45 protein-coding genes (2 of these 45 running past the window's edge) are annotated in these 57,554 nt (G+C 69.1%); 12 read left to right on the forward strand and 33 right to left on the reverse strand.

What is annotated here, in order from left to right; translation table 11 throughout:
• Nucleotides 1–477 carry the end of an ELWxxDGT repeat protein gene (locus tag VHAB30_RS16055; RefSeq protein ID WP_159277661.1) on the forward strand. 930 nt of this gene lie to the left of the window's left edge, so only the last 477 of its 1,407 coding nucleotides appear in the window; its start codon lies beyond the left edge, outside the window; it ends in the stop codon at nt 475–477.
• Here the strand turns inward: VHAB30_RS16055 and VHAB30_RS16060 are convergent.
• The 9 genes from VHAB30_RS16060 to VHAB30_RS16100 form a co-directional block, all read right to left on the reverse strand.
• Nucleotides 458–1,390, reverse strand: coding sequence for an alpha/beta fold hydrolase (locus tag VHAB30_RS16060; RefSeq protein ID WP_159277662.1), 933 nt, complete (start codon nt 1,388–1,390; stop codon nt 458–460). The genes VHAB30_RS16055 and VHAB30_RS16060 overlap by 20 nt on opposite strands.
• 12 nt (nt 1,391–1,402) lie before the next feature.
• Nucleotides 1,403–2,572: a pyrroloquinoline quinone biosynthesis protein PqqE gene (gene pqqE, locus VHAB30_RS16065; protein ID WP_159277663.1), complete on the reverse strand. Its 1,170-nt coding sequence runs from the start codon at nt 2,570–2,572 to the stop codon at nt 1,403–1,405.
• Nucleotides 2,550–2,819 (reverse strand): pyrroloquinoline quinone biosynthesis peptide chaperone PqqD, encoded by a 270-nt coding sequence (gene pqqD / locus VHAB30_RS16070; RefSeq protein ID WP_062481654.1) that lies wholly within the window; start codon nt 2,817–2,819, stop codon nt 2,550–2,552. Before pqqD ends, pqqE begins: the two co-directional genes overlap by 23 nt.
• Nucleotides 2,816–3,553 carry a pyrroloquinoline-quinone synthase PqqC gene (gene pqqC, locus VHAB30_RS16075; RefSeq protein ID WP_159277664.1) on the reverse strand — a complete coding sequence of 246 codons (738 nt, stop codon included), beginning with the start codon at nt 3,551–3,553 and terminating at the stop codon, nt 2,816–2,818. The genes pqqD and pqqC overlap by 4 nt, the downstream gene beginning before the upstream one ends.
• A 4-nt stretch (nt 3,554–3,557) precedes the next feature.
• Entirely contained in the window at nt 3,558–4,478 is a 921-nt protein-coding gene (gene pqqB, locus VHAB30_RS16080) for a pyrroloquinoline quinone biosynthesis protein PqqB (RefSeq protein WP_159277665.1), read from the reverse strand.
• A 58-nt stretch (nt 4,479–4,536) separates the two neighbouring features.
• Nucleotides 4,537–4,611 (reverse strand): pyrroloquinoline quinone precursor peptide PqqA, encoded by a 75-nt coding sequence (gene pqqA, locus VHAB30_RS31385; RefSeq protein ID WP_013539171.1) that lies wholly within the window; start codon nt 4,609–4,611, stop codon nt 4,537–4,539.
• A 36-nt stretch (nt 4,612–4,647) separates the two neighbouring features.
• Entirely contained in the window at nt 4,648–6,873 is a 2,226-nt protein-coding gene (locus VHAB30_RS16090) for an outer membrane protein assembly factor BamB family protein (RefSeq protein ID WP_159277666.1), read from the reverse strand.
• A gap of 94 nt (nt 6,874–6,967) precedes the next feature.
• Complete coding sequence (locus VHAB30_RS16095) at nt 6,968–8,032, reverse strand: ThuA domain-containing protein (protein WP_159277667.1); 1,065 nt, start codon at nt 8,030–8,032, stop codon at nt 6,968–6,970.
• A 155-nt stretch (nt 8,033–8,187) separates the two neighbouring features.
• Nucleotides 8,188–9,195, reverse strand: coding sequence for a TRAP transporter substrate-binding protein (locus VHAB30_RS16100; protein WP_159277668.1), 1,008 nt, complete (start codon nt 9,193–9,195; stop codon nt 8,188–8,190).
• Between the two features lie 140 nt (nt 9,196–9,335).
• On the opposite strand from VHAB30_RS16100, the gene VHAB30_RS16105 reads away from it, so the two are divergent.
• Nucleotides 9,336–10,118, forward strand: coding sequence for an IclR family transcriptional regulator (locus tag VHAB30_RS16105; protein WP_062481672.1), 783 nt, complete (start codon nt 9,336–9,338; stop codon nt 10,116–10,118).
• Between the two features lie 16 nt (nt 10,119–10,134).
• Here VHAB30_RS16105 and VHAB30_RS16110 read toward each other — a convergent pair whose 3' ends face one another.
• The 20 genes from VHAB30_RS16110 to VHAB30_RS16205 form a co-directional block, all read right to left on the reverse strand.
• On the reverse strand, nt 10,135–17,301 hold the full coding sequence (locus tag VHAB30_RS16110; RefSeq protein WP_159277669.1) for a prealbumin-like fold domain-containing protein: 7,167 nt from the start codon (nt 17,299–17,301) through the stop codon (nt 10,135–10,137).
• A gap of 11 nt (nt 17,302–17,312) precedes the next feature.
• Nucleotides 17,313–24,911 carry an OmpA family protein gene (locus VHAB30_RS16115; protein WP_159277670.1) on the reverse strand — a complete coding sequence of 2,533 codons (7,599 nt, stop codon included), beginning with the start codon at nt 24,909–24,911 and terminating at the stop codon, nt 17,313–17,315.
• 178 nt (nt 24,912–25,089) lie between these two features.
• The gene (locus VHAB30_RS16120) at nt 25,090–28,044 is read right to left on the reverse strand and encodes a beta strand repeat-containing protein (RefSeq protein ID WP_235926693.1); all 2,955 of its coding nucleotides are present in this window, start codon (nt 28,042–28,044) and stop codon (nt 25,090–25,092) included.
• 193 nt (nt 28,045–28,237) lie between these two features.
• Entirely contained in the window at nt 28,238–28,828 is a 591-nt protein-coding gene (locus VHAB30_RS16125) for a DUF11 domain-containing protein (protein ID WP_159277672.1), read from the reverse strand.
• Nucleotides 28,829–29,735: 907 nt separating this feature from the next.
• Complete coding sequence (locus VHAB30_RS16130; RefSeq protein WP_159277673.1) at nt 29,736–30,449, reverse strand: response regulator transcription factor; 714 nt, start codon at nt 30,447–30,449, stop codon at nt 29,736–29,738.
• A 238-nt stretch (nt 30,450–30,687) separates the two neighbouring features.
• Nucleotides 30,688–30,918 carry a hypothetical protein gene (locus VHAB30_RS16135; protein WP_159277674.1) on the reverse strand — a complete coding sequence of 77 codons (231 nt, stop codon included), beginning with the start codon at nt 30,916–30,918 and terminating at the stop codon, nt 30,688–30,690.
• Between the two features lie 74 nt (nt 30,919–30,992).
• Complete coding sequence (locus VHAB30_RS16140) at nt 30,993–31,856, reverse strand: intradiol ring-cleavage dioxygenase (RefSeq protein ID WP_159277675.1); 864 nt, start codon at nt 31,854–31,856, stop codon at nt 30,993–30,995.
• Nucleotides 31,840–32,877, reverse strand: a complete 1,038-nt coding sequence (locus VHAB30_RS16145; RefSeq protein ID WP_159277676.1) for a branched-chain amino acid ABC transporter permease — start codon at nt 32,875–32,877, stop codon at nt 31,840–31,842. Before VHAB30_RS16145 ends, VHAB30_RS16140 begins: the two co-directional genes overlap by 17 nt.
• Before the next feature lie 5 nt (nt 32,878–32,882).
• Nucleotides 32,883–33,857, reverse strand: coding sequence for a Bug family tripartite tricarboxylate transporter substrate binding protein (locus VHAB30_RS16150; RefSeq protein ID WP_159277677.1), 975 nt, complete (start codon nt 33,855–33,857; stop codon nt 32,883–32,885).
• A gap of 51 nt (nt 33,858–33,908) precedes the next feature.
• Nucleotides 33,909–35,504 carry a sulfatase-like hydrolase/transferase gene (locus VHAB30_RS16155; RefSeq protein ID WP_159277678.1) on the reverse strand — a complete coding sequence of 532 codons (1,596 nt, stop codon included), beginning with the start codon at nt 35,502–35,504 and terminating at the stop codon, nt 33,909–33,911.
• A gap of 9 nt (nt 35,505–35,513) precedes the next feature.
• Nucleotides 35,514–36,374, reverse strand: coding sequence for a branched-chain amino acid ABC transporter permease (locus VHAB30_RS16160; protein WP_159277679.1), 861 nt, complete (start codon nt 36,372–36,374; stop codon nt 35,514–35,516).
• A complete protein-coding gene (locus VHAB30_RS16165; RefSeq protein ID WP_159277680.1) occupies nt 36,367–37,083 on the reverse strand; it encodes an ABC transporter ATP-binding protein in 717 nt (238 codons plus the stop codon). Before VHAB30_RS16165 ends, VHAB30_RS16160 begins: the two co-directional genes overlap by 8 nt.
• On the reverse strand, nt 37,080–37,799 hold the full coding sequence (locus tag VHAB30_RS16170) for an ABC transporter ATP-binding protein (protein ID WP_159275182.1): 720 nt from the start codon (nt 37,797–37,799) through the stop codon (nt 37,080–37,082). Before VHAB30_RS16170 ends, VHAB30_RS16165 begins: the two co-directional genes overlap by 4 nt.
• A 12-nt stretch (nt 37,800–37,811) precedes the next feature.
• Nucleotides 37,812–39,065 (reverse strand): ABC transporter substrate-binding protein, encoded by a 1,254-nt coding sequence (locus VHAB30_RS16175; RefSeq protein WP_159277681.1) that lies wholly within the window; start codon nt 39,063–39,065, stop codon nt 37,812–37,814.
• 49 nt (nt 39,066–39,114) lie between these two features.
• Entirely contained in the window at nt 39,115–40,182 is a 1,068-nt protein-coding gene (locus VHAB30_RS16180) for a maleylacetate reductase (protein WP_070059781.1), read from the reverse strand.
• 21 nt (nt 40,183–40,203) lie between these two features.
• On the reverse strand, nt 40,204–41,178 hold the full coding sequence (locus tag VHAB30_RS16185) for a tripartite tricarboxylate transporter substrate binding protein (RefSeq protein ID WP_159277682.1): 975 nt from the start codon (nt 41,176–41,178) through the stop codon (nt 40,204–40,206).
• Between the two features lie 38 nt (nt 41,179–41,216).
• Nucleotides 41,217–42,680, reverse strand: coding sequence for an aldehyde dehydrogenase family protein (locus tag VHAB30_RS16190; RefSeq protein ID WP_062479615.1), 1,464 nt, complete (start codon nt 42,678–42,680; stop codon nt 41,217–41,219).
• Between the two features lie 95 nt (nt 42,681–42,775).
• Nucleotides 42,776–43,783, reverse strand: coding sequence for a hydroxyquinol 1,2-dioxygenase (locus VHAB30_RS16195; protein ID WP_159277683.1), 1,008 nt, complete (start codon nt 43,781–43,783; stop codon nt 42,776–42,778).
• A 22-nt stretch (nt 43,784–43,805) separates the two neighbouring features.
• A complete protein-coding gene (locus VHAB30_RS16200) occupies nt 43,806–44,315 on the reverse strand; it encodes a cupin domain-containing protein (protein WP_159277684.1) in 510 nt (169 codons plus the stop codon).
• Nucleotides 44,316–44,472: 157 nt separating this feature from the next.
• The gene (locus VHAB30_RS16205) at nt 44,473–45,423 is read right to left on the reverse strand and encodes a LysR family transcriptional regulator (protein ID WP_062479604.1); all 951 of its coding nucleotides are present in this window, start codon (nt 45,421–45,423) and stop codon (nt 44,473–44,475) included.
• Between the two features lie 204 nt (nt 45,424–45,627).
• On the opposite strand from VHAB30_RS16205, the gene VHAB30_RS30965 reads away from it, so the two are divergent.
• Genes VHAB30_RS30965 through VHAB30_RS16215 form a run of 3 tightly spaced genes read left to right on the forward strand, consistent with a single transcriptional unit; the run spans nt 45,628 to nt 46,308 of the window.
• A complete protein-coding gene (locus tag VHAB30_RS30965; protein WP_169805078.1) occupies nt 45,628–45,789 on the forward strand; it encodes a hypothetical protein in 162 nt (53 codons plus the stop codon).
• A 9-nt stretch (nt 45,790–45,798) separates the two neighbouring features.
• Nucleotides 45,799–46,044 carry a hypothetical protein gene (locus VHAB30_RS16210; RefSeq protein WP_159277685.1) on the forward strand — a complete coding sequence of 82 codons (246 nt, stop codon included), beginning with the start codon at nt 45,799–45,801 and terminating at the stop codon, nt 46,042–46,044.
• A 12-nt stretch (nt 46,045–46,056) separates the two neighbouring features.
• Nucleotides 46,057–46,308 (forward strand): hypothetical protein, encoded by a 252-nt coding sequence (locus tag VHAB30_RS16215; RefSeq protein ID WP_062479609.1) that lies wholly within the window; start codon nt 46,057–46,059, stop codon nt 46,306–46,308.
• Between the two features lie 12 nt (nt 46,309–46,320).
• On the opposite strand, the gene VHAB30_RS16220 is transcribed toward VHAB30_RS16215, so the two are convergent.
• From VHAB30_RS16220 to VHAB30_RS16230, 3 genes are read right to left on the reverse strand one after another with little or no spacing between them, the layout of a single operon-like run.
• Nucleotides 46,321–48,087, reverse strand: a complete 1,767-nt coding sequence (locus VHAB30_RS16220) for a cytochrome c biogenesis protein DipZ (RefSeq protein WP_159277686.1) — start codon at nt 48,085–48,087, stop codon at nt 46,321–46,323.
• A 24-nt stretch (nt 48,088–48,111) separates the two neighbouring features.
• Nucleotides 48,112–49,476, reverse strand: coding sequence for an ATP-binding protein (locus VHAB30_RS16225; RefSeq protein ID WP_159277688.1), 1,365 nt, complete (start codon nt 49,474–49,476; stop codon nt 48,112–48,114).
• Between the two features lie 52 nt (nt 49,477–49,528).
• The gene (locus VHAB30_RS16230) at nt 49,529–49,948 is read right to left on the reverse strand and encodes an organic hydroperoxide resistance protein (RefSeq protein WP_159277690.1); all 420 of its coding nucleotides are present in this window, start codon (nt 49,946–49,948) and stop codon (nt 49,529–49,531) included.
• A gap of 193 nt (nt 49,949–50,141) precedes the next feature.
• On the opposite strand from VHAB30_RS16230, the gene VHAB30_RS16235 reads away from it, so the two are divergent.
• Both VHAB30_RS16235 and VHAB30_RS16240 read left to right on the forward strand, forming a co-directional pair.
• A complete protein-coding gene (locus VHAB30_RS16235) occupies nt 50,142–50,882 on the forward strand; it encodes a response regulator (RefSeq protein WP_159277692.1) in 741 nt (246 codons plus the stop codon).
• A 369-nt stretch (nt 50,883–51,251) separates the two neighbouring features.
• Nucleotides 51,252–52,274, forward strand: a complete 1,023-nt coding sequence (locus VHAB30_RS16240; protein ID WP_159277694.1) for an alpha/beta fold hydrolase — start codon at nt 51,252–51,254, stop codon at nt 52,272–52,274.
• Between the two features lie 23 nt (nt 52,275–52,297).
• Here the strand turns inward: VHAB30_RS16240 and VHAB30_RS16245 are convergent, their stop codons facing one another.
• The gene (locus VHAB30_RS16245; RefSeq protein WP_159277696.1) at nt 52,298–53,209 is read right to left on the reverse strand and encodes a formate dehydrogenase accessory sulfurtransferase FdhD; all 912 of its coding nucleotides are present in this window, start codon (nt 53,207–53,209) and stop codon (nt 52,298–52,300) included.
• Between the two features lie 82 nt (nt 53,210–53,291).
• Between VHAB30_RS16245 and VHAB30_RS16250 the strand changes: the two genes are divergently transcribed.
• The 5 genes from VHAB30_RS16250 to VHAB30_RS16270 all read left to right on the forward strand — a co-directional run.
• Entirely contained in the window at nt 53,292–53,882 is a 591-nt protein-coding gene (locus VHAB30_RS16250) for a DUF3305 domain-containing protein (protein ID WP_159277698.1), read from the forward strand.
• The gene (locus VHAB30_RS16255) at nt 53,875–54,492 is read left to right on the forward strand and encodes a DUF3306 domain-containing protein (RefSeq protein ID WP_159277699.1); all 618 of its coding nucleotides are present in this window, start codon (nt 53,875–53,877) and stop codon (nt 54,490–54,492) included. Before VHAB30_RS16250 ends, VHAB30_RS16255 begins: the two co-directional genes overlap by 8 nt.
• Nucleotides 54,452–56,530, forward strand: a complete 2,079-nt coding sequence (locus VHAB30_RS16260) for a 4Fe-4S dicluster domain-containing protein (protein WP_159278365.1) — start codon at nt 54,452–54,454, stop codon at nt 56,528–56,530. The genes VHAB30_RS16255 and VHAB30_RS16260 overlap by 41 nt, the downstream gene beginning before the upstream one ends.
• Nucleotides 56,527–57,144 carry a TorD/DmsD family molecular chaperone gene (locus VHAB30_RS16265; RefSeq protein WP_159277701.1) on the forward strand — a complete coding sequence of 206 codons (618 nt, stop codon included), beginning with the start codon at nt 56,527–56,529 and terminating at the stop codon, nt 57,142–57,144. Before VHAB30_RS16260 ends, VHAB30_RS16265 begins: the two co-directional genes overlap by 4 nt.
• 198 nt (nt 57,145–57,342) lie before the next feature.
• On the forward strand, nt 57,343–57,554 hold the 5' portion of the coding sequence (locus tag VHAB30_RS16270) for a formate dehydrogenase (RefSeq protein WP_159277703.1). The gene runs 13 nt beyond the window's last position; only the first 212 of its 225 coding nucleotides appear in the window; its start codon is at nt 57,343–57,345; its stop codon lies beyond the right edge, outside the window.

The following is a 57,554-nucleotide window of genomic DNA, read 5'->3' on the forward strand; positions in this document are numbered from 1 at the left end:
GGCACGGTGCTGGTGAAGGACATTCGGCCGGGCCCGAGCGGCTCCGTGTCGAGCGCGATCGCCGTGATGGGCGGCAAGCTCTACTTCGCCGCGACCGATGGCGTGTCGGGCGCGGAGCTGTGGCGCAGCGACGGCACGGCGGCGGGCACGGTGCGCGTGAAGGACATCGCACCGGGCGCGGAGAACGGCTCACCCGCGCGCTTCGCCGTCATCGGGGCGCGCCTGTGGTTCGCGGCGAACGGCGGCGGTGGCCGGGGCGTCGAGCCGTGGATCAGCGACGGCACGCCGGCCGGCACGCGCGCCGTGGCCGACCTTGCCGCGGGCGAACGCCACGCGATGCCGCTGGGCTTTCGCGCGCTGGGCAACGCGGTGCTCTTCGTGGCCGACGACGGCCATGGCAACGACCGGCTGTGGTCGCACCGCAAGGACGGCAAGGTGACATTGATCGGCGATCCGCTCAAGGAGCGGCTGCGCTGACACCGAAGGCCTGCGTGGCCGCGTAGTCGCGCAAGGCCTGCTGCATGGCCGCGGCGATGGCCGGATGCGTCGGGTCGTGGCCCGCGCCTTGCGCCCACTGCAGCGGGGCGCCCAGCACCTGCGTCAATGCCTGCGCGCCCTCGGGCGGACACAGCGCGTCCTGCGTGCCATGCACGATCAGTGTGGGAACAGCAGGCAATGCGACGCAGCGCTGCAACAACGAGGGCGCATCGAGCCAGCAGCCGTGCCGCAGATAGTGGCTCTGCACGCGGTAGCGCGCCACGAGCCGCGGCAGCATCGCTTCGTCGATCGGCGGCGCGGCGCCACCCGTGGCGAGGCGCTGTTCCCAGTCGAACCAGTGGCGCGTCAGCTCGCACTGCCGCTCCCAGGTGCCGTGCGCGAAGACCTCGGCGATCGGCACCGTCACCGGGCATTGCCTGCGGCTGGCCTCGTCCCACAGTGCGCGCCACGCGGGGCCGTCGTGCTGCAAGGCCCCGGCGAAGAGCGCGTGGATGTCGCCCGGGCGCGCGAGGAACACGTTGCGCAACAGCAGGCCCGCGACGGCCTCCGGTGCGTCGAGCGCATGCATCAGCGCCAGCGTGGCACCCCACGAACCGCCCACCACCAGCCATCGATCGATGCGCAGGTGCGCGCGCAGCAGACGCAGGTCGGCCAGCAGATCGGCGAGCGTGTTGTGCGTGATCGATCCGGTGGGCGTGCTCAGGCCCGAACCGCGCTGGTCGGGGCAGACGATGCGGTACCGCGCCGGGTCGAGATGCCGGCGCAGCAGCGGCGAACTGCCCGAGCCCGGCCCGCCGTGCAACACCACCACCGGCAGGCCCGCCGGGTTGCCATGCTCCTCGACGTGCATCACATGCCCGCCATCCAGCGGCAGGCGATGGGTGATCGTCATCGGCGCGTGTTCTCAGCTCAGCGCGTTCGCGTCGGTGCGAAAGACGAGTTCGCCCGCACGCCGCGCGCCCGGAACGAAACGGATCGGCGTGCCGACATCGCGCGGATCACCCGCCGCCTTGACCATCGCCTCCACCTCCTCATGCCGCGGGCTCTTCGGGCACACCGGATCCGTGGCCGCCGCGTCGCCCGTCAGCAGGAAGGCCTGGCAGCGACAGCCCCCATGGTCCTTCTCCTTCTCGCCGCAGCTCTGGCAGGTGCTGCTCATCCAGCCCGTGCCACGGTAGGCGCCGAAGGCCGGGCTCTCCTGCCAGATGCTGCGGATGCTGTGCTCGCGCACATTGGGAAAGTCGAGCCCGGGCAGCATGCGCGCGCTGTGGCACGGCAGCGCCACGCCGTCGGGCGCCACCACGAGGAACACGCTGCCCCACCCCGCCATGCAGGGCTTGGGCTTGCCCTCCGCGTAGTCGGGCACCACCCAGAGGATCTTCATGCGACCGTCCAGGCGCGGGCGATGGGTTTCCACCACCGCCTCGGCCGTGGCCAGCATCTCGCGCGAGGGCATCAGCATCTCGCGGTTGCGCCAGGCCCAGCCGTAGTACTGCACGTTCGCGAGTTCGAGAAAGTCGGCTTCCATCGCCTCGGCCATCTCGATGATCCGGCCCACGTGCGGCAGGTTGTAGCGGTGCATCACGCAGTTCAGCACCATCGGGTAGCCGAGGTCCTTGATGGTGCGGGCCACGCGCTGCTTGAGGTCGAAGGTCTTCGTGGAGCTGAGGAAGTCGTTGAGCTCGCGGCTCGAATCCTGGAACGACAGCTGGATGTGGTCCAGCCCTGCCCGCTTCAACGTCTCGGCGCGCTGCGGCGTGAGGCCCACGCCCGAGGTGATCAGGTTGGTATAGAAGCCGAGCTCGTGCGCCGCCGCGACCAGCTCCGGCAGGTCGTCGCGCAGCAGCGGCTCGCCGCCCGAGAAGCCCAGCTGCACCGCGCCCATCGCACGTGCCTCGCGGAACACGCGAATCCATTCGGCCGTGTCCAGCTCCTCGCGGTAGCGCGTGTAGTCGACCGGGTTGGAGCAGAAGGCGCAGTGCAGTGGACAGCGGTAGGTCAGCTCGGCCAGCAGCCACAGGGGCGGCTTGGCCACGGCGCGGGGTTGCACCTCAGCGGATCCAGTGGCGTCCACGGGCCTGCTCCAGAAATTCGAGCACGTCGGCATGCAGATCGCTCTCGCCGAAGGTGCGCTCCAGGTCCGCCACGAGTGCGGCCACCGAGGTCTTGCCGTCGCAGCGCTGGAGGATCTCGGCCGCCGGCCCGTTCAGCTTGATCATGCCCTCGGGGAACAGCAGCACGTGGCACTGCTGTGCCTCTTCCCACTGCATGCGGTAGATCGAGGTGAGCGCCGGCTGGGCATCGTCGGTCCATGCGGTCATGGCTGCTGGTCTTTCGGAAGGTCGTCGGGATAAGCCTTCTCGATCGCGTCGAGCATGGCCCAGAGGATGTCGAGCTTGAAGCCCAGGATGTGCAGCGCGCGCTGCTGCCGCTCGCGCGTGGTGCACCACTGCATCGCCACCTCGAGGCCGTGCTCGACGTCGCGGTCGGCCAACGGAATACGGCTGCGAAAGTAGTCCAGGCCCGAGGTGTCGATCCACGGGTAGTGCGTGGGCCAGCCCGCGAGCCGGTCCTTGTGGATGCGCGGCGCGAACATCTCGGTGAGCGACGAAATCACCGCCTCCTGCCACGGCGCCGTGCGCGCGAAGTTGACGTAGGCATCGACCGCGAAGCGCACGCCGGGCACGACGAGGGCGTGCGACTCGAGCACCTCGCGCGCCAGGCCGGTGGCGATGCCCAGGCGGGTCCAGATCTCGATGCCGCCCGCGTTGGCGCCTTCATGGTCGCCGTGCCCGTCGTGGTCGAGCATGCGCACCACCCAGCGCCGGCGCGTGGCGCGGTCGTCGCAGTTGGACAGAACGGCGGCGTCCTTCACCGGGATGCGGCACTGGTAGTAGAAGCGGTTCGCCACCCAGCCGCGCACCTGGAAGGGCTGCAGCTCGCCCGCGTTGAGCCGGCGATTGAACGGGTGGTGGCTGTGGTAGCGCGACTCCATGGCGCGCAACCTCGCTTCGAACGCCTGCGGGGACCATGCGCCTTGTGTCTCTTGTGTCACGTGTTCAGATCTCCAGGGCCATGCCGTCGAACGCGACCTCGATACCGCGGCGCACGAGCTGCGCGCGCTGTGGCCCGTCTTCGTCCAGGATGGGGTTGCTGTTGTTGATGTGGATGAGCACCTTGCGTTTTGCAGCGCAGGCGTCGAGTGTTTTCAGCATGCCGGGGCCGTGCGGCCCGTCGCACTGCGGCAGGTGGCCCATGTCGGCCGCGTGCTTCTTGCCGAGCCCGGCCGCGACCATTTCGCCCTCGGTCCAGAAGGTGCCGTCGACGAGCACGCAATCGCAGGCGTCGAGGCTGCGGCGCTCGGCCTCGCCGACCTGCGCCAGGCCCGGCGCGTAGAGCACGCGCTTGCCGGTGGTGGGGTCTTCGATGAGCACCGCGGCGTTCTCGCTGCGCGCCTCGGTCTGGCGGCGCGGTGAATACGGCGGCGCCTTGCCGGGCACCGGCACGGCCTGAAGCCGCAGGCCGGCGATGTCGTGCCAGGCGCCGCCGCCGGGCTCGAGCGACAACGGGTGCCAGGTCACGCCGCAGTAGCTGTCGAGGGTGCGCAGCAGCGGCAGGCTGCCGGTGAGGTCGTCATGGGCCTCGGGCGTGCAGTACAGCTGCAGCCGCTGCCCTTCGCGCAGGCTCAGCAGGCCTGCGACGTGGTCGATCTGAGAGTCCATCAGCACCACCGCCTCGATCGGCGAATGGCGCAGTCCGTGGCGCGGCCACAGGGCCGGCGAGGCGCGCAGTTGCGCGCCGAGGTCGGGGGAGGCATTCAGCAGAATCCAGCGTTCGCCATCGGCCGACACGGCGATCGAACTCTGCGTGCGGGGCGTGGCCCGCACCTGCCCGCTTCGCTGGCCGGCGCACAGGCGGCAATTGCAATTCCATTGAGGGAAGCCACCGCCCGCTCCCGAACCCAGCACCAGAATCTTCATGGGGGCCCAACAAAAAAACACGGCACCGGCGCAAGGCCGGTGCCGTGGGTCTGCGCGCTCAGCGAGCGGAGATGTACATCGTGATTTCGAAACCGAAACGCATTTCTTCAAACTCAGGCTTGCACCATTTCATCGCATTGCTCCTTCAGGGTTGGGGTTGAGGGACATTTCAATAAACGACGATCTTTCCCGTCGGGCGCGGGCTATGGCAGTCGTTGTAAAAGTATTCGCCCGGCGTGTCAAAGGTGTGGGTCTGCGACTGGCCCGGGGTCAGCCTGAAATTGAACCGCCCTTCGAAGAACTGCGTGGCGCAGTGGGTGTTGGCGTTGGCTGCGGGGTTGGTGAAGGTCACGGCGGTGTTGACGGGCACGCGCATGAAGGTCGGCGTCATGGCGTTGACGGCCGTCGATTCGGTCGCGCCCGGCTCGTTCGCCGCCGTCTGCACGCGCGCCAGGAACACGGTGTTCGGGGTCGGCAGTGCCGCGCCCTCCACCGCCGCGCCCGACACGGGCCGACGTACCACGGGCGGTGTCGGCGTGGCGGCCGCGGTCACCGCGCCGCCGACCTTGAAGGCCCACAGCCGGTCGCCGCGCGGGGCCGAGTCGCCGTACGGAATGCTGGTCCCGCCCGAGAACACCGCGATGTACTGCTCGCCGTCGATCTCGTAGGAGACCGGGCTCGCGCTGATCGCCGCGCCGGTCTGAAAGCGCCACAGCTCGGTGCCGTCCTGCGCGTCGAGCGCCAGCAGGTTGCCGTCGGGCTGCCCGATGAACAGCAGGTCGGAGGCCGTGCTCAGGATGCCGTTGCCGTGCGCCACCGAGTACGGCAGCGGCTTCTTCCACTTGACGAGGTTGGTGCTCGGGTCCACCGCCACGACCGCGCCGGTCATGTAGGTGCCTGGCGGGCGCAGGCCGTTGCTCGACTCGCTGAGCGAGTGTGCTGCCGACACGTAGCCCATGCCCGTGTAGACCAGGCCCGTGCGCTGGCTGAAGGACTGGTGGTTCCAGTTGGCGCCGCCGCCATGACCCGGGATGGAAAGAATCGGCACGTCCCAGTGCGCGTCGTACAGGCAGCCCTTCGTGTAGTTGGGCACCGCGCGGTTCGGGTCGCCCGGAATGGCCGTGCCCAGCGGCTGGTCGACGATGCAGGTCTCGGTCCAGGCGCCCTGGCGCGGCAGGGGCTGCGTGGGCCAGCTGGCCTGGCGGGCGTCCTGCTTCACGGGCACTTCGTCGATGCCCAGCGGCGCGCTGCCGTCCTTGCGATCGAGGATGTAGTACATGCCCGTCTTGCTGCCGTAGATGACGACCTTGCGGTCCTTGCCGTCGATCTTCACATCGGCGAGCACGGGCGACATCACGTTGTCCATGTCCCAGATGTCGTGGTGCACCGACTGGAAGTGCCACTTGTATTCGCCGCTCTTCAGGTCGAGCGCGACGATGGAGTTGGCGAACAGGTTCTGGCCCGGGCGCGAGGAGCCGTCCTGCGACGAGCCGCCGCGCACGTTGCCGAAGGTCCAGTACACCAGGCCCAGCTCGGGATCGACCGCGGGATGGATCCACGGCGTGGCGCCGGTGCGTGCCGTGTCGGGCGCGCCGCCCCAGGTGTCGTAGCCGAGTTCGCCCGCGCGGGGCACACCCCAGAAGGTGGTCAGCACCTTGCCGGTGAGTGCGTCGGCCGAGAATGCGGCGCCGCGGTTGCCATCGTTGGTGCCCAGGTACAGGCGCTTGTCGTGGTAGACCAGCGCGACCTTCTGCAGCGCGCCCTTGTAGTCGGGATCGGTGCTGCTGGTCGGGTACTGCTTGATCCACTCGACGGCGCCGGTGTCGGTTCGCAGCGCCACGAGGCGGTTGCCGGTGGCCACGGTGAACACCAGGCCCAGGTCCTTGGCGACGGCCACGCCGCGGCGGGTGATGCTGCCGTAGGGCGTGGTCCACTTCCACTTCGTCACGCCGGTCTTGCCGTCCACCGCGACCACGTTGCCCAGTGCGGACTCGATGTAGAGCACGCCGTCGACGACGACGGTGGTGCTCTGGTTGTTGCCGGTGGTCATGCCGCCTTCGATCTGGTTGACCCAGGCGCCGCCCAGTTGCGTGACCAGGCCCTTGTTGATCTTGCGCAGGCTCGAATAGTTCTGGTTGCCCAGGTTGCCGCCGACCTTCGGAAAGTCCTTGTCGCCGGCGGTGCAGCAGTCCGACAGGTCGGCCGCGGGTGCGGCGGCGGCCGGTGGCGATGCGGGCGGCGGTGTGCCGGCAGACGGCGACGGCGCAGGGGCCGGCACGACGGGCAGCACGGGCGTGCCGCCACCGCCGCTGGAGCCGCCGCAGGCGGTGATCAGCAACGGCGATGCAAGCACGCCGCACGAGATCAGCAGCGTGACCAATGATTTTTTCTTCATGGATGTCTCTACTCGGTGAACGTTGGAACAGGGATGTTCGAAACGACCGGTGGCGCGCACACGGCGCCGCACCGGCCCCGGGAGGTCGTCGTCGTTACTCGGTGGTGCAGAAAGGTGTCAGCCCCATCGCCGACTTCACGCCTTGCACGACGAGCTTCTGGAACTCGATCGCGCCCACGCCCGACAGGTCGGCGGTGAACGAGTGCGCGTTGTGCCCGAGGGTCGTGAGCCATGCGCGGCCGCCGTCGTAGTACTGGCACCAGGCGACCGGATGGAAGTCGGCGTGGCCGGGATGCGGCGCGGAGGTGAGCGGCTTCAGCGTCGAGGTGTCGACCTTGGCCAGGAACTTCACCTTCGTCGGGAAGGGCATCAGGTTGTACCACTCGTCCTGGAAGGAGAAGCGCTTGGGCACGTCCTTCGTCGAAGGGTCGTCCGATACGATCTCGACATCGCCCGCGCGGTTCGGTCCGTGGTTGTAGAAGTTCGCGTTGCCCAACAGGCCTTCGTAGTAGGGCCAGTTGTATTCGGCGCCGAAGGCGTTGTGCAGGCCGACGAAGCCGCCGCCGCGGCGCATGTAGTTGCGCAGTGCGGTGCGGGCGGCATCCTGGCTGGTGCTCACGGCGCCGTTCCACAAGGTGTCGCGGTTCGAGCTCGCGAAGATGATCGCCTTGTAGTTGTTGATGCGGCTGCCCAGCACGGCCACGTCCTCGGTCCAGTCGACCGTGATGCCCTCGGCGGACAACATGCGCACGAGGCCTGCCTGCATCACGTTGTCGGTGTTCATCGTCGGGTTCAGGCCGGCCGCCATCGGCGTGCCGAGCACGGCATGGCGCGGGCCGGCGGTGCGCGAGTAGATCAGCACGCGGTCGGGCGTGCTGGCGAAGGCGCCCCAGTCGTTGTAGCACTTGGGGTTGGTGCCGCGGCAGACGTTGTAGTACGCGTCGAAGCTGTCGTCGACCTCGGCCACTGGGTCGGTGGGCGTTGCCGGCACTTCGTCGGTCGGCGCGGGCGGCGGTGCCGATGCAGCGGGCGCAGGCGCCACGGGCAGGAACGGCAAGGCCGCGCCGCCGCCGCCGTCGCCTCCACCGCAGGCAGTCAATGCCAGCGCGAGCGCGGCGGCCGATGCAAGTCCGAAGGGAATGGATCTGGAATGTTTCAACGGAGTCTCCTCTTGGTGGTCAATGGCGGAATCGGACGGGCGCACGCGCCCAGCACGTATCGCTGCGCCGCGGGTGGCGGCAGGCGCAGACGTGGGAGTGACGGAAATTGCCGGCGGGAACGAAGAAGGAATTCGTCGTCAGCCGTGAGGGCGCGCTACTTGCGGATGCGCACGAGCTCGTCGTTGTAGAGCTTGACGATGGCGGGGTCGTACTGGGCGGCGAACTTGTCGATGACGGGCTTGGCGATGTCGCGCATGCGCTTTTGTTCGGCGGCGCCGAGTTCGTTGAACTGCGCGCCCTTGGCCTGCAGGTCGCCCACGGCCTTCTGTGCTGCAGCGCGGCTCACTTGCCGCTGATAGCCGCGTGCCTCGTTGGCCGCGTCGTTCATCATCTTCTGCTCGGCGGGCGTGAGCGAGTCCCAGAACTTCTTGCTCACCAACACGATGTTGGCGGCGTACACGTGGTTCGTCGCGCTCACGAACTTCTGCACTTCGTAGAACTTGTTCGACAGGATCACCGCATAGGGGTTCTCCTGGCCATCGACAGCCTTGGCTTCGAGGGCGCCGTACAGCTCGGCAAAGGGCATCGGCACCGGGTTGGCCTTGAAGGCCTTGAAGGTCTCGAGGAACACGGGGTTGGGGATCACGCGGATCTTCAAGCCCTCGAGGTCTTCAGGCTTGGCGATGGGACGCTTGCTGTTGGTGACGTTGCGAAAGCCCAGGTCCCAGTAGCCCAGGGCGACGAGGCCCTTCTCGGGGAGCTTGGCGATGAGCGCCTGGCCCAACGGGCCGTCGAGCAGTGCATCGGCCTGCGCGAAGTTGTTCACCGAGAAGGGGAAGTCGACGAGGCCGAACTCCTTGACGATGCCGGCGAGCGATGTGGTGGCCGGCGCAGACATCTGTTGCACACCACCCTGCAAGGCCGACTGCTGCTGCATCTCGTTGCCCAACTGCGAGGCAGGGAACTCCTGGACCTTCATCTTGCCGCCGCTCTTGGCCGACAGGAGTTCGGCAAAGCGCTTGACGCCGAAGCTCACGGGGTGGTCGGCGTTGTTCAGGTGGCCGAAGCGGATCACGCGCTCCTGCTGCGCCTGCGCAACAGCAGGAACGACCAGGGCGAGGGCAAGGCCGGCGGTGGCCAGCGAGCGGTAAAGCGTTCTCAAAGTTGTTCTCCAGCGTGCGATTGGGCGGTCCATGCCGGGGCGCTTCACACGCGCTCCGACTCCTGGCGGCGCGATCTTATCGATTTAGTGGAAAATCTTTCTACTAGTGAAAACACTTGGCAAAATGCTAGAGTCGTCTCATGACAGCCATACTCGAACGCAGCTTCAAGGTGCTCGAACACCTCTCCGGCCACCCCGAGGGCCGTGCGCTTTCCGCGCTTTCTGCCGAGCTGGAAATGCCGTTGAGCGCCACCCACCGCCTGCTGAGCGAGCTGGTGCGCTACGGCTATGTGCGGCAGGACCAGAGCCATGGCGACTACATGCTGACCATCAAGCTGGTGTCGCTGGGCCTGAGCTTCTTGAGCAACAGCGGCATCGTCGACGTGGCACAGCCGCTGCTCGACCGGCTCGCGGTCGCGTCGGGCGAGCTGGTGCGGCTGGCGGTGGTCGACGGCGACGAGCTCACCTTCGTCGCGAAGGCGCAAGGCGCCACGCGCGGGCTGCGCTACGACCCGGACATGGGCCTGTCGGTGAACCTCTCATGCAGCTCCGCAGGCCACGCGTGGCTGTCGACCATGACGGACGAGCAGGCGCTGCAGCTCGTCGCGAAGCAGGGCTTCGGCCAGCCGGAAGACTTCGGCCCGAAAGCGCCGACCACCGTGAAGGCGCTGCTGGTGTTCCTGCGCGCCACGCGCAAGCGCGGCTTCTCGATGATCAACGAGGTGTTCGCCCCCGCGATGACCGCCATGGCCGCGCCGGTGCGCGGTGCGCACGGCGGCGTGATCGGCGTCATCACCATCGCGGGGCCGCTGGTGCGGCTCACGGAAGAACGCATGCTCGCGCTGGGCCCGCAGCTGCTGGCCGCGGCGGACGACGTGGCGCGGGCCAGCGGCGCGTCCGCACTGTTCAAGCGCCGGGCCTGAAGGCCCTGCTAGGTCTTCAGTCCACCTTCACCTGGAACAGCACGAAGCCCGTGCCACCCGGCTCGACCGTGCCCGTGAAGCGCCAGTCGATCGCGCCCGTGCCCCCTGCGGGTTGAACGGTGGTGCAGGCCACCGCGCCCGCAGGCGGCGCGTTCGCCGGCGTGGTCTTGACGCAGCCCGTGAGCGACGCCGGCGTGGTGCCCGTCGTCGCACTCACGAAGGTCGTGTAGCCCGGCGTCATGTCGTTCACGACCATGCTGCGGATCGGCGCGTCGCCGTTGTTCGTGTAGGTGATGCGGTACTCGAGCGTCTCGCCCGACTTGGCCTGGTTGTTGACGCCGAAGGTGCCGCTTTGCGTGATGTTGCGCACTTCCTTCTTCAGCTCCAGCGCCACGCCCGACACCGTCGTGAGGTCGTCCAGCGTGAAACTGCCGCTGAGTGACGGGCTCGCGTTGGTGTAGGTGAAGTCGGCGCGGATCGTCGCCTTGTTGTTCGAGCCCAGCGGCGCCGTGGCGGGAATGAACTCCTGCACGATCACGCAGACCTTGCCCGCGAAGGCCACGGGCGTGGCCGCCGCGCTCGGCGGGTACAGCTGCGCGGCGCCGGGCTGCAGGCTGCCGGTGCAACCCACATCCGCGAAGACCTTCGTCGTCCAGCCGGTGATGGCCGGCGTGGCCGTCTCGCTCGCCACGCTGAAGCGCACCTGCCCTGCCGTGCCGGCCGTGAAGGTGTGGGCGTAGGTCACGGTGCTGCCCGGCAGGCCGGTCTTGGCGCCGTCGGTCGCGAAGGCGCTGTTGTCGACGTCGCCGAAGTTCAGGTTGGCGTGGCCCGTGCCGTTCCAGCTGAAGGCGATGCGGTCGGGCGTGCCGGTGCGCGTGTAGGTGTAGGTGCCACCGGCCGCGGCCACCGCTGAGCCCGAAGGCAGCGCGACGTTGCCCACCGAGGCGCCCGTGGACACGCGCGTGCCCGGGTTGGTTTCTTCCACGCACATCGCGGAGCCCGTGGCCGTGCCGGCCGGCACGCTCAGGCTGTAGGCACCCGATGCGTCCGTCAGCGCGCTCGCGTACACGGCGGCGCCGCAGTTGGTCAGCCGCACGCTCACGCCCGACAGCGGGCCTTCGCCGCCGTTGACGAGGCCGTCATTGGCCGTTCCGCCACCCACGCCGTTGTCCAGGAACACGCGGCCGCTCACGATGGCCGCGAGCGTGTTGGTGAAGGTACAGACCACCGCCGTGCCATTCGTCAGCCCGGCCGCGGGCAGCGTGACGGTGCCCGCCACCAGGTCGACGGCCGCCGTCGCCCCGCCCGCCAGGCCCGTGCAGGTCGCGCCCGAGAACGCGAAGCCGCCGGGCATCGAGGCCGCGACTTCGGTCAGCACCGTCTGCGTGTTGGCCGTGGTGAGCGTCTTGATGGTGCCGACCACCGTCGAGCCCGACACCGAGACGTTGATGCTGTCCGAGCCGAAGCCGTTGGTGCCGCTGAACGCGAAGGTGCCCGTGCCGCCCAGCGCCTGCTTGCGGATCTGCACCGTCGGCAGGCGGTTGTTGCTGTAGGTACAGACGATGGCCTTGCCGGCGTCGCCCGCACCGATCACCAGCGTGTTGCTGGCCTGACCGTTGGTGCCGCTCAGGGCATTGGCCGTGGCGCCGCCGTCGGCGGTACACGACAGCACGGTCGTGTAGTTGGCCAGCGTGCCCGTCGTCATCGTTTCCGCCGGGAAGGTGATGGTGTTGCCCACGGCCGCCACCACCGCCACGCCGCTGTTGCCGGCCGTGGGTGCGGTCGCGGTGAAAGCGGCCGTGTTGTTGGTCGCGCCCGTGGTCGCGCCGATGCTGGCGACGTTGCCCGTTTCGCTGTTCGCGCCCCAGGCCTTGCGCACCTGCAGGGTGACCGTCTTCTTCGCGTTGGTGTAGGTACAGACGATGGCCTTGCCGGCGTCGGCCGCGGCAATCGCCAGCGTGTTGCTCGCCTGGCCGTTGGTGCCGCTCAGCGGGTTGGTCGTCGCACCGCCGTCGGCGGTACACGCGAGCACGGTGCTGTAGTTCGCGAGCGAGCCGGTGGTCATCGTCTCGGCCGGCAGCGTGAGCGTGCCGCCGACGACCATCGACACCGCCGCGCCGCTGTTGCCGGCGGTGGGCGCGGTCGCGGTGAACGCCGCCGTGTTGCTGCTGCCGCCCGAGGTGGCGCCGATGCTGGCCACGTCGCCGTTCGTGCTGTCCGCGCTCCAGGCCTTGCGCAGCTGCACGGTCACGGTCTTGGGCGTGTTGGTGTAGGTACAGACGATCGCCTTGCCCGCGTCGCCCGCGCCGACCAGCAGCGTGTTGCTGTTCTGCCCGTTGGTGCCGCTGAGCGCGTTGGCCGTGGCGCCGCCGCCGGCCGTACAGGCCAGCACCGTGGTGTAGTTGGCGAGCGTGCCCGGCGCCATCGTCTCGGCCGGCAGCGTGATCGTGTTGCCGGCCTGCACGGTCACGGCCGTGCCGCTGTTGGCGCCCGTGGGCGCCGTCGCCGTGAAGGCCGAGGTGTTGCTCGATCCGCCCGTGCTCGCGCCGATGCTCGCCACATTGCCGGCGATGCTGTTCGCTCCCCAGGCCTTGGCGATCTGCAGCGTGGCCGTCTTCGGCGTGTTGGTGTAGGTACAGACGATGGCCTTGCCCGCGTCGCCCGCCCCGACCAGCAGCGTGTTGCTGTTCTGTCCGTTGGTGCCACTCAGCGCGTTGGCGGTGGCGCCGCTATCGGCGGTACACGACAGCACGGTGGTGTAGTTGGCCAGCGTGCCCGTGGTCATCGTCTCGGCCGGGAAGGTGAGCGTGTCGCCCGCGGCCACCGACACCGCGGTGCCGCTGGTGCCCGCCGTCGGCGCCGTCGCCGTGAACGCGGCGGTGTTGTTCGCGCCGCCCGTGGTCGCGCCGATGCTCGCCACGTTGCCCGTGGTGCTGCCGGCGCTCCAGGCCTTGGACAGTTGCAGCGTCGCGGTCCTGCGCGTGTTGGTGTAGGCGCAGTTCACCGCGCTGTCCGACGGCATGGTGAAGCTGCGGCTCAGGCCGCTGCCGCTCACCGTCACCGCGCTGCCGTCCGACACCTTGGTACAGGCCAGCGTGGTGGTGTAGTTGGCCGCGTTGCCGGTGGTGAAGGCTTCGGCCAGCGTCACCGTGGCGCCGCTGGCCGCGGTGGCCGTGGCGTTGGTGGTGGTGGCCGGCGCGGTCGACGTGCCGGCGGTCGCTCCCGTTACTTCGGCGGCGCTGCCGCTGATCGTCAGGTTGACCTTGTCGCCGGCGATGGCGCCGCTCCAGCTCTTGGACAAGGTCACCGCCGCCGTCTTGCGCGTGTTGGCGTAGGCACAGACGATGGCCGTGTCGGCCGCGCCCACCGTCAGCGTGTTGCCCGACAGGCCGCTGGTGCCGGTGCAGCTCAGCGCGCTGGTGTAGTTGACGGCGCTGCCGGTGGTAAAGCTCTCGGCCAGCGTGATGACGCTGCCCACGGGCACGGCCTGCGCAGCGCCGGTGTCGGTCTCGGCGGCCGTGTTGGCCACCGAGGCCAGCGTGGTCAGGCCCGTGCCGGTGACGCTCACCGCGTCGTTGACGATCGCGCCCGACCAGGTCTTGGCCAGTGTGACGGTCGCCGTCTTCGCGGTGTTGGTGATCTCGCAAATGATCGGCAGGCCCGCATCGGCGTTGCCCAGGGTCAGCAGGTTGCCGCTGAGCGAGCCGCCGCCGGTGCAGCTCCAGGCGCTGGCGGTGTACGAGCCGGCGTTGGTGCCGAACGGCGTCTCCGACAGCGTCACGGTGTCGCCCACCGCCACGCGCTGCGCGCCGCCGGTGTCGGTCTCGTTGGGCGTGTTGGCCGTGGCCTGCAGGTTGAAGGCGTAGCCGATGTTGTGGTTCGGGTGCACCGTGCCCGACGCGGTCAGCGTGAAGGCGTCGTTGACGAGCGCGTTGACCCACTTCTTGCGCAGCTGCACCGTCGGCGCCTTGGCGTTGGTGACGGTACAGACGATGTTCGAGCCCGCCACCGTCGCCGCGGCGTTCAGCGTGAACTGGTTCGTGTTCTGCGCGGTCCCGCGCGTCACCGTGCCGCCGCTGCCCATGCCCGTGCAGCTGACGTCGGTGATCACGTAGTCGGGCACGCCCGCGGCCGGCGTGTAGGTTTCGGTGAAGGTGGTCGCCGTGCCCGTCGCGGTCAGCGTCTGCAGCGGCCCGTTGACGGCCGTGCCGGCCACGGTGGTGGTGATGGTGTGCGCCGCCACGCCGTTGGTGCCCGTGAAGTCGAAGCCGGCCACGCCGCCGAGCGAACGCTTGGCGAGGGTCAGGGTCGCGGGCTTGCCGGTGTTGGTGTAGGTGCAGACGATGGCCTTGCCCGCGTCGGTCGCACCGATCAGCAGCGTGTTGCTGTTCTGCCCGTTGGTGCCACTCGGCGCATTGGCCGTGGGCCCGCCATTGGCGGTACACGACAGCACCGTGTTGTAGCTCGCGAGCGAGCCCGTGGGCATCGTTTCGGCCGGCAGCGTGATGGTGTTGCCCGCGACCACGTTCACCGTGCTGCTGTTGCCCGCCGTGGGCGCGGTCGCCGTGAACGCCGTGGTGTTGCTCGCGCCGCCCGTGCTCGCGCCGATGCTCGCCACGTTGCCGCTGATGGCGCCTGCGCCCCAGGATTTGGTCAGTTGCAGCGTGGCCGTCTTCGGCGTGTTGGTGTAAGTACACAGGATCGCCTTGCCCGCATCGGCCGGGCCGATCAGCAAGGTGTTGGTGACCTGCCCGTTGGTGCCGCTGAGCGCATTGGCCGTGGCGCCACCGCCGGCCGTACAGGCCAGCACGGTGTTGTAGTTCGCCAGCGTCCCCGTCGGCATCGTTTCCGCGGGGAAGGTGATGGTGTTGCCGGCGACCACGGTCACGGCCGCGCCGCTGCTGGCGCCCGTCGGCGCCGTCGCCGTGAAGGCGGCGGTGTTGTTCGCGCCACCCGTGCTCGCGCCCAGGCTCGCCACGTTGCCGGCGATGCTGTTCGCGCCCCAGGCCTTGCTGATCTGCAGCGTGGCCGTCTTCGGCGTGTTGGTGTAGGTACAGACGATGGCCTTGCCCGCGTCGCCCGCGCCGACCAGCAGCGTGTTGCTGTTCTGTCCGTTGGTGCCGCTGAGCGCATTGGCCGTGGCGCCGCCGCCGGCCGTACACGCCAGCACCGTGTTGTAGTTCGCCAGCGTGCCCGGCGACATCGTCTCGGCCGGCAGCGTGATCGTGTTGCCCGTGGCCACGGTCACGGCGGTGCCGCTGTTCGCGCCCGTGGGGGCCGTGGCCGTGAAGGCCGTGGTGTTGTTCGTGCCGCCCGTGGAGGCGGGAATGCTCGCCACGTTGCCCGTGAGGCTGTTGGCGCCCCACGACTTGACCAGCTGCAGCGTGGAAGTCTTCGGCGTGTTGGTGTAGGTACAGACGATGGCCTTGCCCGCGTCGCCCGCGCCGATCGTCAGCGTGTTGGTCGCCTGCCCGTTGGTGCCGCTCAGGCTGTTGGCCGTCGCGCCGCCACCGGCGGTACACGACAGCACGGTCGTGTAGTTCGGCAGCACGCCGCCGTTCATGGTTTCCGCGGGGAAGGTGATCGTGTTGCCGGCCGCCACGGTCACGGTCGCGCTGGTGTTGGCCGTCGGCGCCGTCGACGAGAACGCCGCGGTGTTCGCCGCGCCGCCCGTGGTGGCGCCGATGTTCGCCACGTTGCCCGTCACGCTGATGGGGTTCCACGACTTGGCCAGTTGCAAGGTCGCGGTCTTGCGCGTGTTGGTGTAGGTACAGACGATGTCCTTGCCGATGTCACCGAGGGCGATCGTCAGCGTGTTGCTCACCTGTCCGTTGGTGCCGCTGAGCGTGCTGGCCATGGCGCCGCCATTCGCGGTACACGACAGCACGGTGTTGTAGTTCGCCAGCGTGCCGGTGGTCAGTGTTTCGGCGGGCAGCGTGATGACGTTGCCGATGTTCACGCCCACGACGGAGCTGGAAGCGGCCGTGGACGCCGTCGAGGTGAAGGCCGAGGTGTTGCTGGCGCCGAAGAAGTTGGTCCCGCCCGTGGAGGCGGCAATGCTCGCCACGTCGCCGGTGTTGCTGCCGGCCGACCAGGCCTTCGCGAGCTGCAGGGTGACCACGTTGAACTGGATCACCACGAGGCCGTTGCCGCCGGTGTCCCCGGTCAACGAACTGCGCGACCCGCCCACGCCGACACCCGACTGGTAGGGCGCACTCGTGTTGCCCGGATTGGAAGTCGCCGAGTAGCTCCCGTTGGCCCCTGCAGTGAGCACGCCGCCGGTCACGCCCGTGCCGATGAAGCCCGAGCCGCCGCCGCCGGGTCCGTTGTAGGAACAGTTGACCGAGACGGGATTGGGCGTGTTGCTGCACTGGGCCATGCCGCCGCCGCCGCCGAACCAGCCGCCGCCACCACCGCCGCCGCCCTCGTACTGGACGGGGGTGCCACCGACCGCCGAGCACCCGGTGCCGCCCTGCAAGGCGCTGCCGTCAGTGCCAGCCGGACAGGTGGCCGCGACGGTCCCCGCACTCGGGGTGCCGCGCGCACCGCCGGCGGCTTGTGTGCCTGAGCGACCGGCGGTTCCGGTCGTGGTCCCGCCAGAGGCACCGCCGCCGCCGCCCGGCACCGGGCTGCCGACGTCGGTCCAGAACGCGCTGCCGCCACCGCCGCCTGCGATCAGTCGTGCGGCGGCTGCCGAAAATTCCGTGCTGCCGTTCCACAGTGCACTCATGCCACCGCCGGAAGAGCCGGCGACGCCCGCGTTCGCACCATTGCCACCACCACCGCCGCGGCCGTAGGTCGAGCCGGTGCCACCGTTCTGCCCGCCCTGCCCCACCGTCACCGCCATCGCGGTGCCAGGTGTGACCGACACGGTGCCGTCGGCGAAACCGCCGGCGCCCCCGTTGGCCGAGTTGCCGCCTGCCGCCAGCGAGCCGCCACCGCCGGCGCCCCACATCGTGGCGCGCACCGAAGACACGCCCGCAGGCACCGTGAAGGTCTGCGCCGAACCGGAATAGGTAAAGGCCACACAGGTGTTGTAGCCCGACTGCGGCGTGCACGAAGTGACCGCAGCCTGCGCCCCCGTCATCGCGAGCAGCCACAGCGCCCCCGCAGCGAAGACGCCCTTCAGCACCCCGCCGAGCCGCGCCATCCCGCCCGCTTCGTTTCTCGTTCTGCTTTGCATCATGGTCTCGTTCAGCGGGTTTCTTGCGCGGCCGCGGCGATCACGACCCAGCGGCTCTTGGCGCTGCTGTCATCGCCTGCGACAGGCTGCGTGTCTTCTTTGGTGTCGGTGCGCAGGCGCAGCACGTCGACGCCGCGCCCGATCAGGTAGCTGCGCACCGCGTTGGTCCGCTGCGCGACCAGCTGCATGCGGTCGTCAGCGCTGCCTTGCGCGTCCGAGTGGCTGATGTGGATCACCACCTGCGCCTCGGTCGCCTTGATCTGCGCGGCCAGCGTGTTCAGCGTGTCGTGCGCCTGCGGCTTGATGAAGGACTTGGCGGGCTCGAACAGCGCCTCGGCCTGCAGCACCGTGCGCATCGGCAGCGGTGCCACTTCCGGCGCATCCGCAGCCAGCTTCTCTGCCTTCGCAGCCTTGGCCGTGTTCGTCTCCGCTGTCGACGCAAACCCCAGATGCGTCTCATCGAACTTGAAGCGCAGCCGCACATAGGCGCCCTTGCTCGTGTACTCGTTGGCCGTCAGGTCGCGATCGCTCAGGCCCACGAAGTTGTAGCCCGCCGACACCCACATGTTCTTCTGCACCTGGTAGCCCACCTCGACGCCGAAGGTCTTCTGCAGCGCGCCGCCCTTGCCGTACAGCAGGCCGGCCTGCACGCCGAAGTCCCAGTCCTGGTTGATGTCCTGCGTGTAGCGCGCCTGCACCAGGTGCGCCCAGTACTTGCTGGCCAGCGTGCCGTCGTCGGCGCGGCTGAGCTTGAAGGCATAGCGCGCCATCACCGCCTTGCCCGGCTCGGGGTTGTAGTTCACGTGCGCCGAGACGATGTCCGCGCTGGTCTTGCCCGGCAGGCTGGCGCCGTTGTCGGCGCCGAAGACGCTGCTGCCCTGCAGCGCGCCGGCCGCGTTGCCCGCGCCCACCACGCGCTCGGAGCGGCGCTCGTAGCGTGCCAGCGCGTTCCAGGTGTCGTCGTCCACCGGCCGGTAGGCGATGCCGATCTGGTGGCGCTGCAGGTGGCGCTCGTTGCCCGCGTTGGCGCCCTGGCCTTCGCTGTCGCTCACGATGCTGCGCGCCAGCAGGCTCCAGGACGGATCGAGCTTGAAGCCGAAGCCGGCGCTGAACAGGCGCGTGTTCGCATCGTCGCCGCGACGCGCTTCGTACACGCCCGAGGCCTTGATCCGGTCGGTGATGTACTCGATGCCGCTGGTGATCGCGGTCGATTCACCCAGCCCGCCGGCATAACCCGTGCCGGTGTTCTTGCTGTTGCTGTAGCCGCTCATGTCGCGCGTGTGCTCGATGCCCCCGGTCACGCGGATCTGCTCGTTGACCTTGAAGGTGTTGCGCACCCCGATGGCCGCCTGCACGCCGCGCCCTTCGGCGCCGTCGGCGATGCGGTACTCGTTGTACACGCGACCGCCTTCCATGTAGTTGCTCTCGATGCCGACGATGCCCGTGTTGTTGCGCTGCGTGCTGTCCAGCTCGTAGGGGCCGTTGAGCGTGGAGATCAGCTCGTAGCGGCCGTACACGCGCGTCTTGTCGGTGATGACGTAGTTGCCGCCGACGGCCAGCACGTGGCGCTTGCCGTCCTTCAGGTCCTGCTCGCCTTCCACGAACACCTGCGCGCCGGCCACGCCGGGCACCTCGGTCGACAGGCGCCCACGCACGGTCGTCTGGCTCTGCGTGTCCACGCCGGCTGCGGCGGCGGCCGCGCCCAGCGTGGTCACGCTGTTGGCGCCGATGCTGCTACCCATCTGGCCGTTGTAGGTGGATATCTGGCCGTAGTCGAAGCCCGAGCTGGAGCCCAGCGCGTTGTTGCTCTGGCCGTGGCGCAGGCCCACTTCGGCCACGGTCTTGTCGCTGAGCTTCTTCTGCACGCTCACCGTGGCGCCCTTGCGCTCGTCGACCTGGGCCGCGTCCTTGCTGTAGAGCACCTCGCCGCGCACGGCCAGGGTCGGGTCGACGCGGTACTCGGCGCGCGCCGAGGCTTCGGTGTGGCCGGCCGAGAAGCTCGCGCCGGGGTTGTCGAAGCCCTTGCTGGTCTTGGCCGCCAGGGCCACCACGGCCAGCTTCTCGTCCTGGTAGCGCGCTTCCACGCGCGCGCCGTGCCCGTTGCCCTTGTCGTCGGAGTCGGTCTTGACCAGCTCGCCCGCCACGCTGGTGTTCTGGCCGATGCGTGCCACGCCCGTGAGCGCCTGCAGGTTGCGCTTGTTCTGCGGGTTCTGGTCGGTGGAGGCCACCACGCCCAGCTGCAGGTTCTCGCTGACCTTCACTTGCACGTCGGTGCCGGCCACGGTGAACTTGGGGCCGCCGCTGTCCACTTCGTAGGTGACGCGGATCGACTGCGGGTTCAGGTTCGCGTCGATGGAGGCGATGGCGTGCGTGAACAGGATGCGGCGCGTGAGCGGCTCCACCGTGTAGTCGACGAAGCGCGCCACGGCCGTGCGCTGCAGCACGATGTTGGGCTGGTTGCGGTCGCGCACCACGATCTCGATCTGCTCGCTGTTGTCCACGAACTCGCCGTTGCTGGCGCTCAGGTAGTACGGGCCCGAGGTGCCCAGCGCGCGGAACTCTTCCACCTGCTGCGTCTGCGCGGTGCGCGAGACATAGCTGGTGGCGCGCACGTTCTCGTCCTCGTACACGTGCTTCAGGCCCGTGAGCGAACGGTTGCTCTGGCTGAGGTTGCGCACCTCGGTGCTGCTGGCGGTGGTGAAGTCGCCGTACAGCAGGTAGGAGCGGTTCTTGTCGATGCGCACGTAGAGCTTTTGCGTGCTCTGGGCGTCGAAGCCCTTGACCGCGGAGTCGCCGTAGATCGGATAGAACTCGTCGGGACGGATGTCGCGGAACAGGCGGTCCTTGCGGGTCTTGTCGGAGTCGTAGGCGGCCGTGAGCAGGTATTCGCCCTTGACGGTGCCCTTGAAGAAGAAGGCGGCGCGACCGCTGGCGCGGCTGTTGGTGCCTTCGTCCTTCAGGCCCGAGAGTTCCGCTTCGAAGGCGGCGCCGGCGGGCATCGCGCCCAGGGGCAGCTTGCCGCGCTTGGTGAAGTCGAGCACGCCTTCGACGATGCCCACGCCGATCATGGGGCGCATCTCGGGCAACAGCGCCAGGCGCACTTCCTTGACGAAGGTGCCGGCGCTCACGCGCAGGCGCGCATCGCCGGGTTCGCCCGGGGGCATCAGCTGGAACTCTGCAGCGCCGCCGTCCATGAAAACCTGCGTGCCCGGCTCGGTGGGGTTCAGGTCTTCGGCGAGCCAACGGCCGCGGTCGGTCTCCAGCGTGAGTTGCGTGCGGGCGGTCACGGGCACGCCGGCCGCGTCGATCAGGCGCACCTTGACGACCACGGGCGTGCGCAGGTCGGCGCGGGCCACCTCGGGCAGGTCGACCTCGATGGCGCCGAGCTTGTCGGGGGCGACGACGGTGATCTCGTCGGCACTGCCGCGCACGTTGCCGAAGCCGTCGACGGCCTCGAGCTTGAGGGTGTTGGTGCCGGGGCGCAGGGCCACGCCGATGTACTCCCAGGCGGCGATGTTCTTGGAGGCCAGCTGGGTCTTCTTGCCGACGCGGCGTTCTTCCAGCGCGGCGCCGTTCACGCTCAGGCGCAACGAGGTGCCGGCCGTGCCCTTGACGCGCACGTTGATCGACTGGCCGGCGACGGTGTCGCGGTCCTTCAGGCCGATGAAGCCCAGCGTGTTGTTCTCCAGCTGGGGCAGCAGGGTCTCGAGTTCGATGGGACTCGGAACGGCCTGGGGCAGCAGCGGGTTGGCGCGCGGCTCGAGCATCGCGCCGCCGGTGCCGATGGGGCGCATGGCCTGCGCGCCGACGCCGGTGGCCGAGCCGCTGGTGGTCGACGACGGCAGGCCCGAGGTGGGCACGCCGTTCAGCGGCGAGAACAGGCTGCCGGTGGGGATCGCGGGCTGCACGCCCAGCGTGCCGCCCATGCTGCCGCCACCGCCGCCGACGAAGCTGCTGGCGTTGGCCGGTGCCACGGGCAGCGCGATCAGCGGCGCCGAAGTGGGCTGCACCGCGCCGGTGCTGCCGCTGGCCAGCGCCTGGCCGGTGGCCGGCAGGCCGCGCACGTCGCCCACGGGCACGACCTTGCCCTCGGGGTCCAGGCGCAGGCGCACCTGCGCTTCGGCCTCGGTGTCGGGGCGCGCGGCAATGGCGGCGCGGCGTGCGGCCACGTCGGCAATGACGCTCTTCTCGTCGCAGTTCGTGATGATGAAGTTGGCCTTGTGGAACTCGCCCTTCTTCAGATCGACGAAGCGGCTCTCGGGAGTGCCCGAGTTGCGGTTGTCGAGCACTTCGAGCTTGGCGCCCAGCGGCAGCGTGGTCTGGTCCAGGCGCAGCACGTGCGTGACGGGCTTGAGGCCGTACAGGCTCCACTTGCCTTCGATGTCGGTGACGACGTGGGTGCCGTCTTCCATGTACAGGCGCACGCCGGGCACGCCGATCTCGTCGGCGCCCTCTTGGCGGCCGTCACGTTGGCCGTCGCGCTTGCAATCGAGGTACACCTTGCCGAAGGCGAAGGCGTCGTCGGAGAACACGCCGCCCGTCACGCGCACGGTCCAGTTCGCCAGGTTCGACTGGATCGGGCCCGAGGTGGCGCGTGCGCGGTTGATGGCGTCGCCGTTGGTGGGCGCGCCCACGCCGATGCGCACGCGGTAGCGCACCATGGCCGACTGGTCGGGGGCCACCACCAGCGTGGGGTAGTTGAAGATCAGGCCCGGGCCGGCGCCGCCTGCCGGGTTGGGCACCACTTGCCCGTTCAGGCGCACGCTGTTGGCCACGTAGGCGAAGCCCGGGGGCAGCGTGTCGTTGAAGGTGACGCCGGTGACGGGGAAGCCGGTCTTGTTGGTGACGGTGAGCGCGTAGTCGATGAAGTCGCCGTACTCGACCTGCCGCTTGCTGCCGTCCTTGCGCAGCACCAGGCCCAGGATGTTGCCCGGATCGAGCGGGATGTGGTTGTGCACGGCGTCGCACGGCGTGCCGTCGGGCTTGGCGCCGGCCTGCACCTGGAAGTAATAGCTGGTCGGGTCCGCGTCCTTCGGGGGCACGGCGCTGGGCACGACGGCGCCGCAGCTGGTGAAGGAGCCACCGGTCACGGGGATCAGCTGCGAGGGGTACACGTAGCCGCTGCCTGCCGGCGGCGTGACCGACAGCGCGTAGGTGCACAGGCCCGTCACGGGCGGCGTCTGCAGGTAGAACTGGTAGGCGCCATCGGCGCCCGTGGTCATCGAGATGCTGCCGTTGGGGTTGAGCGTGTAGGTGCCCGAGTCGGCGCCGTAGATCTCGGCCGCGGTGATGGGGCCGGCCGTGCCGCTGCTGCAGGACTGGCGCGTGTAGGTGACCAGCGCGCCGGCCACGGGCTGGCGTGTGAGCGCGTTGTAGACCGTGCCTTGCGGATCGACCAGCAGCGCCTGCACCGAGGTGGCGGTGGCGGCCAGCAGCATGGTGGGCGTGACGTTGACGGTGTTCTGCTCGAAGGCGGCGGCCCAGGCCTTGTTGGTGAGCGACACGCGCCCGCCGATGGCCGATGCCTTCTCGGTGATGCGCACGCTCAGGCGGATCTGCTCGCTCTGGCCCGGGGCCAGCGCACGGGCGCCGTCAGTCAGGCTCAGCGCCACTTCGGTGGGCAGCTGGAAGGGGTCGGCGCTGTCCTGCGTGGTGCGGTTGCAGGTGGCGCGGCCGGTGAAGCCGGTGGCGGCGTTGAGGTTGCCGTTGGCCGCCTTGGGCGGGCCCAGCAGTTCCCACGACGCGACCTGCCCGCTCGACTTGTCCATGTCGAAGGTGCAGTTCAGGTTGTCGATCACGCGCACGTTGGGTGCGGCGACGGCGCCGGTGTTGGTGACCTTGAAGGTGTAGTCCAGTTCGTAGACGCCGGGCGACACGCGCCGTGCGATGGAGGCCTGCTTGGTCAGCGTGAGCGTGGGCAGCTGGGTCGACACCGGCGTGGGCGAGGTGTCGTTGTTGGGGTTGCCGTCGCCGTCGGCGTCGGGGTTGTCGCCGTTGACGGAGTCGTCCAGGGCCACCGCGGGGCCGCCGGCATTGAGGGCACCCGAAGCCTTGACGGTGTTGAACAAGGTGCCGGTGCGGCCGGTGAAGTTGATGCGGGCATCGAACTGCACCGTCAGTTGCGCGCCCACGGGCAGCACGGCGCCGTCGGCCAGCAGGTTCGAGGCGGCGGCGGTGCCCTTGAAGGCGGGGTTCGCTGCTGCCACCGTACCGCCGCTGGGTGCGGGCGCGATCACGATCGAGCCGGGCACGATGGTGTACTGGTTCGCGCCGGGCACGGCGGCTGCCGTGTAGGTGCCGAACTGCGTGGCGCCCGCGCCTTCCATCACGTCGGCGGCCTGAACGCCGTAGAGCCACGAGGTGCCGTAGTTGCGCACGTTGACGCTGAAGCGCACGGTGGCGGTGCCGTCGGTCTTGCCGTCGGCGCTGCGGTTCACGCGCGGGGTGGACGCGGCCTTGGCCACGCCGATGCGCGCCTGGCTGGAGCTGATGACGATGGTGTTCGAGGGCACGGTGGCCGGGCCCGTGCCGTCGTTGTACTGGCTGTGCGCGGTGTTGCGGATCTCGCCCACCTGGTCGGCGTTGACCTTGACGGCGAACTGCATCGCGATGGACACATTGCGCGCCACGGGCGTGGAGATGCCGATGGCCACTTCGACGGCCGAGGCGTCTTCGGCGGTGCGGTAGCTGAACGCCGGATCGTTGGCCAGTCGGTACAGCTTGACGGCGTTGGCGGCGGTGGTGCGCAAGGTGCCGGGCACGTACTGGGTGCCGGCGGGCACGGGGTCGCGCACGAGAACCAAGGCGGAAGGGGCACCGTTCACGAGCAAAGGCGTGTTGGTGGGCGCGATGACGTTGGAGGGCTGCGCGTCCTGCGCGCCGATGTTGGTGCCCGAGACCGAGAAGTCGATGCGCGTCTGGCCGGGGATGACGTTGCCGGGGTAGCTGGCCGACTTGACCAGCTGCAGCGCGGCGGCGTTGCCGACGGTGACGGTGTCGCGGTTGATGGCCGTGAGGCCTTGCAGCGCGGTGGTGGCCGTCAAACCGACGCAGGCCACGCCGGTCGCAGCGGTGGGGATGGTGCCCTGCACCAGCAGCGCAGCAGTCTCACCGGGCTTGAGCGCGATGACACCCGCGGCGTTGAGTTGCACCACCGGATCGGCCGCATCGACCACGCCGTTGTTGTTGCTGTCGCGCACCACGCGCAAGGCGGACAGATCGAGCGTGTCGGCCGCGCAGCCGCCGGCGTTGTTGGCCAGCGCCAGCGTGTAGGTGGAGGCGACGTTGCCGGTGTTGGTGAGCAGGTGGCTCAGCGTGACGATGCTCGCCGGCGGGCGCGACAGCGACTGGTCTTGCGTGAGCACCAGCGCTTCCACGGGCAGCACCGTGGCGATCACTTCGTTGGACGAGATGGTCTCGGTCTGCGCCAGACCGTTGGGCACGTAGGTGCCCGTGGCGATGCTGCGGATCACGATGCCGGCGGGGGCCGGCGCGGCGTTCGCTTCCGGCACGGCACCACCCAGCAGCAGCGCCGCGCCAGCGGCGAGCGCAGCAGCCCATCCGCGCCACGATGGCCGGTGTGTGCTCCTGGGATTGAAAGTGAACAGCATGCCGCGAACCCTTGATCGATCACCGCGTGGGGATCAGAAGAAACGAAAGAACTTTTTCGTTTGCGCCCTCGCCTCGGAAACGAGAGAAGGCGCAAAGGAAAAACGCACAGGCTTGTGTGCCCTGTGCGAGGGAGCCGACGGGCTTGTGCCCGTCGGCTCCGCTTCACTCAGGCGAAGCTCAGTTGTTGACCTTCACGGAGAACAGCAGCGTGGCGCTGCCGCCAGGTGCCACGGTGTTGCTTGCGCTGCCGCAAGCCACGGTGGTGGCGGTGCTGCTGTAGGCCAGGGCCGTACCAGACACGCCGGTGGACGTGCACTGGGTGGGGGCCGGAGGCTGCGTCGCACCGGTGAAGGAGGTGTAGGCCGGCACCGCGTCGTTGATCGACATGTTGGTGACCGGTGCCACGCCTTCGTTGGTCGCAACGACGCGGTACACGATGCACTCACCGGGCTTGGCGACCAGCGGAGCCGACGAGGACGGGACCTCGGCGCCATCGCAGTTCACGTCCAGTGCCTGCGTCTTCACGAGGCGCATCTGGCCCGTGATGACCGTGGTGATGTCGGTGGCCGAGGGGCTACCGCAAGCCGGGACGTCAGGGAAGGTCACCGTCACCTTGGCGGTGTCGATGGCGCCTGCCGTTGCGCCGCCCGGTGCAAAGACCTTGACGAGCAGCTTCTGGGTCTTGCCACTGTCCAGGGCTGCGCCGGTAGGAGGAACCGCCGGAATGACTTCACCATTCGGATCCGACACCAGCGTGTCGCCTGCGTCGATCTGACCATTGCCGTTGTTGTCCACATACAGCGCCGTAGTCCAGCCTGCCGTCTGATCCGCGGAAGGCAACGAAGCGGTGACCCTGTACTTGGTGCCGCAGCTTTGCGCGCCGGTGATGGTCACCGTGTGGGCATACACCACCGAACCGCCGGGAGCGACCTGGCCGCTGTTGTTCGGCGTGAGCGTCGCGCCGTAGGTGTTGGCCGTGATCACGTTCACCGCATCCAGCTTCGTGTCCATCGCCACCACGCCCGTGGAGGTCGTGATGGTGGAACGCACCTGGAAGTAGATCCGCTGTCCCGTGACCGGCGTTTGCGTGGCAGGCGGCGTCACGCAGGCATCGACCTGCGTCGGGAGGGGAGCGCCGTTGGGCACGCTGATCGTGGTCCTCGCTGCGCCGGCGCAGGTAGCACCCGCATCCACGAACTTGACCGTCCAGCCCGCAGGCAGGCTGCCCGGGAAGCTGTTGGTCTGGCTCGCTGCCAGGCTGTAGACGTTGGCCACCGAGTCGTTGTTCTTGATGAACAACGTGAAGATCGTGCCCGTGCCTGCTGGCGTCGTGTTGGTGGTCGTCGGGTCCACGCTCGGGCCCGTGCCGATGTCACCCTTGAGCGAATCGTTGCTACCGCCGGTGGTGTTGGTCAGGTCGACCAGTACACCCGTTACTGCCGACAGCGTATCGCGCGTCGATTCCGTCTTGGTGCTGTCGCCCGCCGAGGTACCGATGACGATCGTACTGCCGCCCGCGCCCGGTGCTGCCGAGGCCGGCAGTGTGGCCGCCAGCACGAACTTCACGCTGCCGTTGGCCGGCACAGGACCGGTGTCGGGAATGCCGTCGCCGTTGTTGTCGATCAACGGCGTCAGGCCGTCGGCGGCGAAGAACTTGAAGGTCGTGCCCGCCGGGAACGTGTTGCTCGGCGTGCCAATCGCAGGCACGGCAAGGTTCACGATGTCAGCCGCATTGCCGATGTTGAACACGGTCTGCGTGAACTTCACCGTGGTGCCGGCCCCAGCAGTGGCGACGGTCGTGGTGTCGGCCACGGTCGTGTTGGGGTTGCCTGCGCCGGTGTCCTTCGAGTCCACGGGGCTGGCACTGACGTCGGCCGAGCCGAGGATGATGCCGAAGGTGCCCACGACGTTGTAGCTCGCGGGGTTGGTCGGCGAACTCGGGTTGTTCGTATTCGTCGAACTGGTGTCGTCCGGCGCAGTAACCGGGTTGTACTTGGCCGTGTTGGTCGTGGTCGACGTGCCGATGGCCGCCGTGTTATTGACCATCACAACGAAGCTCACCGTCTGCGTGACGTTCTGCGGCAGCGAAGCCACCACGAAGGCCAGCGAGTTGCCGGTTGCGGAGAAGTCGATACCTGATTGGTCGTCTCCCGACGCGTCGGTCAACGCGATGCCCGGAATATTGCTCCAGACTGCCGAGCCCGGGACGTAGGTGAAACCGCTGGGCAGCGTATCAGTCATCACAAACTTGCCCGCTGCGGCACCGGTATTGTTGAACTTCAGCGTGTAGGTGGTGTAAACGCAGCCTGTTGCTGGCGCGCCTGCACTTGCGACGTCAGCGACGCAACCAGCCACAGAACGCGGACCGTTCACCGAAGCGGCGGGCCACGGCTTGGCACCGTTGTTCACCCAGTTGACCGCCGGAACGCTCAGGCTCTTGGTGGCATTGAAGGCCGCCTTGTCCGTGAGGTTCACGTTGTCCACGTCGGCTGCCTGCGTGTTGCCAGCCGCGTACAGCGCCGGCGTACCCGCCGTGGCTGTGATGGTCGCAGCCACCGGCGAGGTGAACGTACCCGACGATGCCGTGCTCGGGATCGAGTACGCAACGACGAACGGGAAGGTGCCGTTGTTGCCCGCGACCGTCTGGGCCGGAACATTACAAACGGCCCCCAGGGTCACGGTACACAGCGCGGCCGTGCTGTCGGGCACGCCGTCGGCGTTCGCGTCGGCGAACACTTCGACCTTGGTGAAGCCGTTCGGGCTGGCCGGTGCGGCCACGCTCAGCGTGAACGTGTCGGTGCCGTTGCCGGTGTTGGTCAGCACGTGAGGCGCGTACACGGTCGTGCCTGCAGCGCCAGTCTTCGTGTTGACCACGTTGGTCGTCACGGTGGTGTAGGTGTCCAGGTTGAACGAGCCGACCTGCTGCACCGTCGTCTGCACGAGGTTGGAGGTGGCCAGTTGGCTGGCGCCGTTCGGGTCCAGGTAGGTGGCCGAAGCCTGGTTACCGATGATGGTGTTGGCGGGTGGAGCCGCAGCGAGTGCGCCGGAACTTCCAAAAAGGAAGCTCAGCGTCAGGGCTGCTGCGCCCGCCCAGAGCGCGCGCGGCGCGGGGCCGGTGCGACGGGCAGACAAGGTAGGGATCACTTGGGTTTCTCCTCGGGGGTTGGGGTCAAAAAAGGTCAAAAAAAAGGACGAACTCACCCCGGCCGGGGATTTCCGCGAACGGAAACCGGCAATGGAAAAACCAGCGGGGTTTTGAAGAAAAGAGAGAACCGGCCGTCAGGGCGACTCAGCGCCGCCGGCGGTCGTCGTCAGCGCGGGAAGCTCAGGGCGTGCTGCGCGCAACCTTCTGCGCGTCGGCACCAGCGGCCACCGGCGCGGGCGGCACCACCGTCTCGACCTTGGCGCGCGCGGTCACCGCGGCCGAGCCGTTGGCGGGCAGCTGGCCCAGCGTCCAGCGCAGCGAGCGGTACTCGTTGTACGGAACGGGCTCCGACTTGCCGTTGACGACGCGCGCCAGCGGCTCGGCGGCAAAGGCGCCGTCCTTGGTCGCGGCCTTCACCAGCGTCGCACCGGGCTTGGCGGTCTTGGGCAGGTACTCCAGGCCTTCGGGGATCGGCAGGTTGGCCACCAGGCCGGTGACGGCCTTGCCCGTGTGGTTGGTGTAGGTGGCCGTGTACTCGAGCACGTCGCCCGGCTTGACCGAATCGGCCGCCAGCAGCTGCTCCTTGCCTTGCGCGTCCTTGACCACCTTGGCCTGCGTCAGCACGACCGCGACGGTCTTCTTCTGCGCGGCCTCGGTGGGCACGGGCGCGGCTTTCGTGCCCTGCGCGGCGGCCAGGCCGCCCAGCCCCAGGGTCATGGCCACGCCGAGCCCCAGGCCGAGGCGAACGGTCAGCCGGACCACCGGCGACATGAATGAATTCACTTGAGACGAACTTCCGATAGACATAGACAACTCCTAAAAAACAACTTCAAAGCCAGACCGAGGCAACACGAAGATCAAACCGACTTGACCTGTGGCCTCGCGAATTGGCGTCGAAGCCATTTCCCAGCCACTTGCAGCACACCACTGACACACCGGCATCGGCGACGACCGCCTCCGATGCCCACGCTCGGCCTCACGCAAGCACACCCTTTTCGAGCCGCTTCCATGAGCCATTTACCACGTTCATATTATTTTCTGAATGTTTACAAAAACAATCGAACGGCCGCGATCCGCCACTTGCAATGGCCGAGGGTTCCGTGAAAATGTCACGAGAGGCCCTCCAAAGTTAACAACTGTGAATACAGATGTAATCTGGACGCTCGCTTAGATTGTGAATAAACCTGCAATTGAAGTGTGATCAATTTCACAAGCGGATCGCCTCCAAGTTGTTGATGCGTTTGAATAATTTCACTTCCACATCAACCCGCCGCCTCACGATCACCCAGTGTTTCAAGGGAGAAACGAGGCCCTTCGAGCGGCTTCGGACTGGCCCTCGGGGCCACTTCGAAACTAAATTTACAAATTCACAGACTGTGTAATCAGGCGCCGTGAATTTCAGATCCTGCATGCGCGCCCTGTCCCCCAATGGTTTCAATCACGGGCTGCGTGAAATACGGGTTGATGGATTTTTCAAAATCCAATTCCATTCAAACAGGCACGGCTGCGCCATTGGCTTGAATTCAATTCAAGCCAATCCCAGCCGGCTCACTTCGCCGGAATTCATTCGTTGGTCTGCCGACGCCCGGCCTCAATTCGGAGGCGAATGGGCGAACGTCTTTTTTCAAGGTGACCTTGCGTCACCCCTTCGGATGCCGCGGGCGCTGCCCGCGAAAACTCACTTGCCGTGCCGGTTGTGTGCGCGCTCCAGCGTGTAGCCCACGCCGTAGAGCGAGCGCACGCGGAATTCGCCCGCCACGATCGATGCCAGCTTCTTGCGCACGCGCGACACCAGCGCATCGAGCGACCGGCTGGCGCCCAGCTCGCCATTGCATCGGGGCCCCTGGGGCAGTTGCTGCCGCGACACGGGCGTGTCGAGGTGGCGCACCAGCACCCGGGCGATCTCGAATTCGCTCGGCGTCATGATGGCTTCGCGGCTCGCGTACTCGACCGCGAGGCGGCTGCGCACGAGATGGAAACCGTAGAGGCCGTGCGGCTTCGCGTTCCTGCGCAGCGATTTCCTGCCGCACAGCGTCGACACGCGCGCCACGACCTCTTCCGCGTTCCAGGGGCTCACCAGGAAATCGTCGACGTCGAACACCGACACGCGGGGCGTTTCCAGCACGCCGCGCGACCGGGTCAGCACGACCACCGGTGCCGTGGCCGCACGGCTGGCGCCGATGCCGAACAGGATTTCCGGCAGCGCGCCCTCCATCGTCTCGCCCATCAGCAGGAAGAGCCCGACGCCGGGCATCGAGGCGGCCTCCAGCAGGTCTTCCTCGTTGACCACGCACAAGGGACTGAAGCCGGCGTCCTTCAACCGGCCTCGCAGCCAGTCGATCTCTTCGCCGGAATCCGTCAGCACCACCACCCGACCGTTTTTCTGTTCCACCCTGTCCACCATCGCTTCCCTTTTCATCGCTCCCCGCATGCCTCTCACAATGGAGTGGAATGTATTAACGTTTATGTACAGTCGATAGGGAAAAGTGCCGATATTGACCAACGGAAACAGGTAGCCCGGTTCTTTTGTCATCGTGTGCAAACAAACTCACACTAATGGGGCGTCACCCCCTCGACACGGGCGGATGGAATCCCGGATCAGCCTTCCATTCCGCGAAGGCCGAACGCGCTCAAACCCTCTGGGAAGTGGCCTCGGACGCAGGGGCCGCCTTGCGCGCGGACAGCCTTTCGAGCAGCCCGACGAGCCAGCACATCGGACAGCCGCGCAGCAGCAGCAAGGCGCCGACGAGGGTGGGCGGCGCGATCCAGGGATGGGCGGACGCCAGCAGCACAGCCAGCGCGATGAGAACAAGCGCTCCCGCGCCGCGAAGCAGATGCCAGGTGATGGAAACGGGACACATATGCAGGGCTCCTTGAAGAGGGACACCTGCAAGAGAGGCGGCGAAACGCCGAAACGGTTCGCGCCCCCCCCTCCTCACCCTCCGGCCGGCTCGAGCACGAACGCGAAGTCCAGCGTGTGGAACGGCCCGGCCTGCACGCTGCCGTCGGGCGCGCGGCCCGGCGCATGCGCGGCGAAGTCGCCGATGAGCGAGCTGCGCACGCCGAACACCGCATCGCTGTCGAGGTACGGATCGCCCTCGCGGAAGACATGCGTGATCAGCGTCTCGTAGCCCGGCGCCTGCACCATGAAGTGCACGTGCGCGGGCCGCCACGGATGGCGCCGGGTGGCGCGCAGCATCGCGCCCACGGGCCCGTCGGTGGGAATCGGATAGGCCACCGGCGCCACGCCGCGAAACCACAGCCGGCCCTGCGCGTCGGTGCGCAGCACCGCCCGCCCCTGCATGGGGCCGCCGGGCCGCTGCACGTCGTAGAAGCCTTCGGCATCGGCCTCCCACACGTCGACCACCGCGTCGGCCACGGGCTCGCCGTCGCGCCCGCGCACGGTGGCCTGCACGAACAGCGGCTCGCCCACTGCGCCGGCCGCGATGTCGCTGCCCAGCGGCAGCTGCGGCGCGCCGGCCACGTGGAAGGGGCCGAACACGGTGGCCTCGGTGGCCTGCGGGCTCTTGGCGTGGTTCATCGCCACGGTGAGCATCGACAGGCCCAGCGTGTCCGACAGCAGGATGAACTCCTGGCGCTGCGCATCGCACTTCTGGCCCGTGGCGGTGAGGAAGTCGATGCCCGCGGCCCACTCGGCCTCGGTGAGCCTCACTTCGCGCGCGAAGTCGTGCAGGTGGCGCACCAGCGCCGACAGCACGTCCTTCAGGCGAGCGTCTTCGCAGCCGGCCATGCGCTCGAGCACGGCGGCGGTGATGGTGTGTTCATCGATGTTGCGCATGGGCGTCGGGCTCCGGGTGGGAAGAAGGCGCGTGCGGCGCCGCCAGGCGCCGCTGCGTCGGGAACAGGGACCAGGCCCAGCGCTGCTGCGCCCAGCCCCACAGCCCCTGCTTGAAGAAGATCGTGGCCACGATGGCCAGCAGCCCGAGGCCGAGCAGGTACCAGGTGCCGTAGTCGCTCAGGAACTTGTTCAGCGCCCAGAACACCAGCGCGCCCACCAGCGGCCCCTCGATGCGGCCGATGCCGCCGATCACGACCATGAAGATCGCGAAGGCGGTCCAGTTCGGCGCGAAGGCCGCGTCGGGGCTGATGCGCAGGTTGCCCACGAAGTACAGCGCACCCGCCAGCCCGGCGCCGAAGGCCGCCACCACGTACACCGCGAGCTTCATGCGCGCCACCGGGATGCCCTGCGATTCGGCGGCCATCTCGTTGTCGCGGATCGCCAGCAGCGCCAGCCCGAAACGGCTGCGCAAGAACAGGTAGACCAGCGACACCGCCGCCACCACGCAGCCCAGCGCCATCCAGTAGGTGACGCTCTCGCGCGTGGCGCGCTCGATGCCGCGCAGCGCCGTGAGCGTGGTGCCCGAGCCGCCGCCCACCGCCGACACGTTGGCGAAGCTGAGCCGGAACACCTCGGCGATCACCCAGGTGCCGATGGCGAAGTAGCCGCCCGACAGCCGGAACGCCACGAAGGACACCGGCACCGCGATCAGCGCGGCGGCCAGCGCCCCGAGCGGGATCGCCACGAACGGATTCACGCCCGCGAAGTTGCCCAGCATCAGCATCACGTAGCCGCCGAAGCCGAAGAAGGCCTGCTGCCCGATGCTGACCATGCCGCCGTAGCCGGCCAGCAGGTTCCACATCATCGCGAAGATGAAGTAGCAGGCGATCTCGACGAACTCGCGCATCCAGCTGGGCTCGCCCCAGAAAGGCAGCGTGGCGGCCACCGCCACCAGCGCGGCGGCGCTCCAGCCCGCGCGGCGGCTGCTGCCGGTGTCGATGGTGACGACGACGCAGGTCATGGCGCTCAGTCCAGCTGCAGCTGCACGCGCGCGGCCACCTGGCCCCAGCGCTGGTGTTCGGCGCGCAGACGGCGCGCTGCTTCTTCGGGCGTGTTGGCCACCACCTCGAGGTCCATGGTGGCCAGCCGCTCGCGCAGCTCGGGCGCAGCCAGCGCCTTCGCCACCTCGGCCTGCAGCCGCGCCACCACGGCCGGCGGCGTGGCGCGCGGCATCGCCATCATCTCGGCGAAGCTGGCGTCGTAGCCCTGGATGCCCGCCTGCGCCACGGTCGGCACCGTGGGCTGGCTGCCCAAGCGCTTGCTGCCCGACACGGCGATGGCCACCAGCTTGCCGTCGCGGATGATCGGGCCGACCGTCGGCGAGGCCAGGAAGCCGCAGGGCACCATGCCGCCCATCACGTCCTGCATGGCCGGACTCGGGCCGCGGTAGGGCACGTGCTGCATCTGCACGCCGGCATCGGCCAGCAGCATCTCCATCGCCATATGGCCGGGCACGCCGGGGCCGCCCGAGGCATAGCTCATGGGCTTGGCCCGGGCCGCGGCCAGCAGCTCGGGCAGGGTCTTGATGCCGGCGCCGGGAAAGCACACCAGCTCCTGGCTGAACGCCGCGAGCTGGGTCACGGGCACCAGGTCTTCCATCGGGCGGATGGCGAGCTTGCGGTACAGGTGCGGGTTGATGGTCAGCATGGTGTCGGGGCCGACCAGCACCGTGTGGCCGTCGGTGGCGCGCGCCACCTCCTGCATGCCGATGTTGCCGCCCGCCCCCGGCTTGTTGTCGACCACCACGGGCTGGCCCAGCGCCTTTTGCAGGGCGGGCTGCATCAGCCGCGAGACGATGTCGCCGGGCGCACCGGCCGGGAAGGCCACCACCAGCCGCACGGGCTTGCTGGGCCAGGCCTCGGCGGCGTGGCCGGGCGCGAGGGTGGCGAGCACGGCGGCTGCCGCCATGCAGGCCGCGAGGGGTCGGCGGAAAGCGTTCATGGGATGTCTCCTTTTTTTTTGAAATGGGGTGCGCGGATCGGCCGGCGTGGCCTACCAGGCGCCGATGAGAATGCCGGCCGCCAGCTCGCGTTCGTTCCAGCGCGCGATGTCCTCGGGCGCCACCGTGGGAAAGCGCCGCCGCTGGCGCAGCCAGTCGAACAGCAGGCCCAGCATCTGCTCGCGCACCGCCGCAAAGGCCGGGTCGCGGCCCAGGTCGACCAGCTCGTCGGGGTCGGCCTGCATGTCGAACAGCTGCGGCGGCAGGTCTTCGAAGTGCACGAACTTCCAGCGGCGCGTGCGCAGCATCGTCATGTGGCAACGCTCGACGGGCTGGGCGAGCGGCAGCCGCACCTCGTCGCGGAAGGCGAAGCTGTTCTCGCACACCACCAGGTCCTTGCCGGTCGCGCCGGCGTGGCCGTGCAGCAGCGGGCGCAGCGACTGGCCTTCGAGCCATTCGGCCGGCTGCGGCAGGCCCAGCGCATCAAGCATCGTCGGCACGAGGTCGATGCATTCGACCAGCGCGTCGCTCACCGTGCCGCGGCGCGCGTCGGCCTCGGCGCGCGGATCGACCACGATCAGCGGCACCTTCACGATCGGGTCGTGGAACAGCTCCTTCTCGCCCAGCCAGTGGTCGCCCAGGTAGTCGCCGTGGTCGCTGGTGAAGACCACCAGCGTGTCGCGGTCCAGCCCCTGTTCGGCCATGAAGGCGAAGAGCCGGCCGAGCTGGTCGTCGACCTGCTTCACGAGCCCCATGTAGGTCGGCACCACGGCGCGGCGCACCTCGTCGCGGCTGAAGTTGCGGCTCACGGTCTCGCGCCGGAACCCCTCGACCACCGGGTGGGCGTCGACGCGTTCGGCCTCGCTGCGCACCACCGGCCGCATGTCGTCGGGTCCGTACATCGCGTGGTACGGCGCGGGCGCCACGTAGGGCCAGTGCGGCTTGATGTACGACAGGTGCAGCACCCAGGGCGCGTCGCCGGCCTCGCGCATGAAATCGATCGCGCGGTCGGTCGTGTAGGGCGTCTCGCTGTGCGCGCCGGCGATGTGCGCGGGCCGGTCGGCCCAGCGCATCTGCCAGCCGCTCAGAATCTCGCCGTCGGGGCCGCGCCCCGAGTTGGCGAAGTCGTGCCAGGGGTTGTCCGATTCGTAGCCTTGCGCGCGCAGCCAGTCGCAGTACGCATTGCCCGTGACCTTGAAGCCCGGCGGCCAGATGCCGTCGTCGCGCGCATAGGGCTCGAAGCCGCCTTCCATCGCGAGCCGGCCCGCGCCCTGCGTCGGGTCGATGCCCAGGCGGCGCGCGCCCTCGGTGTCGGCCTCGACGTGCGTCTTGCCGACCAGCGCGCAGCGCACGCCGTGCGGGCGCAGGTGGTCGCCCAGCGTCTTCTGCCCCACCGACAGCGGCACGAAGTTCCACATCGTCCCGTGGCTGCTGACATAGCGGCCGGTGTAGGTCGACATGCGCGAGGCGCCGCAGACCGCGCCCTGCGCATAGGCATGGCTGAAGCGCACGCCGCGCGCGGCCAGCGCATCGATGTGAGGGGTCTGCAGGCGCGGGTGGCCGTAGCACGAGAGGTGGTCGGCGCGCAGCTGGTCGCACATGATGAACAGCACGTGCCTGAGCGGCGCGGGGGAGGTCTTGTCGGTCATATCAGCAGGTCAGCGTGTCTTGGGGAACAGTCCCTGCGGCCGCAGCACCAGCACCGCGAGGAACACGAGATGGCCGAACCAGATGCCCCAGCCCGGATCGATGCGAAAGCCGATCTGCTGCGCGATGCCCAGGATCATGGCGCCGGCCAGCGTGCCCCAGAACGAGCCCATGCCGCCGATGATCACGGCCTCGAAGGCGAACAGCAGCAGCAGCGGGCCGTCCGACGGCGACACCGTGGTGCGCATGCCCTGCAGCGCACCGGCGATGGCGATCAGCACGAAGGCGATGCCCGTGGCCAGCGCATACACCTGCTTGGCTTTCAGCCCCATCAGCTCGGCGATCTCGCGGTCATCGGAGACCGCGCGGAAGGTGCGCCCCAGCGGCGTGCGCGTGAACATCCACTGCATCGCGCCCGTGGCCGCCACCGCGACCGCCAGGATCACCAGCGGCAGCGCCCCCAGCGCCAGCGTGTCGCCCAGCGGCACCGAGGCGGTGGCCAGCGCGCCGACCTCGATGGCGCGCGGGTCGGCCGAGAACAGCTCCAGCAGCAGGTTCTGGATCACGATCGACAGGCCGAAGGTCACGACCAGCGAGGGCAGCGGGTCCTTGCCCAGCGTGCCGTTGAGCACGTGGCGCTGCAGCAGGTAGCCGAAGCCGAAGGCCAGCGGCAGCACCGCGAGCACCACCGCCCACGGCACAGATGCGCCGGTCATCGAGACACCGGCGATCACCGCGAAGGCGCCCAGGATGATGAAGTCGCCCTGCGCCGTGTTGGTCAGCCGCATGACGCCGAACATCAGCGACTGGCCGAGCGCGAACAGCGTGTAGAGGCCGCCGAGCAGCACGCCCTGGAGCAGGGTTTCAAGCATGGTGCTCCTCGATGCCGAAGTAAGCCTGCGAGATCTGCTCGGGCGTGAGTTCGTCCGAGCGACCGGTAAGCGACACGCGCCCGTCCTGGAAGCAGTACACGCGCTGCGACACCTGCCGCGCCATGCGCACGTCCTGCTCCACGATCACGACCGTCATGCCCTCCCCCGTGATAGCCGGCATGGCCGCGTAGATCTCGCGGATGACGACCGGCGCCAGGCCGAGCGAGAGCTCATCGCACAGCAGCGCCTCGGGGTTGCTCATGAGCGCGCGGCCCAGCGCCACCATCTGCTGCTGCCCGCCCGAGAGCGAAGTGGCGGGCTGGCGCCGTTTCTCGGCCAGGATCGGGAACAGGCCGTACAGGCGCTGCAGGTTCCACGGCCCCGCGCGGCGCGGCGTGGCACCCATCAGCAGGTTCTCTTCCACGCTGAGGCTCGGGAACAGGCGCCGGCCTTCCGGCACCATCGCCAGGCCGCGCCGCACGATCTCGCCGGGCGGCAGGCCGCCGATGGGCTCGCCCTTGAAGCGGATCGCTTCGGACGGCGCGCGCAGCAGCCCCGTGAGGCTTTTCAGGAAAGTCGACTTGCCCGCGCCGTTGGCGCCGATGACCGCCACCAGCTCGCCGGCCGACAGCGTGAAGTCGATGCCGAACAGCGCCTGCGCATCGCCGTAGAAGGCCTGCAGGCCGTGGGTGTCGAGCAGCGCGTTCATGCCTCGATCCCCATGTACACGCGCCGCACCTCGGGGTCGTTCATCACCGCGCGCGGCGCGCCTTCCGCGAGTTGCTGCCCGAAGTTGATGACGAACAGCCGGTCGGCCAGCGACAGCAGCGCATGCACGACGTGCTCGATCCAGATCATGGTCACGCCGCGCGCCTTGATGCGCTTCAGTTCCGCCACCAGCACCGCCGCCTCGGGCTCGGTGAGCCCGCCCGCGATCTCGTCGAGCAGCAGCAGGCGCGGCTTGGTCGCGAGCGCGCGCGCCAGCTCCAGCCGCTTGCGGTCGAGCAGCGTGAGCCCGCCGGCCGGCTTGTTGGCGTGCGGCGCCAGGCCGGTCTGGGCCAGCACCTCGTGCGCCGTCTCCCAGGCTTCGCGCTCGGCCTGCTGGCCGCCGAAGCAGGCGGCGGTGACGAGGTTCTCGAATACGCTCATATGACCGAAGGGCTGAGGCACCTGGTAGCTGCGGCCGATGCCGGCGCGGCAGCGCTGGTGCGGGCGCAGCCGCGTCACGTCGCGGCCCGCGTACTCCACGCGGCCGGCGTCGACGCGCGCGTCGCCCGAGATCAAGTTGAACAGCGTGGTCTTGCCCGCGCCGTTGGGCCCGAGGATGCCCAGCGTCTCGCCCTCGGTCACCGCCAGCGTGATGCCGTCGGTGACCTTGAGCGCCCCGTAGGACTTGCTCACGCCGTGCAAGGCCAGCAGCGTCATGGCAGCCGTCACTCAGAGCAGGCGCAGCGCGCCACCGGTGGGGATCGCCTTCGCGGCCTCGTTGTTCACCAGCGTCAGTTCCACCTTGCGCTGCTTGCCCTTGCCCCACTGGCCGAGCACCAGCGGCGTCTTGCTGACGTTCTTGAACGGGCCCTGCCCGCCCCACTTCACGGGGCCGACCACGGAGTTGATCGAGGTCGCGGCCACGGCATCGCGCACGTCGCCGGCCTTGAGCGACTTCGATCGCGACAGCGCGTTCGCCGCCACCTCGAACAGTGCATGCGCGAAGCCGATGGGCTGCGTCCACTGCTTCTTCGTGCCGGCCTCGTAGGCCTCGGCCAGCGCCTTGGCGCTTTGCTGCGTGAGGCTGGAGCTGAAGGGGTGCGACGGGCTCCACCACACCTCGGTCGAGAGGCCTTCGCCCAGCTCGCCCAACGCCTCGATGGCGCCCGGGAACAGCAGCGCCTTGCCGAGCGTGATCACCTTGGGCTTGAAGCCCTGCTGGCGCGCCTGCGTGAGGAAGGTCTTGGCGTCGGGCGGGATCACCACGCCGGTGACGATCTCGACGTTGTCGCGCTTGAAGGCCGCGATCTGCGCGCTGAAGTCCTGCGTGCCGTTCTGGAAGCGGCCGGGGTCGGTGAGCGTGAAGCCCATCTGCGCGAGCGGCTTGGGAAAGCCCAGCTCCTTGTCGCCCCAGGCGTTGCCGTCGCCGTCGTTGGGGAACAGGCCGCCGACCTTCTTGTTGGTGGCTACGGTCTTCCAGCCGTTGGTGAAGGTGGCGATGACGTCTTCGAGCCCCCAGAACAGGTGGTAGGTCCAGTTGAAGCCCTTGGCCGGGTCGCCCTTGCGGCCGAAGAACCAGGGCTGCCACGGCACCACGCTGGAGATGCACGGCACCTCGTTGAGTTCGCAGGCGTCGCTCACCGGGTTGGCGGTCTCGGGCGTGCCGGCCGTGAGCACCAGCGCGACCTTGTCCTTCAGGATCAGGTCGTTGGCCACCTCGCCCGCACGGTTGGGGTTCGACTGGCTGTCCTTCAACACGATCTGCACGGCGTACTTCTTGCCGCCCACGCTGATGCCGTCCTTGAAGGCGGTCTTCATCTGCTCGATCACCCACTTGTCGGCCTCGCCGAAGGGCGCGAGCGGCCCGGTCTGCGGCGACACGTAGCCGATCTTGAGCGTGTCGGCGGCGAACACCCGCGGCGCGGCGCCCGTGGCGGCGAGCGCGGCGGCGGCCTGCGTGAACTGTCTGCGGTTGAATGTCATGGCTGTCTCCTTCGTTGTTCGTGTGTGTCTTCGATGCCCGCGCCGTGGCCTAGCCCGGCGGCTCGCCGTCGAAGGCGCGTTGCAGCAGCGCGCGGATCGCGTCGCGCTCGGCCGGGCCGAAGGGCCGCGGGTTCCAGTACGGGTTGGCAACGGCGATGTCGGCCGCACGGTCGAGGTCGGCGGCGCGCATGCCGATGTCCTTCAGCGCCACCGGCGCGCCGTTGTCGCGCGCCAGCGCAAAGACCGCCGCCGGCGCCGACACGCCGCCGAGCGCGCGCGCGATGCGCGCCATGGCACGCGGCGCGGCCTGCGCGTTGAAGGCGAGCGCATGCGGCAGCACCACCGTGTGCACCTCGGCGTGCGGCAGGTTGAAGCTGCCGCCCAGCGTGTGGCACAGCTTGTGGTGCAGGGCCATGCCCACCGCGCCGAGCACGCCGCCGCAGAGCCAGGCGCCGTACAGCGCATCGGAGCGCGCCGCCAGGTCGTCGGGCTGCAGGCGGATGGCGGGCAGTGCGCGTGCGAGCGCGGCGATGCCCTCTTCGGCCATCAGGTCCATCACCGGGTTGCTGTCCTGCGCGTACAGGCCTTCGGCCGCGTGCGCGATGGCGTTGATGCCGCTGGTCACGCTCAGGCCCACGGGCAGCGTGCGCGACAGCTCGGGGTCGTAGATCACGGTGCGCGGCAGCACGCGCGGGTCCTTGCCGGTCTTCTTCAGGCCGTTCTCGGTGAGGCCGTAGATCGGCGTCATCTCGCTGCCCGCGTAGGTGGTGGGAATGGCCACGATCGGCAACCCGGACTCCAGCGCAATGGCTTTGCCCAGCCCCGTGGTGGAACCGCCGCCCAGCGCCACGGCGCAGTCGGCACCGAGCCGGCGCGCCAAGTCGCGGGCCTCGCGCGCCGTCTCGACGGGCACGTGCATCACGGCGCGGTCGAACAGGCCGGCCGCCTGCGCACCGAGCGAGGCCGCCACGCGCTCGGCCTGCGGGCGCTGCTCGGGCGTGCACAGCACCAACGCCTTTTTCGCGCCCAACGCATCGATCTCGCGCGCCAGGTGGCGCAGCGAACCGGCGCCGAACACCACGCGCTGCGGATGGGTGGTGTGGATGAAGTCGTGCATGGCGCGCTCCTTTCTGTCCGGTTATTCGAGGCTCAGGCGGCGCTCGCGCACCAGCCGGGCCCACTTGTCCTGCTCGGTGCGCAGCACGGCGGCAAACTGCTCGGGCGTGTTGGCGATGCCCGTCAGGCCCTGTTCGCGCAGCCGCTGCTGGAACGCGGACTCCGTCACGATCTTGCGCACCTCGGCCTGCAGCCGGTCGACCACGGCGCGCGGCGTGCCGGCCGGAGCCAGCAGGCCGACCCAGGAGTTCACCTCGAAGCCGGGGTAGCCGCTCTCGGCCACGGTCGGCACGTCGGCATAGGCGGCCACGCGCTGCGCGCCGGTCTGGGCCAGGGCGCGCAGCCGGCCCGCGTTGACGTGCGGCTGCGCCAGCACGGCCGAGAGGAACATCATCTCGACCTGCCCGCCCAGCAAGTCCTGCTGGGCCGGACCGCCACCGCGATAGGGAATGTGCGTGACGAAGGTGCCGCTCACGGCCTTGAAGTACTCGGCCGTGAGGTGGTTGCTCGAGCCCGGCCCGACGCTGGCGTAGTTCAGGCGCCCCGGCTGCGCCTTGAGCAGGCCGACGAAGCGCACGAAGTCCTTGGCCTCGACCTTCGGGTTGACCACCAGCACCAGCGGGTTGCTCGCCACCTGTGTCACGGGCTGCAGGTCTTTGGCGATGTCGAAGCTCAGCTTCGGATAGACCAGCGGATAGGTCGCGTAGCTGTCGAACACCATCAGCAGCGTGTGGCCGTCGGGCGCCGCGCGGGCCACCTCGGCCCCCGCCAGCGTGCCGCCGGCGCCGCTGCGGTTGTCCACGATCACGGTCTGGCCGAGCGCGGCCTGCAGGCGCGGCTGCAACTGGCGCGCGACGGTGTCGACGATGCCGCCCGGCGGAAAGCCGACGACCAGCCGCACCGGCTTGGTCGGCCAGGCCGGCGCCTGGGCCTGCGCGGCCATGCCCCACAGCAAGGTGCAGGCGACCAGGGCCCGGGAGAGGATCGAGAAAGACATCGTGTGCGCCCGTCGGGTTGGGAAGAAAAAGGAAAGCGTCAGCGCACGAAGTGCGGCGGAATCTGCGCGTCGACGTTGACCCACACGCTTTTCACCTGCGTGTACTCGCGCATCGCATCGAAGCCCATTTCGCGGCCGTAGCCGCTCTGGCCCACGCCGCCGAAGGGCGAGCCGGGGTTCACGCGCTTGTAGCTGTTGATCCAGACCATGCCGGCGTGCAGGTCGCGCGCCACCTTGTGGGCGCGCTGCAGGTCGCGGGTCCACAGGCCGCTGCCCAGGCCGTAGTCGGTGCCGTTGGCGATCTGCATCGCCTCTTCGTCGCTCTTGAAGGTGAGCACGGTGACGAAGGGGCCGAACACCTCTTCCTGCGCCACGCGGTCCTGGTACGAGCGGGCGCGCACCACGGTCGGCTGCACATAACAGCCCTGCGCCAGGTCGCCGCCGGGCGCGCCGCCGCCCGCCAGCACCTCGCCGCCCTGCGCCTGCGCCACCTCGACATAGCTCAGCACGCGGTCGCGGTGCTGGGCGCTGGTGAGCGGGCCCATCTCGGTGGCCTCGTCGAGCGGGTTGCCCAGGCGGATGGATTGGGCCAGCGGAATGAACTGCTCGAGGAAGGCGTCGGCGATCTTCTCGTGCAGCATCAGCCGCGAGCCCGCGATGCAGGCCTGGCCCTGGTTGTGGAAGATGGCCCAGGCGCTGCCGTTCACGGCGGCCTGCAGGTTGGCGTCTTCGAACACGATGTTGGGGCCCTTGCCGCCCAGCTCGAGCTGCACCTTCTTCAGGTTGCCCGCGCTGGCCTGCACGATGCGCCGGCCGGTGGCGGTGCTGCCGGTGAAGGCGATCTTGGCGATCTCGGGATGCTCGGCGATGTACTGGCCTGCCACGCTGCCCAGGCCCGGCAGCATGTTGACCACGCCGGGCGGCACGCCGGCCTCGGCCATCAGCTCGGCGATGCGCAGCGAGGTGAGCGGCGTGATCTCGGCCGGCTTCATCACGATGCAGTTGCCGGCCGCGAGCGCGGGCGCCATCTTCCAGCTCGTGAACATGAGCGGGAAGTTCCACGGCACCACCTGCCCGACGATGCCCACGGGCTCGCGCAGCGTGTAGTTGAGAAAGCCCTCTTCCACCGGAATGGTCTCGCCCTGGAACTTGTCGGCCATGCCGCCGAAGTAGCGAAAGCACGCGGCGGTGCGCGGCACGTCGAGCCGGCGCGAGTCGCGGATCGGGTGGCCGGTGTCCAGCGATTCGAGCCGCGCGAGCTCTTCGCCGTTGGCCTCGATGAGGTCGGCCAGCTTCAGCAGGATGCGCCCGCGGTCGGCGGCGGCCATGCGGCTCCACTTGGGGAACGCGCGCTTCGCGGCGGCCACGGCCTTGTCGACGTCGGCCTTGCCGGCCAGCGCGACCTGGGCGATGGGCGTGTTGTCGTGCGGGTTCAGCGTGGCGAGCGTCTCGCCGGATTCGGCGTCGACGAAACGGCCGTCGATGAAAAGCTGGTGGCGGATGGAAAGAGCAGGCATGGGTTCTCCTCGCCCTCCCCGCGCGGGGAGGGCTGGATGGATGAATGGCGGGAAGAAAGAAGCGGCGGCGGGCCGGCCGGTCAGAACTCGACCGGGATCTCGGGCGACTCGCCCTTCTGGATCTCGTAGACCAGGCTCGGCGAGCCGTTCTCCCACACCAGCAGCATCGAGCGCTTGGGGCTGAAGCCCTGGTGGCGGCAGTAGGCGGGCATGGCGGCCATGTCGCCGGCCTTCATGATCACGCGCGCCATGGGCTTGCCGGTGTTCTTGTCGCCGCAGTCCCAGTGGATCTCGTCGGTCATCTGGAAGAACCACTCGACGCGGTCGTTGCCGTGGATGATCGGCAGGATGTGCTCCTCGGTCGTCGGGCACATGTAGCTGTGCTTCACCACCGAGGTGAAGCTCGGGTTCCACGTGACCTGCGAGCGGCTCAGGAAGCCGAAGAGGTTGAAGGCGTGCACCTCGTTCTCGAAGCCCGGCTCGGGGTGCAGCTCGGGCTGGCCCTGCGGCACGTCGGCGAAGGCGCGGTTGACCGGCGCGCCGCGCGCGTCGCTGCGCAGGTCGAGGTCGCCCTTCAGGCCCACGCAGCGCTTGGCCAGCTCGCGCGCCCGGGTGATCTTGGCGGTGTTGTTGCCGCTCTTGCGGCCGTAGGGCGAGCCGGTTTCCTGCGGCGCGGCGAAGGGGTCGAAGGCCGCGTTGGTCCAGTCGTCGAGCATGGCCTCGAAGGTGGCGCGGATCTGCGCCGTGGGGAAGTTCTCGAGCAGGTCGATGCCCGCGTCCTTCATGGTGCCGTTGAAGCTGCCGGCGTACAGGTCGACCGAGTCGTAGTGGTTGATGGTGCCGAACACGTTGTCGAAGTTGACCCAGCCGTAGAAGAAGCCCCAGGCCACGTCGCGCATCAGCGCACGCAGGTAGTTGCCGGCGTCCATGGTGTGGCTCATGGGACGCCCGTCACGGGTCTTCCAGGTGATGTGGGCAAAGTACTCGTCCCGGCGGAAGCCGAAGCTGCCGAGCGAAAAATCCTTGTAGCCGAGCGTGGCATCGGGCTGCGATGCGATGACCTTGGCGAGTTCTGCGGGTGCGTTCATGGTGTGGCTCCTGGATGCGGGTTCAGTGCGTCTGGCAGATGTCGGCCCACTTCTCGACAGAGAGGTCGCCCTTGCAGGTCTGCAGCACGATCACGCCCGGGTCGCCGGCCACGCGGAACTGGTAGGCCGTGTTCTTGGGCAGCAGGCCCTGGTGGCCGCGCGAAAGCTTCATCCAGCCCATCTTCTTGCCCTGGGGTTCGCCCTTCACGCGCACGGCGCCGTTCTTCTCGGTGTCGGCCACGGCCTGGGCCGCATCGAGCTGCACGAGGTGCACCTCGATTTCGCCGTCCATCACCAGCGCGAACTCGTCGTGGGCGCAGGTGAACCAGGGCGAGGTGCCTTCGGCGCGCAGCGTTTCCAGCACGTAGATCTGGTTCTGGCCGAACACGACCTTCTCGTAGGGCTTGCTGATGCTGGCGATCTCGAAGCAGTTGGAGAACGCGTAGTGGCGCACGTCGTCGTCGATGGGCTCGACGTGGCCTTTCTCGAAGTGCTTGAGGGACCCGAAGCGGGTCTGGTATGCGACGGTCATGGGTGTCTCCTGAGGTGCCGGACGATGCAGCGTGGTGGCTGCGATGTGTGCACTGTAGGAAACGGGGGGCGCGAGCGGTAGGCCCGAAACGCGGGCCGCATTGTTCGGCAAATCCGTCCAATGCACAGGGTTTACCCCGGAACCGGCCGCGCTCGCGTCAGGCGTCCCAGATCAGGCCCGGCGGCAGCAGGCCGCGTTCGATCATGGCCGCGTCCCACGGCGGCACCTTCGAGAACGCCTGGGTCAGGTGCTCGATGAACAGGCGCAGCTTGAAGGCATTGCGCGAGGTGCCCGCGTACACCGCGCTCAGCGAGAACGACGACAGCTGGTGCGCCGGCAGCACCACCTCCAGGTCGCCGCGCAGGATCGCCTCGCCGGCCACCAGCGTCGGCAGGCAGACGATGCCGGCGTGCTCCATGGCGTACTCGCGCAGCAGGTGGACGCTGTTGGTGAGCAGCGCCGCGCTCATGTACAGCGTGACCTGCTCGCCGGCATGATGGAAGGTCCAGCGGTCGCGCGTGGGGTAGCCCGAGTACAGGCCGAGCGTGTGCTTGTGCAGCTCGCGCGGGCTCGCGGGCCGGCCGTGCGCGCGCAGGTACTCGGGCGTGGCGCAGAACACGCGGCGCACCGGGAACAGCGGGCGCGACACCAGCTCGGTCGATGCCGCCGGAAAGATCTGCAGCGCGCAATCGACGCCCGCCTTCACCGGGTCGACCACCGCGTCGCTCACGATGAGCTCCAGGTGGATGTCCGGAAAGCTCACCTGGAAAGCGCGCAGCAACGTCGCGAAATGCCCCAGCACGAACCCTGTGAGCGCATGCACGCGCAGCGTGCCGGTGGGCCCGTCCTTGGCGTCGCGCATCTGGTCCATGATGTCGTTGGCCCGCCCGACCAGCTCGACGCAGTCGCGAAGGAAGGCCTGCCCCACGTCACTGAGCCGGACCACGCGCGTGCTGCGGTGGAACAGCGGCGCGCCGACGTGGTCCTCGAGCTGCTTCACGCGGCTGGTCACCACCGATTTCGACACCCGCAGCTGGCGCGCGGCCTCGGCAAAGCTCTGGGTCTGTGCGACCCGCACGAAGGTCTCTATGTTCTCGAGGCGGTCCATGGGGCATGCAATGTAGCGGTTGCGCGGCGGCGGCCGGTCGGCCGCACGGGTGTGAAGTACTGCGCAATCCCGCTCGGAGATTGACCGCACCCTTCTCAATTCGCCCACAAATGTGAGCATTTCCCTGTGAGATTGTTAATACGGCAACTATTGTCCTGCCCCGAAGCACCCGAGGTGCACAAGAAATCGAAGCAGGGAGTTCCCATGACCAAATCCACGATCACCGTGATGCTCGCGCTGGCGGCATCCGTTCTCATGAGCGCCTGCGTGCACCACCACGCGCCGCCGCCGCGTGCGGAGCCCGGGCCGGCGCACAAGGGCGGCAACTTCTGCCCGCCGGGTCAGGCCAAGAAGGGCAACTGCTGATCGCCCGCCATGCTGAACCCGTTCCTGCGTGACATGACGCCCGACGAACTGCCGACCGGCACCGTGCGGCCGGCCTACATCGCCCTGCTGCCCGTGCTGGCCTACGTGCTCGTCGCCATCGCCTTCCTGAGCATGTCGGTGGTCGTGCCGAGCCTGCTGGTGGCCTGCCTGTTCGCGACCGCGGCGGCCATGTCGCTGGGCGCGGGCGTGGTGCTCGGCATGAGCATCTGGATCTTTCCGCAGCTGTCGAGCTGAGGACCGCACGCGATGAGTACTTCGAACGCCTCCGTCTTCCGCGTCCAGAGCTGGCGCACGACCCTGCTTGCGGCCTCGGTCGTGCTGCTGATCGTGATGGCGCTGCTCATGAAGTGGCTGGTCGAGCTGCAGGTGGAAACCGCGCAGGAACGCCAGCTGCGCGAAGCCGTCGCGCGCGAGGCGGACGCCCGCTGCTTCGTGCTGCCCACGCGCCAGGAGGTCGACACCTGCCGGGCCGTCAACGCGGCGGGCCTGACGCCCTGACCTAGGCGCCGCTCAACCGAAAGTGAACGCGTAGGCCTGCGCGCCGGGGTCGACAAACTCGATCTCGAACAGGCGCTCCCTGCCGCTGCCCGCCGACTGCCGCACCAGCTGGTACAGCTTCTGCGCATCGACCACGCCGTGGCCCTGGGCATCGGTGTCGGCGCCGTGATCCGCCAGCGGCGGCTGGCCGTCCACCCGCACCGTGAAACGCACCGGCTTGCCGTCGGCCATCGGCCCGAGCACGAGGTGCAGGTCGCGCGCCTTGAAGCGGTAGGCGATGCGGCCATTGGCGTGGTTCAGCACGGCACGCTCGCCCTCCACCGTCCAGTCGCCGCCCAATGACCACTGGTTGGTGCGCAGTGAAGAAACCACGGGCTCGTAGGCCTTCGCACGGTCGCGCGCGATGCCGCCGGGCGACGCGAAACCGTGCGCCCGCGCATGGCCCAGATAGGTTTCGCCGGACTGCGCCGGCTCGGCGCCGGGCGCGGCCTGGGTGCCCTGCCCCTGCGGCGCCACCAGCCCGGCATTGATGCTGTTCGCCTGCCCGGCCTCGGCCAGCAGCTGCTGGATCACCTGCTCGGCCTTGTCGTAGCGGTTCTCGCCGAACTGGTGATGGCGGATGCGCCCCTGCGCGTCGACGAAATAGAACGCGGGCCAGGCCTGGTTGTCGAAGCCGCGCCAGATCGAAAAGTCGTTGTCCAGCGCCACCGGGAACCCGATGCCCAGGTCTTTCACGGCCTTGCGCACGTTGGCCGGGTTCTTCTCGAACGCGAACTCCGGCGCATGCACGCCCAGGACGACCAGGCCCGCGTCCCTGTACTTGTCGGCCCAGGCGCGCACGTAGGGCAGCGTGCGCAGGCAGTTGATGCACGAGTAGGTCCAGAAGTCGACCAGCACCACCTTGCCTCGCAAGCCCTCGGGCGTGAGCGGCGCCGAGTTGATCCAATCGGTCGCGCCGGCCAGCGACGGCAGCCGGCCCTCGACGCGGAGCTCGCGCGCGGGCACCGGGGCCGGGCGGGTGTCCACGACGCGCACGAAGCCGGCGTCTGCGCGTTGCGCCTGCGGCGCGTCTTGGCGCAGCGTGTCCACCAGCGCCTGCTCCAGCGCCGACGTGGTGCCCAGCGACAGGCGCGCGAGCCAGCCGGTGTCCAGCCCCAGCGCGATGGCGCCCACGCCCGCCAGCACCGCGGCACCGGCGAGGCGCCGCACCCCGTCGCCGGTCGGCAGCGTGCGCTTCAGCGCCGAGAGCAGCCGGCCGCCGGACAGCAGCGCCACCGCGAGCGAGGTGCACGCGCCGGCCGCGTAGGCGAGCAGCAGCAGCGAGGTGCCGACGCTCGCGCCGTTGAGCGCCGCGCCCGTCAGGATCAGCCCGAGGATCGGGCCCGCGCACGGTGCCCAGAGCAGGCCCGTGCCCACGCCCAGCCACAGCGGAGAAAACACCGAAGCCTGCCGTCCGTCGGACAAACGCAGGCCCAGCGCCACGAGCGGCCGGCTCAGGCGCTCGGCCACGCGCGGGAACAGCAGCGTCGCGCCGAACAGCGCGAGCAAGGCCATCGCGGCATAGCGCCCGTATTCGTTGAGCGTGACGATCCAGCCGCCGCCCACCGCCGCCAGCGTGGCGACCACGGCGAAGGCCAGCGCCATGCCCACGAGCATCGGCAGGCCGTGCGAGCGGAACGGCCGGTCGGCGCGCGCGAACACGAAGGGCAGCACCGGCAGGATGCAGGGGCTCAGGATCGTGAGCACCCCGCCCAGGTAGGCGATGAAGAGGATGAGCATGGTGTGAGAGATGTGGGGTCGGGTTCAGCGAGCGGGCGCGGTGGCCAACGCCAGCCGCGCCTCCAGCCCGCCTTCGGGTCGGTTGTGCAGCGTGAGCTCGGCGCCCATCGCCATGGCCAGCTGGTGCGCGATGGCCAGGCCCAGGCCGGTGCCGCCGGTGCTGCGGTTGCGCGAGCTTTCGACGCGGTAGAAGGGCTTGAGCACCGCGTCGAGCTCGCCGGGGGGAATGCCCGGGCCGTTGTCGAGCACGCTCACCACGAGGCGGCCGCCTTCGCCTTCAGCCTGCACGCGCAGCGTCACGTCGGAGCCGAACTTGAGCGCGTTGTCGATCAGGTTCATCAGGATGCGGCGCAGCGCGTTCGGGCGGCTCACGATCGGCGCGCCGGCCCGGCCGTCGAGCCGCACCTGCTGGCCCACGTCTTCGTAGTCGGCCACCATGCTCTCGAACAGCGCGTCGGCGTCGATGCGCAGCGGCGGCTCGGTGGCGCCGTGCAGCGTGCGCGCATAGGTCACGCCTTCGCGCACCAGCGCGTTCATCGCGTCCAGGTCCTGGCGGAATTTCTCGCGGTCGTGCATGTCGTCCATCAGCTCGGTGCGCAGGCGCATCCGCGTGATGGGCGTCTGCAGGTCGTGCGAGATGGCCGCCAGGATTTCGACGCGCTCCGCCATGTAGCCCGCGATGCGCTGCTGCATGGCGTTGAAGGCGCGCGCCGCATGCGCCACTTCGGTCGGGCCCTCTTCCACCAGCGTGCGGCCTTTCAGATCAGGGCCGAGTTGGTCGGCCGCCGCGGACAGCTGCGCGAGCGGCCGCGTCACCAGCCGCACCGCGACCCAGGCGCACACGGCCAGCACCAGCAGCTGGCCCGCCAGCAGCCACATCACCCAGCCCGACACCGGCATGCCCACGCGCATGGCGTGCACGACCACGGACGAGCCGTCGCCCAGCCGCACCTCGATCTGCAGGCCCTCGGGCGGCCAGGCCACCTCGCCGACCTTGACGACCGGGAACGGGCGCATCGCATCGACGATGGCCGCGGCAAACTGCTGCGAAGCCTCCGAGCCCGGCGCGCCACCCTGCGCACTGCCGCCCAGCACGAAGCGGTAGTTGCGCCGTTCCAGCCGGTCGAGCCAGCCGGCGCGCTCCGCCGCGGGGAGCCGGTCGAGGATGGCGACCGAGCTCGCGATGTCGCGCTCGATGCCGATCATCATCAGCTCGCGAAGCGCCATGTTCCGTTCGTAGCGGATCGCCGCGAAGGTGAGCAGCTGCGCGATCGCCAGGCCCACCACGATGATCAGCGTCACGCGGGAGAACAGCGAGCCGGGCAGCAGCCGACGCCAGCGCGGCGTCGTGCCGGTCGGATTCGCAACGGGGTTCGCGGAAGTGGACATGAACAGCTTCTTCGGTCAGGCGGCGTGGCGATGCGTCGTCAGCGCAGCGGGCTCACACCAGGTGGATGGCAACGTCGATGTTGCCTCGGGTCGCCTTGGAATAGGGGCAGGTCTGGTGCGCGGCCTCGGTGAGGGCCTGCGCCACCTCGCGGTCCAGGCCCGGCAGGCTCACGTTCAGGCGCGCCTGCAGGAAGTATTCGCCGCCCGCCGCGCCCAGGTCGACCTCGGCATCGACGGCCAGGTCGGGCGGCAGCGCGACCTTCATCTTGCCGGCCGCCTTGCCCATCGCGCCGATGAAGCAGGCCGACCAGCCGGCCGCGAACAGCTGCTCGGGGTTGGTGCCGGTGCCGGCGCTGCCGGGCGACGAGAGCTTGATGTCCAGGCGGCCATCGGAGCTGCGCGCCTCGCCGTCGCGGCCTCCCGAGGAGGTGCGGGTCTTGCCGGTGTAGAGGACTTTGTCGATGCGGGTCATGAGGGCTCCTTGGATGCAGGGTGGTTGGAAAACGCACGGATTGTTGGGCCGCCCGCCCCCTGCCGGATCGCCTTCTGTATGCCTGTGTATCTGGCCCGCACATCCACACACTACGTTTCCACGGCCACCCCCGGCGCGCCGCCGGAACGCTACATTGCGGCTGCGGCGCCGTGCCGCCACCGCCCACCCTGACATGACGCCCAAGACCTCCGACCACATCCTCATCGTCGACGACGACCGGGACATCCGCGAACTGCTCACCACCTACCTGGTGAAGAACGGCCTGCGCGTGGTCGCGGTGCCCACAGGGCGCCACATGCGCGCCGCGCTCGAGGCGTCGGGGCCCTTCGACCTGATCATCCTGGACCTGATGCTGCCCGGCGAAGACGGGCTCACGCTGTGCCGCGACCTGCGCACCGGCAAGTACAAGGCCACGCCCATCCTCATGCTGACCGCGCGCAGCGAGGAAGCCGACCGCATCCTGGGCCTGGAGATGGGCGCCGACGACTACCTGGCCAAGCCCTTTTCCGCGCGCGAGCTGCTGGCGCGCATCCGCGCCGTGATGCGGCGCACGCGCATGCTGCCGCCCAACATGGGCACCGTCGAGCCCTCGCAAAAGCTGGGGTTCGGCGAGTGGCAGGTCGACACGGTGGCGCGCCACCTGATCGACGACGCCGGCGTGATGGTGGCGCTCAGCGGCGCCGAGTACCGGCTGCTGCGCGTGTTCCTGGACCACCCGCAGAAGGTGCTCAGCCGCGACCAGCTGCTGAGCCTGACGCAGGGGCGCGAGGCCGAGCTTTTCGAGCGCTCCATCGACCTGCTCGTGAGCCGGCTGCGCCAGCGCCTGCGCGACGACGCGCGCGAGCCGCGCTACATCAAGACCGTGCGCAGCGAAGGCTACGTGCTCGCTTCGGCGGTCGAAGCGAGAGGCTGACCGACGCCACGCTCTGGCACTGGGTCGGGTGGCGCGCCTCGTGCGCCAGCCCGCCCGCGAAGAACAGCAGCGCGAACCAGAGCTTCTTGAATCCGCGAGGGCGCGTCATGGGGATTTCCTTCGGGCGATGAGTGGATGACGGGCGGATTGTTGGCCGCCCGTTGGCGGCGCAACGGGCATTGCGTATGCCTGTGTATCCCGGCTCGACATCGACACACCACGTTTCGTTGAGGCGGCCTCGCACGCCTCCGTTTGAAATTTAGTGTGGCCGGAACCGGCGCGGATACAGAGGCATACACGAGCCGATCAACAGGCGAACTCCCCGCCGAACAATCGCGCCGTTCCCCCTTCGCATCCCAGGAGATTTCCATGACCGCCTCCCCCTCGCTGCCACGCCGCGCGTTCCTCGGCAAAGCCGCGCTCGGCCTCGCCGCCACGCAGCTGACGTCGATCGTTCCCGCCTTCGCCCAGTCCGCCAGCACAGGCGGCGCCCGTCGCCTCGAACCCCTCAAGAGCATCGACGCCGGCAGCCTGCGCATCGGCTACTACGAAGCCGGCCCGGCCGACGGCGCGCCGGTGATCCTTCTGCACGGCTGGCCCTACGACATCCACATGTTCGTCGACGTCGCACCGCAGCTGGCCGCCGCGGGCTTTCGCGTGATCGTGCCGTACCTGCGCGGCTACGGCACCACCCGCTTCCTGTCGGCCGACACGCCGCGCAACGGGCAGCAGTCGGCGGTGGCCGTCGACATCATTGCGCTGATGGACGCGCTGAAGATCCCCGTCGCCACCGTGGCCGGCTGCGACTGGGGCGCGCGCACCGCCTGCATCATGGCCGCGCTGTGGCCCGAGCGCGTGAAGGCGCTGGTGTCGGTCAGCGGCTACCTCATCGGCAGCCAGGAGGCCGGCAAGGCGCCGCTGCCGCCGCAGGCCGAGCTGCAGTGGTGGTACCAGTACTACTTCGCGACCGAGCGCGGCCGCTCGGGCTACGAGAAGAACCGCCACGACTTCGCCAGACTCATCTGGCAGCTCGCCTCGCCGAAGTGGAACTTCGACGCGGCCACCTTCGAGCGCAGCGCCGTCGCCTTCGAGAACCCGGACCACGTGGCGATCACGGTGCACAACTACCGCTGGCGCCTCGGCCTGGCCGAGGGCGAGGCGAAGTACCAGGCGCTGGAGAACCGGCTCGCCCAGGCGCCGGTGATCGGCGTGCCGACGATCACGCTCGAAGGCGACGCCAACGGCGCGCCGCACCCGGAGCCCGGTGCGTATGCAAAGAAGTTCTCGGGGCGCTACGAGCACCGGCTGGTCAGCGGCGGCATCGGCCACAACCTGCCGCAGGAGGCACCCGAGGCGTTCGCGAAGGCGGTGATCGACGTCACGCGCGGGTAAGGCGCGGGTAGCCGCGCGGCCCCTCAGTCGGCGGTGAGCGCCTGCGCCAGCGGCTCGGCGTCGAAGCGCTCGAACCCGCAGTAGCACAGGAAGTGGCGGTTGGCCGCGCGGCCGAACAGCGTCATGCCGAGCTGGGTGGCCAGTTCGTGCCCCATCGCGGTGACGCCGTTGCGCGAGACGACGATCGGCACGCCCATGTGGGCCGACTTCATCACCATCTCGCTCGTCAGGCGACCCGTGGTGTAGAAGACCTTGTCGCCGCCGTCGATGCCATGCACCGCCATCCAGCCGGCGATGGTGTCGATGGCGTTGTGCCGTCCGACGTCTTCCGCGAACACCAGCATCTCGGTGCCACGAAACAGCGCGCATCCGTGCACCGACCCGGCATGCCGGTGCACGCTGTTGCGCGATTTCATCTGTTCGAGGATGCGCGCCAGCGTGCCCTGCGCGATGCGCGCCGACTGCGCGGCCGGCAGCCGCACGGCGCCGATCTGTGCCATGGCGTCGCCGAAGACGGTGCCTTGTCCGCAGCCCGTGGTCACGATCCGGTGCGCCGTTTTTTCGGCGAGGTTCGCGATGCCGCGGTGGGTCTTCACGGCGGCCGCCTCCACGCTCCAGTCGACGTCGATGCTCTCGACCTCGTCGGCGCGCCGCACCAGGTCCTGGTTGAGCAGGTAGCCCAGCACCAGCAGTTCGGGCGCGGCGCCCAGGGTCATCAGTGTCACGAGTTCGCGCTTGTCGACGAAGACGGTCAACGGCCGCTCCGCCGGGATGTCGATGTCGCGGCGCTCGCCGTGCTGGTCGACGATCTCGATGCGGCGCAGCAACGGGCCGCGCGCCGGGTTCAGGCGCGGCGCGCCGGCGCGCCGGGGCAGCGGGACCGCATCGAAAGCCAGCGGTGTATCGTCTTCTGCGTCGTCTTCACGTGGGGCCATGCGGAATCCTACGCCACCGCTGCGAGCGGAGCTCGAAGGGGTACTGCTCGCGAACGGGCGCGCCATCGGCTATGGTTCGTTCATGCCTTCCTCGGACACTCCCGCGACCGCGCCCACGGGCCGCCCGACGCTCGACGTCGCGGTGGTCATGCGCCGCGAGCGCCTGCACGGCCCCTCGAGCCATTGGCAGCCCTGGCGCTGGACGCTCGACAGCGTGCTGCCCGACGAACCCGGCTTCGGCACCGAGCCGCGCCTCCTGCGCGACGACGACGGCGAGCAGCACTGGCTGCACCCCGGCTTCAAGGTCGAGCTGTACCGCGACGAGGCCGAGGGCTACCACCTCAACGCGATCACGCCGACCCCGTGCTGGTTCGTGCTGTGGCGCATGGACGAAGAGCCCACGCTCGCGCCGCTGCCCATTCCGCGCCCGGTCGTGGTCACGCTCAGCTACTACGAGGCCGGCCGCTGGCTCGATGCGCAGGAAACCGTGGAACAGGTGCCGGCGCCCGCGGAGGTGGTCGACTGGGTGCGCGCCTTCGTCGACGAACACTACGTGGTCGAGCCCAAGCGCCGCCGCCGGCCCGAGAGCTTCCGCTCGCTGGTCGACCGCTTCGGCAACGCCGCGAGCGTGACGACCGAGAAGAAACGCGGACGGGGCGCGGGCGATGTCTGAAGGTTTCCTGGGACGCTGGTCGCGTCGCAAGCAGGAGGTGCGCGCGGCCGAGGCCGCCGTGGAAGAAAAGACCCTGCCGGCCGTGGAACCTGTTGCGGTGCCGGCGCCACCCCCCGCCGCGCTCGCCGAGCCCCCCGTCGCCGACGGCGAGCAGGACACCGCGCCGCCGCTGACGCTTGCGGACGTGGATGCGCTCGACATCGGGTCCGACTTCAAGCCCTTCCTCACGAAGGAGGTCGCGCCCGAGGTCAAGAACGCGGCCTTCCGCAAGCTTTTTGCCGATCCGCATTTCAATGTGATGGACGGCCTGGACACCTACGTCGACGACTACTCCCAGTCCACGCCCGTGCCCGAAAGCGTGCTGCGCCAGATGGCCAGCGCCAAGTTCCTCAAGCTCTTCGACGAAGACCCCGAAGACATTCCCCCGGAAACCCCCGACGACGCCGAAACGTTGGACGTGGCACAGTCCCAGGGTTCCGAAACGCTTCCCAGCCCGCCGGTTGCCGCGATGCAACCCGCCAGCCAAGAAACCGATGACCACCACGCTGATTTGCGACTGCAACCAGACGATGCCGCTCGAGCCGAAGACGCTCGGCGCGGCACTGGCTGAAACCCTCCCGCTGCATTCGTCGCTGTGCCGCCGCGAGGCGACCTCCTTCCAGCGCGCCATCCAGTCCGGCGACGACGTCGTGGTCGCCTGCACCCAGGAAAAACGGCTGTTCGGCGAGCTCGCCACGCAGACGCCCAACGCCACCTCGCCGATCCGCTTCATCAACATCCGCGAGACGGGCGGCTGGAGCCGCGACGCGAAAAGCGCGATGCCGAAGATCGCCGCGCTGCTGGCCGCCGCCAGCCTGCCCGAGCCCGACCCCGTCTCGACCGTGAGCTACACCAGCCAGGGCCGGCTGCTGATCATCGGCCCGCTCGACGCGGCCGAGCGCGCCGCGGCGCTGGTCGGTGACACGCTCGACGTCACCCTGCTCGCGCAGGGCCCCGGTGCAGACGGTGGCGCCCAGGCGCGCCGCTGGCCGGTGATCGCCGGGCGCATCGATGCGCTCACCGGCTGGCTCGGCGCCTTCACGCTGCGCTGGACGCGCGACAACGCGATCGACCTCGACCTGTGCACCCGCTGCAACGCCTGCGTGGTCGCCTGCCCCGAGCAGGCCATCGGGCTGGACTACCAGATCGACAACGCGCGCTGCACCTCGCACCGCGACTGCGAGCGCGCCTGCAGCGTGGCCGGCGCCATCAATTTCAGCCGCGAGCCGCAGGCGCTCGACGCGGCCTTCGACCTCGTGCTCGACCTCGGCACCGCGCCGCAGATCGACTGGCACGCGCCGCCGCAGGGCTACTTCCACCTGCCCGGCGGCGTCGCGCAGGCCGAGGGCCTGCAGACCTTGCTGCGCCTGCGCGAGCTGGTGGGCGAATTCGAGAAGCCCAAGTTCTTCGACTACAAGCAGAAGCTGTGCGCGCACAGCCGCAACGAGGTGGTCGGCTGCAACGCCTGCGTCGAGGTGTGCTCGGCCCATGCCGTGAGCAGCGACCCGCAGCGCCAGCGCATCGTGGTCAACCCGAACCTGTGCGTCGGCTGCGGCGCCTGCACCACGGTGTGCCCGACGGGCGCGCTGGGCTACACCTACCCGCGCGCGCCCGACCAGGGCCTGAAGCTGCGCAAGCTGCTCGGCACCTATGCCGCGGCGGGCGGGCGCGATGCGGCGCTGCTGCTGCACAGCCAGGAAGGCGGCCAGGCGCTGCTCGAACAGCTCGGGCGGCAGGCGCAGCTGGGCAAAGCCCAGGGCGTGCCGGCGCGCGTGATGCCGGTCGACCTCTTTCATGCGGCCAGCACCGGCATCGACCTGTGGCTGAGCGCCGTCGCCTTCGGCGCCTCGCAGGTCGCGGTGCTGTGCACCGGCGAAGAGGCGCCGCAGTACCTCGCGGCGCTCAAGCAACAGAGGGACGTCGCGCAGGCGCTGCTGCTGGGCCTGGGCTACACCGGCACGCACTTCCACGTGATCGAGGCCGATGCGCCCGCCGCGCTGGACGCCGCGCTGGCCGGCCTGCGCACGACCACGCAGCGCGTGCCGGCCACGGCGGCGCGCTTCGCCGTCGGCGCCGACAAGCGCGACCGGCTCGAGATGGCGCTGGACCACCTGATGGGCGCGGCCCCTGCCCTGCAGGCGCCCGCCGAGTCCCCGCTGGCCTTCGCGCTGCCGGCGGGATCGCCACTGGGCGCCGTCGCGGTCGACAAGGACAAATGCACGCTGTGCCTGGCCTGCGTCAGCGCCTGCCCGTCGGGCGCGCTGCTGGACAGCCAGAGCGCGCCGCAGCTGCGCTTCATCGAGAAGAACTGCGTGCAATGCGGCCTGTGCGAAACCACCTGCCCCGAGGACGCCGTCTCGCTCGTGCCGCGCCTGCTGGCCGCGCCCGAGCGCAAGCAGCAGGTGCTGCTGAACGAGGCCAAGCCCTGGGCCTGCATCCGCTGCAGCAAGCCCTTCGGCACGCAAAAAGCCATCGAGGCCATGCTCGGCAAGCTGGCCGGGCACGCCATGTTCCAGGGCGAGGCGCTGGAGCGCCTCAAGATGTGCAGCGACTGCCGCGTCATCGACCTGTACAGCGCCACCAACGAAGTGAAGATCGCCCCGCTATGAGCCAGACCTTTCCCGCCACGTCCGCGCTCGACGAGGAGGTGGCCCGGGCCGAGCTCTACGGCCTGCTCGCGCGCCTGTGGTACGCCGCGCCCGATGCCGAATTGCTGGCCGCCTTCCAGGTCGCGCCCACCGAGGCGCCGGCCGCGGGCGCCTTCCTGGAAGAGCCGTGGCGCCAGCTGGTCGGCATCGCGCGCAACACCGACGCGGCCGCCGCGCACGAGGAATACGACGCGCTCTTCGGCGGCATCGGCAAGCCCGAGGTGTTCCTGTTCGGTTCGCACTACCTGAGCGGCTTTCTCAACGACAAGCCGCTCGTGCAGCTGCGCCACGACCTGGACAAGCTGGGCCTGGCGCGCACCGAGACCACCTACGAAACCGAGGACCACATCGCCTGCCTGTTCGAGGTCATGCGCTACCTGATCGCCGGCGAGGACGTGGCGGTGGCCAACCTCACGCAGCAGCAGGCGATGTTCTCCAGACACGTCCAGCCGTGGCTGCCCGCCTTGTGCGATGCTGTGTTGCAGCATCCGAAGGCGCGGTTCTACGCGGCGCTCGCCACCTTCACGCGCGCATTCGGCGACGTCGAGGCGCAGGCCTTCGACATGCTGGACTGAGAAGGTGTGAACGAACCCGCCATGTCCGCTCATCCCGCCCAGACGCGCCCCCTCGGCCACGCCGGATTCATTCACACCTTCTGAGGCGAACGCATGCGAGGGGTATTCAGGTTGCTCACACCTTGTTGCTGGTCTAGTATCCACAAGGCCGACCGGGTTTCCCCTCTCTCGTCGCGCCCAGCCACTCCTGGAGTCAATATGCAGGACAGCCAAAACACCGGCATCAAGCCGGCCTCCCGCCGCGGATTCTTCATCGGTGCCGCCACCGCCGGCGCCGCTGCGGTGGCCGTCACGTCGCTGCCAAACATGGCCGAGACACCCGTCGCCGTCGTCGCCCCCTCTTTGCCGCCCCCGCCCGAAAACGGCGGCGGCTATTCCCTGAGCGAACACGTCAAGCGTTACTACGCCAC

It is taken from the genome of Variovorax boronicumulans, assembly GCF_009811375.1.
GTDB lineage: Bacteria > Pseudomonadota > Gammaproteobacteria > Burkholderiales > Burkholderiaceae_C > Variovorax > Variovorax boronicumulans.

What these genes read in the sequence shown, in the direction of transcription:
- VHAB30_RS16060 (WP_159277662.1), bottom strand. Translation starts at nt 1,390, where the DNA reads ATGACGATCACCCATCGCCTGCCGCTGGATGGCGGGCATGTGATGCAC.
- pqqD (WP_062481654.1), bottom strand. Translation starts at nt 2,819, where the DNA reads ATGACCGCATGGACCGACGATGCCCAGCCGGCGCTCACCTCGATCTAC.
- pqqB (WP_159277665.1), bottom strand. Translation starts at nt 4,478, where the DNA reads ATGAAGATTCTGGTGCTGGGTTCGGGAGCGGGCGGTGGCTTCCCTCAA.
- VHAB30_RS16090 (WP_159277666.1), bottom strand. Translation starts at nt 6,873, where the DNA reads ATGAAGAAAAAATCATTGGTCACGCTGCTGATCTCGTGCGGCGTGCTT.
- VHAB30_RS16105 (WP_062481672.1), top strand. Translation starts at nt 9,336, where the DNA reads ATGACAGCCATACTCGAACGCAGCTTCAAGGTGCTCGAACACCTCTCC.
- VHAB30_RS16110 (WP_159277669.1), bottom strand. Translation starts at nt 17,301, where the DNA reads ATGCAAAGCAGAACGAGAAACGAAGCGGGCGGGATGGCGCGGCTCGGC.
- VHAB30_RS16115 (WP_159277670.1), bottom strand. Translation starts at nt 24,911, where the DNA reads ATGCTGTTCACTTTCAATCCCAGGAGCACACACCGGCCATCGTGGCGC.
- VHAB30_RS16125 (WP_159277672.1), bottom strand. Translation starts at nt 28,828, where the DNA reads ATGTCGCCGGTGGTCCGGCTGACCGTTCGCCTCGGCCTGGGGCTCGGC.
- VHAB30_RS16135 (WP_159277674.1), bottom strand. Translation starts at nt 30,918, where the DNA reads ATGTGTCCCGTTTCCATCACCTGGCATCTGCTTCGCGGCGCGGGAGCG.
- VHAB30_RS16140 (WP_159277675.1), bottom strand. Translation starts at nt 31,856, where the DNA reads ATGCGCAACATCGATGAACACACCATCACCGCCGCCGTGCTCGAGCGC.
- VHAB30_RS16145 (WP_159277676.1), bottom strand. Translation starts at nt 32,877, where the DNA reads ATGACCTGCGTCGTCGTCACCATCGACACCGGCAGCAGCCGCCGCGCG.
- VHAB30_RS16150 (WP_159277677.1), bottom strand. Translation starts at nt 33,857, where the DNA reads ATGAACGCTTTCCGCCGACCCCTCGCGGCCTGCATGGCGGCAGCCGCC.
- VHAB30_RS16155 (WP_159277678.1), bottom strand. Translation starts at nt 35,504, where the DNA reads ATGACCGACAAGACCTCCCCCGCGCCGCTCAGGCACGTGCTGTTCATC.
- VHAB30_RS16160 (WP_159277679.1), bottom strand. Translation starts at nt 36,374, where the DNA reads ATGCTTGAAACCCTGCTCCAGGGCGTGCTGCTCGGCGGCCTCTACACG.
- VHAB30_RS16165 (WP_159277680.1), bottom strand. Translation starts at nt 37,083, where the DNA reads ATGAACGCGCTGCTCGACACCCACGGCCTGCAGGCCTTCTACGGCGAT.
- VHAB30_RS16170 (WP_159275182.1), bottom strand. Translation starts at nt 37,799, where the DNA reads ATGACGCTGCTGGCCTTGCACGGCGTGAGCAAGTCCTACGGGGCGCTC.
- VHAB30_RS16175 (WP_159277681.1), bottom strand. Translation starts at nt 39,065, where the DNA reads ATGACATTCAACCGCAGACAGTTCACGCAGGCCGCCGCCGCGCTCGCC.
- VHAB30_RS16180 (WP_070059781.1), bottom strand. Translation starts at nt 40,182, where the DNA reads ATGCACGACTTCATCCACACCACCCATCCGCAGCGCGTGGTGTTCGGC.
- VHAB30_RS16185 (WP_159277682.1), bottom strand. Translation starts at nt 41,178, where the DNA reads ATGTCTTTCTCGATCCTCTCCCGGGCCCTGGTCGCCTGCACCTTGCTG.
- VHAB30_RS16195 (WP_159277683.1), bottom strand. Translation starts at nt 43,783, where the DNA reads ATGAACGCACCCGCAGAACTCGCCAAGGTCATCGCATCGCAGCCCGAT.
- VHAB30_RS16200 (WP_159277684.1), bottom strand. Translation starts at nt 44,315, where the DNA reads ATGACCGTCGCATACCAGACCCGCTTCGGGTCCCTCAAGCACTTCGAG.
- VHAB30_RS16205 (WP_062479604.1), bottom strand. Translation starts at nt 45,423, where the DNA reads ATGGACCGCCTCGAGAACATAGAGACCTTCGTGCGGGTCGCACAGACC.
- VHAB30_RS30965 (WP_169805078.1), top strand. Translation starts at nt 45,628, where the DNA reads ATGACCAAATCCACGATCACCGTGATGCTCGCGCTGGCGGCATCCGTT.
- VHAB30_RS16210 (WP_159277685.1), top strand. Translation starts at nt 45,799, where the DNA reads ATGCTGAACCCGTTCCTGCGTGACATGACGCCCGACGAACTGCCGACC.
- VHAB30_RS16215 (WP_062479609.1), top strand. Translation starts at nt 46,057, where the DNA reads ATGAGTACTTCGAACGCCTCCGTCTTCCGCGTCCAGAGCTGGCGCACG.
- VHAB30_RS16220 (WP_159277686.1), bottom strand. Translation starts at nt 48,087, where the DNA reads ATGCTCATCCTCTTCATCGCCTACCTGGGCGGGGTGCTCACGATCCTG.
- VHAB30_RS16225 (WP_159277688.1), bottom strand. Translation starts at nt 49,476, where the DNA reads ATGTCCACTTCCGCGAACCCCGTTGCGAATCCGACCGGCACGACGCCG.
- VHAB30_RS16230 (WP_159277690.1), bottom strand. Translation starts at nt 49,948, where the DNA reads ATGACCCGCATCGACAAAGTCCTCTACACCGGCAAGACCCGCACCTCC.
- VHAB30_RS16235 (WP_159277692.1), top strand. Translation starts at nt 50,142, where the DNA reads ATGACGCCCAAGACCTCCGACCACATCCTCATCGTCGACGACGACCGG.
- VHAB30_RS16240 (WP_159277694.1), top strand. Translation starts at nt 51,252, where the DNA reads ATGACCGCCTCCCCCTCGCTGCCACGCCGCGCGTTCCTCGGCAAAGCC.
- VHAB30_RS16245 (WP_159277696.1), bottom strand. Translation starts at nt 53,209, where the DNA reads ATGGCCCCACGTGAAGACGACGCAGAAGACGATACACCGCTGGCTTTC.
- VHAB30_RS16250 (WP_159277698.1), top strand. Translation starts at nt 53,292, where the DNA reads ATGCCTTCCTCGGACACTCCCGCGACCGCGCCCACGGGCCGCCCGACG.
- VHAB30_RS16255 (WP_159277699.1), top strand. Translation starts at nt 53,875, where the DNA reads ATGTCTGAAGGTTTCCTGGGACGCTGGTCGCGTCGCAAGCAGGAGGTG.
- VHAB30_RS16260 (WP_159278365.1), top strand. Translation starts at nt 54,452, where the DNA reads ATGCCGCTCGAGCCGAAGACGCTCGGCGCGGCACTGGCTGAAACCCTC.
- VHAB30_RS16265 (WP_159277701.1), top strand. Translation starts at nt 56,527, where the DNA reads ATGAGCCAGACCTTTCCCGCCACGTCCGCGCTCGACGAGGAGGTGGCC.